Consider the following 55,978-nt stretch of genomic DNA (forward strand, 5'->3'; position numbering starts at 1 on the left):
TCCCGACCCTGACCACGCCCGTGGTGATGCGCCCGCCGAACAGCGGCACTTCATTGTCCATGGCTACACCCTCCACACGCGGCCCATCGGTCAAACCTCAGCGGCAAACGGTCAAGGTTCCGTGGCACAGGACACCCACGGAGCTGACATGAACCACGAGGAGCCCGCCCCCAGGATCGGCGTTGAACCGGCCCCCCTCTCCCCTGCCCCGGCCGCGCCCCGCTTCGCCCAGACCCGGGCACGGATGCAACAGGAGCCGCCCTGCTCAGCCTGCGGCCAGCCGTCCCGCACCAGCGGCGTGCTCCACGACCCGGACCACGGGCCCCGCTGGCTCGACCGATGCCGCGAATGCTTCCTCGCGACACCCCCGACACTGCGCGTGCGGCCGGCGCAGTTCCTCGAGGAACTGCGCGAGGTCGCGGCCGACGCGCGGCTGCCACTGCGGACCTGTGAGGCGTCAACATCCAGTTGGACCGGTCGATGAGGTGGAACCTGTCGTCGTGCTTGATCCAGTTGGCGGCCAACCCAGCCTCGGCGTGGGCCTTCGACCGGCGGAGCACGGTGCCTGCGCTGGCGAAGCTTTGGCGGATCCCGCTGAGGCCCCTCTCCGGGGGCATAAGCCCCGTGCAGCATGATGACCCTGTGGACTTCGAGCGGTACCGGGGTGAGTTGGTGGCGTTTTGCTACCGGATGCTGGGTTCGGTGCACGAGGCCGAGGACCTGGTCCAGGAGACGCTGCTGCGTGCCTGGAAGGCCCGTGACCGGTACGATCCAGCGCGCGCGTCGGTGCGGACCTGGCTGTACCGGATCGCGACCAATGTGTGCCTGACCGCACTGGAGGGGCGCGGGCGGCGTCCGCTGCCGTCCGGGCTGGGGGTGCCAAGCGACAATCCCGAGGCGCCATTGATGCCGGCTCTCGATGTGCCCTGGCTTCAGCCGTTCCCCGACGCACGGTTCGATGTGGAGGTCAGGGCCGATCTGCGGCTCGCGTGGGTGGCGGCGGTGCAGGTCCTGCCGGCGCGGCAGCGGGCGGTGCTGGTGCTGCGCGAGGTGCTGGCGTTCACTGCCGCAGAGGTCGCCGAGCACTTGGGGACCACAGTCGCGGCGGTCAACAGCGCGTTGCAGCGCGCCCGTGCCGCCCTCGTCGACGTGCGTGATGCCGGTGCGGTCACCGAGCCGGACGATCCAGAGGTGCGGGCGGTCATCCAGCGGTACATGCAAGCGTTCGAGGCGGCCGATGTACCCGCGCTGGTGCGGCTGCTGGCCGACGACGCGGTGATGGAGATGCCCCCGGTGCCTCTGTGGTACCGCGGCAGCCGGGACTATGGCCGGTTCCTGGAGCGGGTGTTCCGGATGCGTGGCGTGGGTTGGGGCATGCGAGAGGTCACCGCCAACGGGCAGCCCGCGCTTGCCGCGTATGCGCCGGAGCCAGGTGGCGGGTGCCGGCTGCACACTCTGCAGGTCTTCACCGTCACGGACGGCCGCATCACGCACAACGTGGTGTTCGCCGATCCGTGCGTATTCGACGCCTTTGAGCTGCCGGGCGAGATTCCCGCGGGCGGTTTCCGCCGGGAGCGATGAGTCGGAGCGGTGCGGCCGGTAGGTACCGGTGAGCACCGGAGCGAAGGGAATCTCATCGTGAGCGTCATCGTCATCGAGTTCATCACCCTGGACGGGATCGTGTCCGACCCGGACGGGTCCGCCGGCACGCCGCGGGGCGGCTGGGCATTCCGGCACGGCCCTGAAGCGGTCGCCGGCGACAAGTTCCGGCTCGGCCGCACCCTGGACGAGGGAGTGCTGCTGCTCGGACGTGCCACCTGGCAGCTGTTCTCGCGGCTCTGGCCGGGCCGCGACGACCCGTTCGCCGCGCGGATGAACGCCGTCCCGAAGCTGGTCGCCTCCCGCACCCTGCGCCACAACGGCATGTCAGTGTGGACGAACTCCCACCTGCTTGAAGGCGATCTGGTCGATGCCGTCAAGCGCGAGCGGCGGAACGTGATCGTTACCGGGAGCCTGAGCGTCGTGGACCGGCTGATGGCCGGGGACCTGGTCGACGAGTACCGGCTGCTGACCTTCCCCACCATCCTGGGCACCGGTCGTCGGCTCTTCCCGGACGACGGCTGCCACGCCGAGTTGGAGTGCCTGGCCGCCGAGCAGGTCGGCGCCGCCGTCCTCACCCGCTACCGGAGGGCCGCCCGATGACCGTCCGTTTCATTGCCCTGTACGAGATACCCGCAGCCCCCGCAGCATTCGACCGGCACTACTACGACGTCCACATCCCGCTCGCCCGCCGCCTCCCAGGGCTGCGCCGCTACACGATCGGCGGCGACCTGGTCGCTGTCCGCGGCGGCTTCCCGTACTAGCTGGTCGCCGAGCTGGAATGGGACTCGATGGACGAGCTGCACGCCGCGTTCGCTTCACCCGAGGGACACGCCGCTGGGGCCGACGCGGCGCTCCTGCAGGAACTCGCCCCGGTCCGCTGCATGATCTTCACTGTGGACGAGAGTGTGCTGTAGGCGATCTCTGCCGTACGCGTAACAAGTTCACCCACGGCACGGTCACCTTCGAGGTGTGAGAGGCGCCCCGCAGGACTGGGAGCGTTTCGTACCACCAGCCGGCTCCGCGTGGTGATGGGCCGGCCGACACCCCTGGGCCGGGCGGCGCGCTGGGGGCCTCCAGCCGCGCGTTGGAGGCCCCCAGGGACGTGCTGCATCCAGGTGTTGACCTGCTTGTACTCGTTGGACTCGCCGGGTGCGAGGGTGGAGGCGTAGACGCGGCAGTTGGTGTCAGGGTAGAAGTCCCACGACTGGTCGTCGTTGTTGAACACCGTGCGGGCGGCGGGCTTGATGGCGTCGCAGCTGTTGTGGTTGACGGGGTTGCTGTAGACGCTCATGACGCCGGTGTAGTTGGGGCCGGTCCAGAAGCAGACGTAGCCCTCGGGGCGGCGATCGCTGGGCACGGCTGCCGGCGGGCACCAGAGCGCTCATGGCCAGCGCGCCGAACGGCCAGGGCTTGCACCGACTCCGCCGAATGCTGCCGCTGGGGTGGCCGACCGATCTCAGCAGCAGCCTGACCAGCCACGCCCGACCGATCCTCTTCTTTGCGGCGCAGGCGCCTGAGCCTATGCCCGGGGGGTGCCGTCCCAGCGCCATGTGGTGAGTCGAGGGTGTCCGGGTAGTTCGGCGCGTCCGGTGGCCCACAAGAGGGTCGACCAGGCATCCGTGGACGACGGTGCGTCCGGAAACAGCCGGGCGAGCACCCGCGAGCACAGATCGGCAGGCGGGCTCCATGTGAGATCGAGCCCTTGGGCCAGGTCGTGCGTGTGCACCAGGGTCTCCACGGTCCCCATCGCAGCGAAGCCCTCGGGGTCCGAGACTCCGAAGACGTGGTGAGCGCGGGTCTGCGGAGGCGTCGTGCGCACCATGGCAACCAGCAGCGCACCGCTCGCCTCCAGGACCTGCAGCAGGCCGGCGGGCCCCGCCTTGCGGTTCGCGTGAATGGCGTTCGCTGGGCCGCCGGGCCGTCGGCTCTCCCATACGAAGGGCACCTCGCCATCCAGGGGCGGTGTTTTGGGGCCCAGTTGCGCAGCGTAGGCGAAGAGGTCGTCGCTGAGGTGCTCGACGGTTTCCCAGCAGTCCCATTCCAGCGAACCGGCCCTGCCTTCCCAAGCAGTTGGGGGCGCCTCGCGAAGGACTGCCACAGCAAGCTGCACAGCAAGGTCGAGGTCATCCGCGGTGACGGGGGGCTGGGAGAGGCCAACATCGGCTGATCGGGACATGGCAGGACCGTACCGCGACCGCAAGGAGCCACCCCTCCTATTAATCAGCGGGCCAGCAAACCTGCGAAGGTCCGCGGTCACAGCACTAGCCTTCGACGCCCCCGGCGGGGCCCTGAAGTGTCCCTCGGGCGCGCGACGGTCTTGATCGTGAGGTTGAGTTCCTTTTTCGCCCAGGTGACGAGCGTGCACCCCCAGAACGGTCGGCCCAGACGATCGTGCTTCCGGGGGCATCAGACGCACCGTCGGGAAGAACACAGGCGAACCTCAACGCCAGCGCCAACGCGCGAGCCACCTGGCCGCGCCGGCGCAGCAGCCCCACTAACGGGTCCTCTAGGCCCGCGTTCGACGGCTCGGCAACCAGCCTGCTGTTACTCACTTTCGGGTGACGACCCGATCCCCTGCGAGGTGGCGCACTGTGGCGGGGACACGCCACGCCCCAACCCCCGCAAGGTCTTCCCGACCTGTCAGCGCGTCAACACCCCGCACGGTCGTTATACATGGATGTTGCGTCCGAGAGTCATGGAAAGTTGGACAATAGGTAACAGGGGTCATGTTTCACGCTCAACTTCTCCATGACGTGGACAGAGTGTGTGCGCGGCCAGCCGGTCGCCAACGCATCACACCGAGTCCCCCGGGCAGCCCGTAGCCGGCTCCTTAGGGGGAAGGGTGTCCGCACCATCAGGGAGACCTCGTGTCCGCTTCCGCCACTGCTCGCCGTCTCGCCGCCGTCGCGCTCACCGCCGGTGCTCTGGTCTCGGTCATCTCGCTGCCGGCCTCCGCCGCCGACCACGCCCGCCCCGAGCGGCCCAAGGTGCAAATCTCCGACGTCCAGTACGACTCCCCCGGCTGGGACGACCGCTCCAACCGCTCCCTGAACCGGGAATGGGTGGAAATCACCAACACCGCCCGCCGCAGCGTCAACCTCGACGGCTGGACCCTCGAAGACGAGGACGGCCACACCTACGCCTTCGACCACTACCGCCTCGAAGGCCGCGCCACCGTCCGCATCCACACCGGCTACGGCCGCGACACCGACACCGACCTCTACCAGGACCGCCGCCACTACGTCTGGGACAACCGCTCCGACACCGCCACCCTCCGCAACGACCACGGACGCTTCATCGACGACGACTCCTGGGGCCACCACCGCCACGGCGGCGGCCACCACCACGGCGGTCGCCACCACCGCTGACCCCACACAGCGTGGGTGAACTGAACACCCCACCCACGCCCCGGTAGACCATCGACGCACCCGGCCGGAGAGGCCGGGTGCGTCTGCGGCGAGCGCCAGGATGCGAACCGGCAGTGCTGCCCTCGGCGGGCCGTCGAAGCGGACCGTCGTCGGCGGTGGTTGATGAGAGCCGCCGAGCCCTGCTCTGGAGCAGTTGGGCGCATACGGGCACTGGCCCCCCTGTGTTTCGCCCGTCCTGAGCCCCCAGCCCGAAGGCTGAGGCTTGCCCGGTGCTGGGGTGGGTCCCTCGGGGCGGGCGCCACGGGCCGGCTGCTGGACGGTGGTCCGTCGTCAGTTCGGGGCGGGGGGTGAGGCCCGGTGTGGGCGGCACAGAAGGCCAGGGTGTCGGCTGAAAGGTCGACCCAGCGGGAAGCGGTGCGCTGTCCATGGCCGACGGTCGGACTCGGTGCGCAGCAGGACTGGCCGGTCGGATGCGGTCGCGTGCTGGATGGCCGCGGTGAATTCCCAGAGGCCGGCGTTCCCCGTGCGCGCTGCCGCCGAGCAGGCCGCCATGGCGGGAAGCGGGCCCTGCTTCAGGCCCCGGCATTCGAGGCCGATGACGGCCTTCAGAGCCAGCCGAGCAAAAGGAGCCGCGGCTGAGCGCCCTTGCACGTGCGCGGCTGTAGTTGCCCTCGTAGCCTGGTGGTGCTCGGGGTAGCGCGGAGGTTCGTCATGCCCCGAAACATCTGGAGCGGCGCGATCAGCTTCGGCCTGGTCACCGTGCCGATCTCGGTTGCCAGCGCGACCGAGGACCACTCGATCCGCTTCCACCAGTACCACCTTCAGGACATGGGCCGGGTGCGGGTACGCAAGTACTGCGAGCTCGAGGACCGCGAGGTCGACCAGGGCGAGATCGGCAAGGGCTACCAGCTGACCAAGGAGCAGGTCATCCCGATCAGCGACGAGGAGCTGCAGGAACTGCCGCTGCCGACGGCCAAGGCGATTGAGATCGTCGCGTTCGTGCCGCTGGACTCCGTCGATCCCCTGAAGATCGGCGAGGGCTACTACCTGACGCCGAGCGGGCAGGTCGCCGCGAAGCCGTACAAGCTGCTCCGCATGGCTCTGGAGCGGAGCCGCAAGGTGGCCGTCGCGAAGTACGCCTGGTCCGGCCGCGAGCGCCTCGGCCTGCTCCGGGTCCGCGAGGGCGCCATCGTCCTGCACGCGATGCGCTGGCCCGACGAGATCCGCTCGCCGGAGGAACTGCTGCCGCCGCCGGTCGAGCTGAGCGACGACGAGATCGACAGCGCGCTCACGCTCATGGACAACATGACCCGCGAGGACCTTGAGGGCGCGGAGTTCCAGGACACCTACACCGAGGCCCTTGAGCAGATCATCGAGGCCAAGCGGGAGCATCGCGAGCCGCCGAAGCTGCAGGAGCCGGAGTCGAAGCCGGGGCAGGTCGTCGATCTGATGGCCGCCCTGAACGAGTCCGTGCAGCAGGCCAGGGCCTTGCGCGGCGAGGACGCCGACGTGCACGAGATGCCGAAGAAGACGGCGAAGAAGCAGCCGGCCAAGAAGACGGCGGCGAAAAAGACCACGAAGAAGGCCGCGGCCAAGAAGACGTCCGGGCGCCGGCCGCGCAGCGCCTAGACCTCGATGCCGAGCACCGTGTCCGGCCTGCACTTGGTACACGCCGGCACCTGATGGCGGAGCGCGTCGATGGCCTGTGCCCTGGTCGCGGGCCTCGCCCGCTTGCCCGGGTCCCAGCACGCACCGGTGTGTACGGCGACGATGTTGCTGCGGTCCAGGCCCCGCTCGATCAGCCACTCGGGCGCAGGCGGGCGCCGCTCTTCGCCGAGGCGCCGCTCCGCCTCGCGGCGCTGTTCGTCGGCGATCCACCTGCGGGTGCGGGCCAGGTCGCGCTCCTGCACACGCTCCAGGAAACGGAGCAGCGCGAGTCACGACGCTCCAGACCTGATCATAGAGATGCGCTCCGCGGCTCGTAGACGTCTCACGGCGGGTCCTTCAGGTCGGGAGCCAGTCCGACCCGCTGGCGGTGCCCGGCCGCTGGACAGGGCAACACCGGCGGTTGGAGGAGGCCGGTCTACGGGCTGGGGCTTGAAATGTGACCGACCGTGCAACGGGGCAGCGGACGACCATCGAAGCGCAGCGCCTGGATGCGCCGGTCGGTCCTTGCCCCCGGCATCTTGAGGGGTTACCCCCGGAGGGCTCGGATGCAGTGGGATGACATGTCGATCTTGTAGCGACGGAGACTGAGTCGCTCAGTGCCCCACAGCGGCCGAACAGCGTGCAGGCTGCACGAGGCGCTTATGCAGGCACTTCATGGCAGCAACCACGGCGGCGTTCAGCGCTGCGAGCAGCAACCTCACGCGCAAGATCGCTGACGCCTGCCCTTCAGCGGCACTAGCCCCGGCTGGTCGGGGCTGCTTCCAGCCGCACGTTTCCGCTGTGCGACACGTGTGACTGCCCAATCTCAGCCACAAGCAACCGCCTCTGTCGCGTACATGACGCAGTGTGGTTATGGTGTGACGGCTCGTGCGATGTGGGTGGGTTTCACGGGGCCTGGGTGTCCTGTGCAGTGCCTTGGGGAGGGCGCATGCGGTCGCGGGTTGGGCACTTAGGTGTGATCAGACGTGGTCGGCATCGGCTGGTGACGGTCGGTGTGCTCGTCCTGGCGCTGGCGGCGGGGACGGTGTCGGCTGAGGCTCTGCCGCCGGAGCCTCAGCCTGCCAAGACCCTGCCGTCAGCGAGCGCTGCTCCTTCTCAGCCCCGAGACCATGCGCAGGCGGAGCCCGCAGCAAAGCCCAAGGCGTCGGCCGCCGCCGAGCCCACGACGAACAACGCCGTCTACGCCTATGACGCGGCAGGCCGGTTAGCCGGTGTCACTGATCCGCGCGGTGAGACGGCGCGTTACCGCTACGACGAGGCGGGCAACCGGCTGGGCATCGACCGCTTTGCCTCCAGCACGCTGTCGGTGCTGTCGGTGGTTCCTGTCCGGGCGGCCCCCGGTGCGAAGATCACGCTGTCGGGTACCGGCTTCTCCCCCACCGCCGCCGGTAATACCGTGACGATCGGCGGCAAGTCGGCCGCCGTCACTTCCGCCTCCGCCACCCGTCTCGTCGTTACCGTGCCCTCCGGCGCGGTCAACGGGAAGGTGACCGTGAGCGCAGGCGGTGCGTCCGCCGACGCGGTGGAGGCGTTCATCGTGGCGTCGGAAGGACCGAGCGTGACGAAGGTCGAGCCAGCCTCCGGTGCGCCCGGCAGTGAAGTCACCCTGTCCGGTGCCGGGTTCGCTTCCGCAGTCACCGACAACGTGGTGCGCTTCAACGGCCTGGTCGCCGTAGTGAAGAAGGCTTCCGCTTCCTCGTTGACCGTCGAGGTGCCGCCCCACGCCCGTACCGGACGGGTGGAGGTGGACACCCCTTCCGGTTCAACTGCGGCGCAGGGCGACTTCACCGTCACTGCTGACGCTGAGGGGGCACTGTTCGACACGACGATGCGGGCCTCGTTCACCGATGCGGACCCCTCGCAGGTGGCGGTGGTGACGGCTGAGCACAGGGCGCGGATCCTGTTCGACGCCGAGCGGGGCGACACGGTCGGGTTCGGTCTGCAGGGAGGCTCGTTCACGTCCCAGACCTCGATCAGTCTCCTCTCGCCGCAGGGCGAGACGGTCGCCTCCAACAGCTTTGGTGGTACGGCGGCCGACTGGGAGGTCACCGGCCTGCCGGACTCGGGGACGTACCAGTTCGTAATCGACCCCCGCTCCACCGACACCGGCTCAGTAGCGGTGATGCTGTCCAAGCCGGTCAACGCGGCCGTGTCCTTCGACGGGCCGACGGTGTCCACGGCTCTGTCGCGGATCGGGCAGGACGGCAACTGGACCTTCACCGCGGCCAAGGGCGAATCGCTGAGCGTCGGCGTGGATGCCAAGTCGATGGGCGGCTATCTGCGCTGCTACGTCTACCGGCCGGACGGCACGCAGGGTGAGTATCTGCCCGTTCCCAACGGGGACAGCAACTCTCTGGACATCGACTCGCTGCCGCAGAGCGGCCAGTACACGCTGCGCTGCGACCCCGACGGCGGCGGCACCGGAACGGTCAAGGTCGCCATCTCCCACTACGTCCAGGGCGGGACGCTCAGCGCGACCGGTGCGTCGCCGACCCTGAATATCACCCGTCCCGGCCAGGACGGCATCGCCACTTTCACCGCGCAGGCCGGGGAGTCTGTCAGCCTCGCCGCGACGGGGGCGACGATGCCGTCGTACGCAACGGTCACGATCACCGGTCCGGACGGTAAGTACATCTCCAGCATCACGGCGGCGCCTAACCGTAACGACGCCTGGGACAGCGGGGCGCTGGCGGCCGGCACCTACACGGTGCGGGTGGCGGACCGCAGGCTGGACGTCGGCAAAGTGACGCTGACCCTGTCCAAGCCGGCCGACATCGGCGCGCTCACGCGTGGCGGTGCGGCGGTGAAGGCAACGGCGGCCCGGCCCGGGCAAAACATCCACGCCTCGTTCACCGCCAAGGCGGGTGATGACCTGTCGCTGGAGGTGGCGGCGAACACCTTCACCAGCAGCCTCTGGGCGGACGTGCTGGCCCCGTCCGGCACCGCGGTGGTCAGCTCCCGTCTGATCTCCGCTGGCGCGTCGGGGTCGATCGCCTTGACCGACCTCGCCGAAGCCGGCACCTACAAGGTGCGCCTCAACCCCACCAACGCGGCTACCGGCTCGCTCAACCTGAGCCTTAAAGCGGCGGCCGCGGCAGCGAAGGCGCATGCGTTCACCAGCAACGTGCCGCGGCTGTCGGTGAAGAGCGCGTGCCGCGCCGAGCGCCTGGCCCGCACCCTCGCCATGTCGCTGCCGGACTGGCTCAAGGTACGCGCGGACAAGTGTGACCGGCTCGAGCAGCAGGCGAAAGCCAAGGCAGAGAAGGCGAAGAAGGCGGCCGGCATCGTGCCGAAGGGGCGCGATGCCTGGCGTCCGGCTGCGCACAACCTCAAGGGCCGGGACTGGCTCACGGGGCGGGGTGCCGGGCCGAAGGCCCCGGCCGCGCTGCGTGCGCCGCCCGGCAGCACGGCGGTGACCGGGCGTGTGCTGAAGCTGGACGGCAAGCCGCTGCCCAAGGTGACCGTCCGGGTCGGGGCGAAGAGCACGAAGACCGACGGCCGGGGACGCTTCCTGCTGTCCGGTATCAGCGCCGAGGCCACCACCCTGGTCGTGGACGGAGCAAGCGCGAAGACCGCCAAGCGCAGCTACGGGCGCTACGACATCCGGATCCGGCCGGTGGCGGGCCGCACCACGGACTTGGGCTTCCCCGTCTGGATGACGCCGCTGGACACCAAGCACACCGTCACCTTCGACACCCCGACCAGGTCGGACATCACCCTGACCACCCCGCAGATCCCCGGGCTTGAGGTACGCATCCCCAAGGGCTCGGTGGTGCGCGACGAACACGGCAAGGCGGTCACCGAGCTGGGCATCACCGCGATCCCCGTCGACCGGCCCCCCTTCCCGCTGCCCGAGAACAGTGCTGTGCCGGTGTACTTCACTGTCCAGCCGGGCGGCACGTACCTGTTCCCCAAGGGCGCACAGATCGTCTACCCGAACTACACGCACGAAGCTCCCGGTACACGGATCGACTTCCTCGCCTACGATCCTGAGCGCAAGGGTTGGCACACCTACGGGCACGGCACCGTCACCCGCGACGGCAAACAGGTCGTCCCTGACGACAAGACGCGCGTGTGGGCCTTCCACGGCGCCATGCTCAGCATCTCCGACGTCATCCCCTTCGACCTCTCCGCGATCTCGGACATCGTCGACTGGCTCTCCGGCGACCCCGTCGACCTGCAGACCGGCCTGCTGACCGACTCCCGCACTGATCTGGGCGTGTCCGGGCCGCTGGGTTCGGCCGAGGTCACCCGCACGTACTGGCAGGGCGACACCCGCTCCCGCGCCTTCGGCATCGGCCGGGACCTGTCCTACAACATGTATCTGCACTCCAAACGCCTCTACACCGAGGTGGACCTGTACCTGCCAGGCGGCAAGAAGGTCCACTTCGTGCGGACCTCACCGGGCAGCGGCTACTCCGACGCGGTCTTCGAACCCGAAGGCACACCCACCGCCCTGAACGGCGCCAAAATCAGCCAGGAGTCGAGCAGCTGGCACCTGCGCCTGAGGGATGGCACCGACTACGTCTTCCCCTGGTACGGACCCTTGCGGGAAGTCCGCGACCGGCACGGCAACGCGCTGCGCATCACCCGCTCAAACGGCTCCAAGGGCGACATCACGTCCGTCACCGCCCCCGGGGGACGCTGGATCTCCTTCAGCTACGACAGCGCCCAGCGGATCACCAAGGCGCAGGACAACACCGGCCGCAGCACCTCCTACACCTACGACGAGTCCGGGCGGCTCAAGACGGTCACCGACCCCGCAGGCAAAACCAGTTTTTTCACCTACGACGGCGCGACCAACCGGATCGCGACCGCCAAGGATGCCCGCGGCATCGTCTACATGACCAACAGCTACTACGCCGACGGCCGGGTCAAGAAGCAGACGCTGACCGAGGGACAGGAATACTCCTTCGCCTACACGAAGGCCCCGGCCGGCCAGATCACTGCTACGGAGGTCACCCAGCCGGGCGGCTCAGTACGCAGAGTGGAGTTCGACAACAGCGGCTTCGCCGTCAACGACACGGAGGCGTACGGCACGACGCTGGCCCGTAAGGCGGTCTACGAGCGCGGCACCAAGCACCGCATCGCCGCCGTCGTGGACCCCTTCAGCCGCCGCACCGAACTGTCCTACGACGCCAACGGGCACGTCACATCGGCGCTCGAGCTGGCCGGAACCGCCAGTGCCCGCTCCACGGACAAGACGACCTTCGACGGTCCCTACGACCAGCCGACCCAAGCCGCCGACCCGCTGGGCAACGCCACCGTCTTCGGCTACAACACCGCCGGCGATCTTCAAACGGTCACTGATCCCGAAGGCCGCAAGACGGGCTTCACCTTCAACACAAGCGGCCAGGTCAAGACGGTTACCGATAATGCGAACGCGACCACCGAATACACGTACCAGCACGGCGACCTGGCGCAGGTGAAGGACGCCGAGGGCCGCATCACCCGGCAGTTCACCGACGCAGCCGGCCGCATCAGTGCCCTCACCGACGAAGCAGGCTCGCTGACCTCGGTGCTGTTCGACGAGCTCAACCAGACCCGGGAGATCACCGACCCACTGGGGCATACCACCGTGCTCGGCTATGACGAGAACGGCAACCTCACCACCCTGACCGACGCCCGCCAGAACACCACCAAATGGGACTACGACCAGGCCGACCGTCCCAAGACAGCAACCGATCCGCTGGGCGCGCAGGCACTGTTCGAGTACGACGCGGCCGGGTTCTTGAAGAAGGCCACCAGTAGATCCGGAAAGGCCGCCGTCGCCGAATACGACCTCCTCGGCCGCCCCAAGAACACCAAGTACGGCGTCGACGTCCTCGGCCAGGCCGAATCCACCGTCACCTACGACTACGACACCCGGGACCTGCTCAAGCAGATCACCGACAGCAAGGCCGGCAACCAAGCCCTTACCTACGACGTCCACGACCGCCTGGCCACCACCACCGGCCCCACCGGCAAGGTCACCTACGACTACGACGACGCCGACCGCCGCACCCTGATGACCGCGGCCGGAACCAGCACCACCTACGGCTACGACAAGTCCAGCATCCTCAAGTCGGTCAAGACCGGCGCCCAGGAAGTCACCTTCAGCCTGGACGCCGTGGGCCGGCCAAAGGCCGCCTCCCTGCCCGGCGGCATCACCCGCACCACCGGCTACGACACCACCGGCGTCATCAAGTCCCTCACCTATGCCCAAGGCACCAAGAGTGTCGGCGACTTGACATACACCAGGGACGTCCGCGCCCTGCAGACCGGCCTGACTGGATCGCTAACGAAGGTGGCCCTGCCCGCCGCTGAGAGCGGAACGCAGTTCGGCGACGACAACCGCATCACTACTTACAACGGCCGCACCTTCACTTACGACGATGTCGGCCAGCTCAAGAGCGATGGCCTGCGCACCTACACCTGGAACGCCCGCGGAGAACTGACCGGCCTGGCCAAGGCAGGCACCACCTCATCATTCGGCTACGACCCGCTCGGCGGCCGCGTCTCCAAGACCATCGGCAACGCCACCACCCGCTACCTGCCTGACGGCACCAACCCCTTGGTCGAACAGAATGCCTCCGGAGCCACGACAGCCAGCGTGGCCACCTCGGGCTTGGACGAGTTCCTCACCCGCACCGAAGGCGGCAAAACCCAGGTCTACCTGACTGACGCGCTCGGCACCGTCGTGGGCCTGGCCAACACCGACGGCACCATCGCCACCACCTATGCCTACGACCCGAACGGCGCCCCCACCGCCACCGGCACCACCACCTCGAGCCCTTACACCTTCACCGGACGCGAAGACGATGGCACCGGACTGCTCTACTACCGCAACCGCTACTACGACCCCCAAACCGGCCGCTTCATCTCCCAGGACCCAATCGGCCACGCCGGCGGCACCAACCTCTACCAGTACGCCCTGTCCTCCCCCACCACCTACACCGACCCCTCCGGCAACAACCCCCTCATCGCCGGCTGCATCATCGGAGGCATCGTCGACGGCGGACTCGACTGGCTCACCCAGCGCCTGTCCGGCCGCAAAGTCAACTGGGGCCAAGTCGGCCAATCCGCCGCCCTCGGCTGCCTCGGCGGCATGCTCGGCGCAGGCATAGGCGCCATCGGCCGCTGCATGGTTCCCAACAGCTTCACCGGCGACACCCCCGTCCTGATGGCCGACGGCACCCGCAAACCCATCAAGGACGTGAAGATCGGCGACTCCGTCCTTGCCACCGACCCCGAAGCGGGCGAGACAGGGCCACGCAAGGTCACCGCCCTGGTTAAGGGCAGCGGCGATAAACGCCTCGTCGACATCACTCTCGACACCGACGGCATCGCCGGGACCAAAACTGGCATGATCACCGCCACCGAAGGCCATCCATTCTGGGCTCCCGAACTCCACCAGTGGCTCGATGCAAGCGCCTTAACCACGGGACAGTGGCTGCAAACCAGCGCTGGCACGCGGGTCATGGTCACTGCCGTCCGGTATCGGTCCGCGAAAAACTCAGTCTACAACCTCACCGTCGACGCCCTGCATACGTACTACGTGCTGGCTGGCGCAACAGCAGTGCTGGTCCACAACACCAACACATGGTGTGGCCCCGGCCTGAGGACAGCAGCAGAAGCTGGCATCAGACCCAATGACGCGAGGCGCATTCAGAACGCCGCGGATAAGGCCGGGCAGCCGATCATTGTGGTAGGAAGCCGCGCCAACGGAACCGCACATGCGGCATCAGATTGGGATTACATCCTTTCTGGACCTGCGAGAACCCGCCATAAAGTCAAGAACTCTCTGCCACGAGGGACAGGAGACGGAGAAGGAAGCGGACGCGGCCGGGACTTCTGGCAGCGATACAATCCTGACCGTCCAGACTATGCGGAGTTGGACAGGAACAGGCCGTACGTAATATTCCTCCCCGGCATGGGATGACCAAGTGAAAACGTCTGAACGGATCATCAACGAAGCGGCCCAAGGGATCCTCGGCTACGACGACGCCGTGGACTGGTTCTCTGCACTGGAACCGGTTGGGCAGCGAGCGGTACTCCACGAGGTGGTTCGCTACTCGATGCAAGCTCACGCCACCACAGAGGATGCACAGCAAGGGGTGACACAGTCAGGCGTCAAGCCGACCATGACCCCGGCCGTGCTGATTGTTCGAGATCCGATTCTTGAACAAATGGGGAGAATACTCAATCTTCCTCCGCGCGAGTACGTAAACTCCTTTCGCGTCCTCCTTTCAACTTTCACTGTCGCGGACACGCGACGAAGGGAAACAGAGTGCCGGGGATCGTGCAGCCACATGTGGCACAACCTGTGACGATTACCGACAGCGGAAGACACATCCTTCCCGACGGCGGAATCTTTGAGATATACCTCGACTTCAGCGACCTGCTTGACACATGAGGTTGTCATGTGAGGCCTCCATTCAAGATTGGTGCGCACTTGTGGCCGGTGCGCTGACATACCGGAATACAAGGTGACCGTGACCAGTAGACGCAGACTTCTGAAAATTTCGGCGGCTGCCGCCGGGGCCGGGTCTTTCGGAGCTGTTGGTGCCGCAGCGTTATTCGAGGGCACCCGAGAACGACAGGAAGCGCCCGCCCACCTGCGTGGAGCGGCACCGCTGCCATATGCGCAGGTCATCTCGATCGACCTCGCTCCAAGCTGCGGCCGCGCCGACACGCTGCGCACCGCACACCGAGCTATCACTGAGATCGACGGAGGCGATTTGGCCGCGTGGCTGGCCCTTGGCCCAAACGCCTTTTCTGCTCAGGCCACCAGGCCACGGCACCTCACGGAGATGCCATCGTTCATGGGGGACGTACTGGACCCTGACGAGTCACATGGTGATCTCCTGTTTCACATCACCGGCTCGTCAAGTCGCTCCGTAGGGCAAGCAGTCGAGCAGGTCTTGAGCGCACTGCCGGAGCAGCGAGTGCGCTGGCGCCTGGACGGCAGTCGTCCCGAGAACCGCGCTGAGCACGGCAGAGGCCTGTCCCGGAACCCCTTCCACTTCACCGAAGGCTACGCAAACCCCGCCACGGAGACCGAGATCACCGATCGAACCACCGTCACGGCCGGACAGGGCGAACCGTCTTGGGCAGTGGGCGGCAGCTATCAGGTGATACGAATCATCCGCCTCGCCACCGACTTCTGGGACCGTGACACCCTCGACGAACAGGAACGCATCATCGGCCGCCACCGTGATGGCCGATGGCTGGACGGCACACCCAGCACCGAACGGGCCGTCTTCGCCAGCGATCCCCAAGGCAGGACCACCCCCCTGGATGCACATGTGCGCAGAGCGGTACCAGATCGGCGCAACCCTCCCCCACTGATCCGGCGCAGCTACAACTACGACCGCGGCCCCGACGACCAAGGACTCATCTTTTCCTGCTTCCAAGCAGACTTACAGAAGGGCTTCGAGACGGTACAGCGCAGACTCCGAGGCGAGGCTATGGCCAAGTACACCCTCACCACGGGTGGCGGCTACTTCTTCGTCCCGCCGCCCGGCAACACATGGCTACACGCGATCGCGGAGTGTGACTCTCCGACATCAATCGGTGTGGGTAGCTGACTGGCTGTTCTCTATCCGCTCGGGTAGTCGGTGGGGTTCGAACAGGGGCCTGGTTCGGGTGAGTCGGCCGGTGCGGACGCATGGAAGAAGGGCCTCTTGGTAGCTCGCGGATGTCGAGTCCAGCGAGGAGCAAGAGGCCCTGTTGTCGAAGTGTCGCGTGGTGATGGTTGCCGGGTCCAGTCCGTCCACTCGTGGGTGTGACTGTCTCGCCCACAGGTTCGGGAACGCGGCCGACCAGCCGGGGCGCCGGCCCCGGTACGGCTCGGACATGAGCGATGCCGAGTGGGCTGTGGTGAAAGATTTACTGCCGGTTCCGGGCTGGCTGGCGGGCCGAGGCGGTCGGCCGGAGGGGTTCTGCCACCGGCAGATGATCGACGCGGTGCGCTATCTCGTCGACAACGGCATCAAGTGGCGGGCGATGCCGTCCGACTTTCCGCCCTGGCCGCGGGTCTATGCATTCTTCGCCGGATGGCGGGACACCGGGCTGGTGGGCGAACTGCATGATCGCCTGCACCAGGCCGTTCGCCAGGCCGAAGGCCGTGGCCCGGAGCCGAGTGCGGCGGTGGTGGACTCGCAGTCGGTGAAGGCGGACGCCACTGTCGCCCACACCTCACGCGGGTTCGACGCGGGCAAGAAGATCAACGGGCGCAAGCGGCACCTGCTCACCGACACGCTCGGGCTCCTCCTGGCCATGCTGGTCACGCCGGCGTCCGTGACCGACCGGGACGGCGCCCGGACCCTTCTGCCGACGGCAGCCCGCCGCTTCAGGCGGCTGGCACGTGTCTGGGCCGACGGCGGCTACACCGGCCACCTCACCGACTGGACCAGCCAGCACCTGGGGATCGTCCTCGACATCGTCCGCCGAGGCGAGGACGTCCGCGGCTTCCAGCCATTGCCCCGCCGCTGGGTCGTCGAGCGCTCCTTCGCCTGGTTTCTGCGCAGTCGGCGTCTGGTCCGGGACTACGAACGCCGCACCGACACCAGCGAAGCAGTCATCCGCTGGTCGATGATCGCCCTGATGAACCGCCGCCTGGCCGCACAGACTCATCAATCCGCCGTCATGCCGGCAGGGTGAACCTTCCAGGCTTCACCTCCACCAGCCAGCCCCGTTCCACCAGCCTCTTCAGCCGTGCTCGTGCACCCTCGACCCGTGAGGCGGAGGCACTGTCCCAGCCCAGCACCACGGCGGCCCGCCGGGCACCTAGCCCGTCCTCGCCGAACTCGCCGCAGCTTTCATCACCGCCTGGTAGTCCACCGACAGGTCCTCGAGTCCGGCCGCGTTCTGGCGATGAGGCACCGCACGGCGCGGTCCCACCGACTTCCTTCGCGGACCGACAGCCATCTCGGCGGACTGTTCCTCTTCGGCCAGCGCCCTCCAGAAACTGCTCGAGGCCGATCGCCCGGCGTCTGAGAACCTCTTCGGCGTCCGCCAAGTCCACCCGCACCCGATCGAGTTCGGCTTCGAGCTCCTCCACCCGCACGGCCGCGGCCTTCCGCCGCGCTTCCAGAACCGCCCGCATCGACGGCATCCGCCCTCCACAGCAACTCGATCAGCAACGACCCGAGGCTCCCGCGGCAGCCACAATCTCATGCCTGACCAGCAGAATCCGCACACAAGGTTCGGAAAGAGAACGACCTCTAACACAGTGAGCCGAGTTGCCGGTGGATGATCAGGCAGCAGGCAAGTCTGAGGAACACTTCGTGGATGTCGGCCCTGCGCTCCCAGCGGATGCGCAGGCGTCGGAAGCCATGCAGCCACGTAAAACTCCGTTCGATCACCCAGCGGTAGGTCCCCAGCCCGGTCCGTGTCGGGCACCGCGGCGGGCGATGGCGGGCAAGATGCCGCGGGCGCGGACCTGGTCGCGGTAGACGTCGGGTCGTATCCCCGATCGGCGAACAGGGAGCCCGGCTTGCGGCGGAGTCGGCCGACACGGCCGCGGACCGGCGGGATCGCGTCGAGCAAGGGGATCAGCTGGGTGACGTCGTTGCGGTTGCCGCCGGTCAGCAGGACCGCGAGCGGGGTGCCGTGTCCGTCGGTGATCAGGTGGTGTTTCGAGCCGGCCCGGCCGCGGTCGACCGGCGAGGGGCCCGTGTGTCTCCCCCTTTTAGGGCCCTGATGTGGGAGGAGTCGACCACGCAGCGGGACCAGTCCAGCCGGGAAGCCGCGTTGAGCTCGGCCAGCAGGACTTCGTGGAGTCGTTGCCAGACGCCGGCTTCGTTCCAGTCCCGCAGACGACGCCAGCACGTCATGCCCGAGCCGAAGCCCGGCTCCTTGGGCAGGTACTCCCACTGGATCCCGGTGTGCAGCACGTACAGAATCCCGCACAGCACGTCCCGGTCCGGCAGCCACTTGCGGCCCGGATAGCGGAAGCGCCGCTCACGCTGCGGCAGCAGCGGCCTCCCAGGTGATCCCACAGCTCATCCGACACGATCGGCGACGTCCCCACACCGACCGAACGCTCAACTACCGCCCCGGACACGGCAACCAGGAGCAATGCCCTGGCGGGGGTGACGCCCCCTCAGTGGTGCGAGAACGCCCAGAACCGGCTACACGCAAGAGACGGCTACGCCTGCAAGAAGGAGAGCGGTTCATTCCCGGCGAAGCCGATCCAACCGCTGAGCAAGTGGCACACGGGTGAGGCCTTCTTTGATTCGACAGCGACCGCAGCCGGCGCGGTCAGAGACTGTGCGTCAGGTTGGGGGCTGACCTTCTCCACACCGGGTTACCCCTCGACGCACTACGTCGACCCCGCCATCCACGAGTTCCGGTGCGACAACAACACGGCCGGGCGGACGAAACCCGGGTGTGTCGTCCCCTGGTATGCATCGGCCCTGCAATACAGCAAGGCCGTCAACCCTGAGCTGGCCGCCCACGTCTCACGGGCGCAGGCATCCGGACTGCCGGGGGCAACCTTTGAGGCTCCGCTGACCCGCACCACCAACGCGACGGTCATCAAGGACAACCGGACGAAGGTATGCGGTGACGCACCCAGCATTGCCGCCAAGAGCTGCGACGAGTACCCCGTCGCCACCTCGTACCAAGGACTCAGTGCCGGCGGGACCCGTCGTAGCTTTGACGGCTGCCAGCTCAATCACATCCCCACCCAGCAGGGACCAGCCGGTGTCAGCATCTGCATGATCAACGAGAGTGAAAACGACTCCCAGGGCGGTCTCAACTCAGGCTTCTACAAGAGCGTACGCGTCCTCGACAAGGACCCGTTCCGCGTACTCATCACCCCGTAACCTCCACACCGAGCCTTACCCGCACAGGGCCCCGGGCGGCGGCCACCCCCGGGGCCCTGTGCGGGCAGAATCTGCTACGGACCCGAACGTGAGACGGGAGAGGCCGCATGAACGCCCCATGGCATGAAGTCTTCGTCGGGGAGGGCACGTTCGGACTGCTGGATGAGGGAGAAATCCCGGTGCATTCCGCGGACTGGTCGAACGGGCTCATCGCGCCCATGCTGCAAGGCGGAGCCCTAGTCCGCACAGGCATCCGCACCGGATCCGTCCGTGTCTGCGTGCAGGCACAACAAGAACCAGCGACAGAGATCGATACCTCAGAGCCTTGGGAAGAGGTCGTGGAAGCCAGCGTGGTCGCCCCCCGCGACCACCTCCAACTCGAGTCACTCGACTTCGGCCCTCCCGACCCGAACAGGCCACTCGCAGGACGAGGCAGCACCCACTACCGCGTCCGAGTCCACGCCCGAGGCAGAGAAACAGCATGGGACAAGACAGCCGAAACGCCCACCGAGGAACACCTGCTCCTCATGTGGCCTTCCGAACCCGCGCCCACCCGAACCTTGCGCACCAGCAGCCGACTCGAACAACAGCAGCAATCCGAGGCTGACAACCCCCACCCGCCGCGCACGGCCCCACCCGAACCGCCCGAGCCAGAGCCCCGCGCCCAGCCCGACGAAAAGCTCTGAATAAGCCACTACGAGACCATGGCTGGACCCTGTCGGTGGCCAGTTGGCCTTCCCCACCCGGGTTCGCAGGGACTTCAGGGCTGCGCACTATGACGGGCTCCCTGGCCGCTGAAGGTACACACCGGAAGCCTGCGCGGGCAGGGCAAGCGGCTGCCCGGCGGCCCGCCGCCTGCACCGCCCGGTGGGCACGCCTCACGGTCGAGCCCAAAAGCCCCACGGGACTGGTGAACCGTCACACCGCGATCCACCACGCCGAGCGCCATCTGCTGGTGGCCCAGCCGCTGGACGGCATTCCGCTCGCACTGGGGCATCGAGCCGTTCTACTGCCGGCCCGGTATCGAGGGCGCCCATGAGAAGGGCGGGGTCGAGGGGCAGATCGGATACTTCCGCCGCAATCACTTCGTCCCCGTCCCCGAAGTCGCTTCGCTGACGGAGCTGAACGCGATGGTTGATCAGTGGGACAAGGACGACGAGGCCCGCAGGTTGCGGGGCCGCACCCGCACCGTCGGCGAGTACTTCGCGCAGGAACAGCACCTGCTGCGGCCGTTGCCGTTGGAGCCGTATTCGGTGCCGGTCCGTTTCATCGGCCGCGAGTTGCGGGTGCTGCTGCACGCCAACGACCTCATCGTCTACGACGGACGTCAGGTCGTCACCCGGCACGAGCGCCTCGGCGGCCGGCACGGGTCCCGGCTGGTCCTGGACCACTACCTGGAGGCCCTGCTGCGCAAGCCGGGTGTTTGCCGGGTCGACCGCGCTGGAGCAGGCCCGCTCCGCGGGGCGTTTCACTCCTGTCCACGACAAGTGGTGGGCCGCGGCGAAGGCCGCCCACGGCTATGCGGCCGGCACTCGCGCGTTGATCGACGTGCTGCTGCTGGCGAGGCACATGGACCACGAGCAGGTCGTGGCCGGTCTCGCCGCCGCCTACCGAGCCGGGGCCCTGACCGCGGACGCGGTCGCTCTGGAGGCCCGCAAGCTCGCCGAGTCGGACGGTGACCCGCTCCTGCCGGCCCGTCCCGGGACAAAGCAGGTGACGGAGGACGAGGGGCCGACCGCGTCGGTGACCTTCCTCGCCGACTGGAAGCTGTCCCACCTCCCGCCCGACACCCGGCCGCTTCCCTCGGTGGCCCACTACGACCAGCTCCTGCAACGGCCTGGCCGCACGGCCGGCGAGAAAGAAGGATCATGAGTCCACGCAAGCGCGGGCTGACCGAGGAAGCCGCCACCGCCTCCATCGACCTGGCATGCCGCATGCTGCGGCTCCCTACCATCCGCCAGCAGTTCAAGGAGCAGGCCGACGGCGCCGCCCGTGAGCAGATGTCCTACCGGGCCTTTCTGGCCGAGCTGCTGATGACCGAGTACGACGACCGGGCCCGGCACAGGTCCGAACGCCGCATCCGGGCCGCGGCCTTCCCCAGGCAGAAGAGCCTGCGGGCCTTCGACTTCGACGCCAACCCCAACGTCGACCCGGCCACCGTCAACACCCTCGCGACCTGCGAGTGGGTCAAGAAGGGCGAACCGCTCTGCCTGATCGGCGACTCCGGAACCGGCAAGTCCCACCTGCTGATCGCGCTGGGCACTGAGGCGGCCATGCAGGGCTTCCGCGTCCGCTACGTGCTGGCCACCAAGCTCGTCAACGAACTGGTCGAGGCAGCGGACGAGAAGCAGCCGTCGAAGACGATCGCCCGCTACGGACGCGTCGACCTGCTCTGCATCGACGAACTCTGCTACATGGAACTCGACCGGCGAGGCGCTGAGCTGCTGTTCAAGGTCCTGACCGAACGAGAGGAGAAGAACAGCGTCGCCATCGCCTCCAACGATTCCTTCAGCGGCTGGACCAAGACCTTCACCGACCCCCGCCTCTGCGCGGCCATCGTCGACCGCCTCACCTTCAACGGCGCGATCATCCAAACCGGCACCGAGTCCCACCGACTCGCCCACACCAAAGCTTTGGCTGAACAGGCCGCCGCTGGCTGATAGAGGGCCAGCGGAGCCGGCGGCAGCAGGTGAGATCAGCGGTTACCGAGTTCCCGCGCTACTCGCTCCAGTCGGCTTCGGTGGCTCTCCCACCATGCCTGATCACCTGGCGGCATGCTGTCCTTGCCCTGCAAATACCCGACAGATCCGTCGATGAGCTCTCGCACGATGTCGGCGTGGCCGGCGTGCCGCTGAGTATCGGAAATCACGCGCACCATGATGTGGTGCAGTGTCACCTCTCGGCGTTCCTCTGGCCACCACGGGACGTGACCGATCGCGTCCAGCGTCAGCGTCGCGATTGTGGTGTTGGAGTGCTCCCACGCCTGGTGATAGAGCCCAACGATGTCCTCGCGCGACTCGTCTGCACTGGCCCACATATCCGAGTTGGGTTCCGCGTCCTCCGTATACCACCAGGACGGCGGCTCATCATCGAAAAACGGCCGCCCGAACGTGTCGCCGAAGTACCCCAGCTCTACGCTGGCGACATGTTTGACCAGCCCCAACAGGTTCGTGCCCGTCCTGGTCAGTGGACGACGGATGTCGTACTCCGAGAGCCCATCGAGCTTCCACAACAGGGCGTCACGCCCTTCTTGCAGGTATCGGAGAAGGTCCGCTTTCGGGTTAGGTTCGATCATGCCGGGCAGTCTTCCACCCGCCACTGACAGCCGGGCAATAAGCCGGTGTTGCATCCACTCACTGGGCGTACTGCTCGGTGTTCACCTCACCGGGGTCGATCCCGGCCAGCTCGCATGTGGCGTCCCGCACGCCGAAGATGATGAGGCCGCCGAGGGTGTTGGCCATCGCGGCGACGTCCTTGGCCAGTTCGTTCCAGCGGCCCTCGCGCGGAGGCTGGGGAAGCTTTTCCTTCCAGTCCAGGTCGTCGGACTCCGCCAGCCGGCCGGCTGCGGCTTTGGCGACCATGTCGAAGGTGAGCGGGCCGGGCGGCACACCGAGGTGCTCGTGCAGTCGCGTCCAGGAACGGGCCATGCCCGGCACCCTACGGTGCGGCACTGATAGCAGGGCCCGACGACGCCATACGGGCTGCACAGGCATGGCGCGCGTCTGTATCCGGCGTCGCGCGGCCGTGACCTGGTCGCTGGTGGGTTCGTCGGCGCTTGGCCCACGTCCGCTGAGGCTCTGATTGCTGATTCTGCTGGCCGTCTTGCGGACAGCGCGGTGGGGCACAGATGGTCCTGGGCCCCGGCTGCTGGTGTCTCATTACAGGATGGCTGGGACGGCGTCCTCGGCCGTCCAGTCCCCGTCGAAGAGTGCGGCGACCAGGCGGACATGTTCGTCAGGGAACTGGCCGGTGCGGTGCTTGCTGCGGGGCTTGGCGAGCCAGGCGCCGATCCTGACCGTGTCGCCGTCCACGCGGATCTCCTCGCGGGCGGCGGGGGCGCGGCCTTCGCGGTGGAGGAAGAGTTCCAGGAACTGGACGTTCTGTTCGAAGGTGCGGCGTGCCCGGCGGGCGCGGGTGAGCGGGTTGCTCTCAGGTGTCATGCCGAGGGCGCCCATCAGCTGCTGCTGGCCCGGCTGCAGGGCCCGCCAGGTGGTGAGCTGGCGGTGCAGCCAGGAGCCGATCTTCACCCCCGCCAGGAGGGTGTCGCGGCTGAGCGCGGCCGGGTCGGCTCCTTCGGCGAGATGACGGCGCAGAAGGTGGTATTTGCGGTGCCAGTCGGCGCCGTGGGGCACGCGCCAGTCGGCAGCGAGGACGGTCAGCGCGTCGGCGCGGGCGGGATCGAGCTTGTCCTTGGCGTCCAAGTGGCGTTGTTCGGCGAGCCACGCGCCCACGGGGGTGGTGGCGGGCGCGGCGAGGTGGCCGTGGGTGCGCAGGTAGTCGGCGGCTGCGGCCAGGCGGGCGCGCCAGGCGGCGTCGTGCTTGTCCCAGATCATGCCGAGGGCATCGAGTTCGGCGATCCAGTCGGCCTCGAGACGGCCGGCTTTGGCGGCGTCGCGCATGGCGGCGATGAAGGTGCCGAGTGTGTAGCCGGTGGGGTCGGTGTAGTCGGCGGGGACGTCGAGGTGGCCGTACTGGTCGCGGTAGGACTGGGCGGCTGCCAGCCCCAGGCGGCGGGAGCGGGAGACGGCCGGGTCGCGGGGGTCGAAGGACGCCAGGTCCATCGCGCGGGCGATGCGCTCGGGGTGGACGGTTGTTGCCCGGCGTTGAAAATGCCGACGAAGGCGGCGTTCACGGTGCCGACGAACTGTGACGGCGACGCCCCACCGGTGGGTGTTCCGGCGGGGCGGTCGTCGGCGAGGTGTCGTTTTCGTCGGCAAGGTGCCGGTGGTTCAGTACCTGTTTCTGGCCCCCAGTTTTGAAGCGAGCTGACCACCTCAACCTGGTTACACTTCGGGATCCAGAGTGAGGCGCATGCGAACGTAGTTCGCGTTACCTGGACCGGGCCGATGGTGTCCGTCGGGCTTCCATCCGTGCCGTGCATAGAAGGCTTGGGCTCGGCTGTTGCGCTCCCACGCTTCCAGCACGCCCGTGGCCAGCGACGCATCGCGAAGGAATTGGACAAATGCCGCGTGCAGGTAGCTGCCGATGCCTTGTCCCCAAATGCCGGGGCGGACGTGAATCTGGTAGAGCTGCCCCACCGTTGTGACATCAACGTCGGCTTCGTAGGGAGGGCCCATCGCTAAAATGCCCACCAACTCGCCCTCCCGTTCCGCGCACAACACAGTCCGGTCGCTGGACTGGACGGCACGCATCCAGCTCTCCCGCCGACTGGAGTACGCGTCGGAGGAAGTGAGCTCCACGTCTGACACTCCGCCTGCCTGGTAGTACGCCGTGCGGGCCAGAGTGTGCAGGTCAGTGATCCTGTCCACGTCGTCAGGGTTCGCAGGTCGCAAGAACGTCTGAGAAGTCGTCATGATCAGGTGACGCACTCACCGTGATCCATGGTTCCCCTCAGCGGATCCGTTCAGGTACTCAGTCGCCCACCACCTCGCTCACGGACGCGCGGGCGGCGGCCTCGTCGACCAGGTTCTTTCCGGTGGCGAAGGCGGCGACAAGGGCCTGCAGGGAGAGGTTGTTGACCGCTCGCGGGTAGCCGCGCGAGGTCGTGTGGATCAGTGTGAGGGCGTCCTCGGTGAACAGCTGGTCCAGACGCCCGGCGATCTTCAGATGGTGGGCGACGTAGCTGGTGGTCTCGGTGGAGGTCATGCCCGGCGTCGTGTAACGCAGGGCGGTCCGCTGTTCCAAGGCGGCCAGGACTGCGAGCTTCATGGTGCGTCTGAGGGTGGGCTGGCCCACCAGCAGGCAGGACAGTGGGGAGTCCTGGTCCATGCCCTGGTTGGTGAGCATGCGGATGGATTCCAGCTGTTCGTAGGACATCAGGTTGGCCTCGTCGACGACGAGGACGGGGGTGCGTCCGCGTTCCTCGCGTTCGGCCAGCAGGACCTTGCCGGTCTGGACGGTCAGACGGGAGCCAGGAACACCGCCCAGTCGCCTGTGGCCAGGGGCTTTGCCATCGGCTCAGCACTCGGCGGCGGCGTCGGTCAGATCGACGGCCTCGGCGGGCGGATCGGCCAGCGCCGCGTAATTGATCTTCTGTCCGAGGTGGTTGGAATGCGCGTTGTCGACCAAGTGGAGGTAGTCGATGCCGGTGGCCACCTTCGGCTCCTCGGCTGGCACTTCGGGCCGGGCCTTGGGATGGGAGTGCCGTTCGATCTGGAACGGCGTCGCGGTGCCCGCGTCCTTGCCGTCCAGGCGGACTCGCAGGAGCCTGGGACAGCGCGGCGTGCTGCCGTATGTGGTGGATCAGGCCGTCTTCGACAGCGATGAGGGACGAGGCCGGGGCGAGCTGTTCCGCATACTCGCCAGTTCTCCTGATCTCGCGGGGCGCGGCGCTCCGGGCCCGGGCGGCCTGCGGCGTCAGGTGACGGTGGGCCAGGTCCGCAGCAGAGCGGCGATCTTCCCGGCAGTGCAGGCGGGGTCGAGGAGGAGGTCCTTGAGGGCGATGGCATCCTCGCGGCCCGGCTTGACGGAGACCCCGGCGGCTTCGAGGTACATGACACCCGAAGCCGCGGCGACGGCCATGTTGGAACGCTCCAGCCAGCGACACCGGCCCAGCGTGTGCACCAGGGCGGCAGCCTTGGCATAGGGGCCGTCGTAGACGGGGTTCTCGAACAGCTCGGCCCGGTGGCGGGCGACGGCCGAGACCGGGACACCGTAGTCGTCGGGAGCCGGATCGTCCGCTCCGGCGGCCTCGGCGACCTGCAGAATCCAGGCGACGTCGATATGCAGTTCCATCAGGCCGCGTGCGCTCCCCGTGGTGCCTGCTGCTGGCCCTGTTCGGCCTCATCGAAGACCGCCTGGTGGTCGGCCAGGAAGCGGGCGGCCGCCCCCACCGCTCGGACGCGCAGCCCGCTGGCCTCTTCCTGCACCAGCCGCGCGAGGTAGTCCCCGATGCTCAGTCCCAGGTCGGCGGCGCGCTTCTTCGCGAGTTCTGCGACATCCTCGTCCACGCGGGCGCCCAGCTGTGTCTTCGCCATACCAGCATGGTAACAGCTGTTACCGACACCGCCTTCCTCCACGACCTGGCCGGCCGCCTCCACCTGCCCCGCCTCGCACCCACCGACCACGACCTGCTCTGGCAACGGCTGCACACCCGCTGAACCGACCCACATACCCTTGCCGCCCTGACCTCAACAGACCGGCCGGCAACTCCCGTACATAGACGCGCCAACTACCCTGCACAAAAACCGCCACCACGCTCAACCCACTGCGCAGCCATAAACGCCCAGCTCAGCCCACGTACCGCCCGTCGTCGGCGCCACGGCCCCGCGTCAACCCCACCCACGGAACAGACCCACCGCTCAGAACAACTGAGCAACAACAAGCCATAAACAAGATCATTAAGCAACCACGTCAGCTACACCACACTGGTGGCCGCTGACCGAGCGGCGGGCGACCTGGTCGCGGTTTAGGGCTCATGCGGAGCGGATGGAGAGGGTGGACGGGCTGGGGGATGCCGTCTTCTGGGTGGGGAAGACACCGTCGGCGAAGGTGGTCGCGCTGGCCGAGCAGGCGAGGGTGCTGTCGGTGGGCGAGATGAAGGACATCGCCGAGCCTCGCCGCACCGCGATGACCGTGTGCCTGCTCGCGCAGGTGCAGGCGGCGGTGCGGGACGAGACCGTGGTGATGCTCTCCAAGCGCATGTCCCGGCACCTCAAGCGGGCCCAGGAAGAACTGTTGGAGATCGAGAAGCGGCAGAAGGAGACTACCGATCAGCTTCTGGCCACTTTCCGGGACGTGCTGACCGCCCTGCGCGGCAGCGGCGAGGCCGCTCCCGGCGTGTGGGAGGGAGAGGCGTCTCTGGATGACCTGCTGGCGCTGAAGAACGCTCGGGCTGCGATCGAGTCGGCGGGCGGGTTCGAGGCCCAGTTGGAGGAGCTGGAGGCCCTGGACGCGTATCGGGGCAGCAACTACACGGCGCTGGTGGAGCGCTTCTTCAAGCCGGACCGGCCGACCATGTTCAAGATCGCCCGCCGTCTGTCGTTCACCGCGACCTCGACCGACCGAAGCGTGCTGGACGCGCTGGACCACGTCCTCGCTCACCAGCACCTCACCCGGCAACTCGTGGCGGACACACATCCCACCCGCAGGGACGAGAACGGGGAGTCGGTACGGCTGGACCTGTCGTTCGCGCCGAAGATGTGGCTGAAGACCGTCTACTCCCGTGAACAGCCGGGGATGCTGGTCCGCCGCCATTTCGAGGCAATGGTGTTCGCCTGTCTCGTGGAAGAGCTGCGCTGCGGTGATGTCGCCGTGATCGGCGCCGAGGACTACGGTGACTGGACCCGCATGCTCCTGTCCTGGGAGCAATGCGAGTCCAAGCTCGCGGGCTTCTGCGAGCAGGCCGGCCTCCCCGGCACCGCGAGCGAGTTCACCACCCGGCTGCGCGAGCGGCTCACCACGATCGCCGAAACCGTGGACGCCGGGTACCCGGACAACAAGGACCTCACTATCGACCTGGTCACCGGCGTCCCCTCCCTCGCCGTACGCAGAGCAGGCGAGCGCACCGCCTCCGCGGAGAAGCTGGAAGAAGCTCTCTCCGCGCGGCTTCCCGCCCGCAGCGTGCTGGAACCTCTGGCGCGGGCGGCGCACTGGACGGACTGGTGGAAACGGCCCGGCCCACGCTCGGGCAGCGATCCGAAACTGAAGGAACCCCTGCCGCGCTACGTGACCACCGCGTTCGTCTACGGTTCCGGGCTCGGCCCTGCCCAGGCGGTGCGCCACATGCGGGGCAGTGTGACGGCGCACGAGCTCGGCGCGATCGCGAAGCGCCACTTCACCATCCCGGTCCTCAACCGGTGCGGAGCTGACGTGGTCAACGCCCATGCCGGCCTGGATCTGACGGCGGCATGGGGTGACGGGTCGGTGGCGGCGGTGGACGGCACCATGATGGACACCGTCATCGACAACCTCCTCGCCGAGACCTCGATCCGCTACGGCGGCTACGGCGGGATCGCCCACCATCTCGTCTCCGACACCTACGTCGCGCTCTTCTCCCGGTTCATCCCGTGCGGGGTGTGGGAGGCCGTCTATCTCATCGACGCGTTGCTGTCGAATGAGTCGGAGGTCAAGCCGGAGGCCGTACACGCCGACACCCAGGGGCAGTCCTTCCCGGTCTTCGGGCTCGCCCACCTGCTCGGCATCGACCTGCTGCCGCGGATCCGGAACTTCCAGGACCTCACCTTCCACCGCCCTGATCCGCGAGCACCTACCGGCATATCGACGCGCTGTTCTCCGCTGATCCGCGTACCTGCATCGACTGGCAGCTCATCAAGAACGGCTGGAAGGACCTCATACAGGTCGGCCTATCTGTACGGGAAGGCACCGTGTCCTCCATCACCCTCCTGCGTCGCTTGAACAACCACTCCCACAAGAACCAGATCTACCGGGTCTTCCGCGAGGTCGGCCGCGCCGTGCGGACGATCGTTCTGCTCCGCTACCTGTCGGACCCACAGCTGCGGGAGCAGATCACCAGGGCGACGAACAAAGCCGAGGCATACAACGGGTACACGAAGTGGCTGCACTTCGGCGGGGAGGGCTACCTGCGCTCCCGTGATCCCGAACTCCAGGAGAAGGCCGTCAAGTTCCTCGACCTGATGGCCAACAGCATCGTCTTCTCCACCACCGTCGACATAACTGACACACTGCGCCAGATGGCCGCCCAGGGCTGGGAGCTGAGCCCCGACGACATCGCCGCGCTCAGCCCGCACCGCAGGGACAACGTGCTGCGCTTCGGCGACTACGACACCGCCACCCTCCACATTCCGCCCGAGCCGTACGACAGCGCGCTTCGCTTTCCGGCGGATGACTTTTGACAGCCTGCTCAGATCCCCGGTTGATTCAACACGCCTGGTGCCGGGCTGCCACCGGCTTCGGCACGGCTGTCTGAGCCGGTCACGAGCGAGTCGGCATTATGAAGTCCACGGTGAACGATCTCGATATTCCCATGCTGCTATACCGAACGAATGACACAGTGCCAGGCATGGTGACATCCCCACTTCTGCGACAGCTCGCCCGCACCCGCCGCTTCACCCTCGGTGCACCCGCCCGTTTCACCGTGGCGCCGGACGGTACCTGTGTCCTGTTCCTGCGGAGCCGGGCCGGGGACGATCCGATCGGGTGCCTGTGGACGCTCGACCTGGCAACCGGCGCAGAGCGACTGCTCGCTGACCCCGCCGGGCTGCTCGGCGACGCGACCGACGAGGTGCCGGAGGAGGAGCGCATCCGGCGCGAACGCGCCCGGCAGCAGGCCGCCGGGATCACCGACTACGCCACCGACACGGCCGCCCAGGTGGCCGCGTTCGCCCTCTCCGGGCAGCTATGGGTGGTGGATACCGGCTCCGGCGCCGTCCGGCAACTGCCCGCCCGGCAGCCGGTGGTGGACCCGCACCCGTCCCCGGACGGCCGGTCCATCGCCTACGTCTCCGGCGGCGCGCTCCGGGTGATCGGCGCCGACGGCAGTGGCGACCGAGCGGTGGCCGCGCCCGAGCCGGCGGAAGGTCCGGACGTCTTCTTCGGCCTGCCGGAGCATGTGGCGAGCGAGTCGATGGGCCGCTACCGGGCGTACTGGTGGGCACCGGAGGGGGAGCGGATACTGACCACCCGAGTGGACAACCGCGAGGTCAGGCTGTGGTACATCACCGATCCGGCCGACCCCGCCAAGCCGCCGCGCACGATGCGCTACCCGCAGGTCGGTACCGCCAACGCCGAGGTCACGCTCTGGATCGCCGATCTGGCGGGCAACCGCACCGAGGTCCGCTGGGACCGGACCCGCTTCGAATACCTGCCCGCGGCCGGCTGGGACGGGCACGGTCCGTTCGCCGCCGTACTCAGCCGCGACCAGCGCACGCTCCAGGTACTGGCCGTCGACCCGGCAGACGGTACGACCAGCCTCCTGGCCGAGCGGCACGATGAGCACTGGGTGGAGCTGCTGGTGCCCGGAGTGCCCGCGCGCACAGCTACCGGCCTGCTTGTCGACTACCTCGACCGGAACGAGACCCGGCACCTGAGCATCGACGGCACGCCCGTCACACCGGACGGCCTGCAGCTGCACGAGGTGCTTGCAGTGGACGGCGAGACGGTGCTTTTCACGGCGGCCGCAGAACCCACCGAGCGCCATGTGTGGAGGTACCGTCCGGGCCAGGGCATACACCGGTTGACCGAGCAGCCGGGCGTGCACTCCGGCGCATTCTGCGGCGGCACGTTCGTACACACCACGCGCACGCTGGATCTGCCGGGCTCGCACACCGCCGTGCACCGCCTGACCGGGGACGGCCGACCGGAACCGGATGGCCCCGCGCCCGTCGAAATCAGCTCGCACGCCCAACGCCCGCTGCTGCAACTGCGTGTCGAGCCCGCCGCCGTCGGGCCGCGCGCACTGCGCACACACCTCTTCCTGCCGTCCTGGCACAAGGCCGGTGATGCCCAGCTGCCGGTGCTGGTCGACCCCTACGGCGGCCCCGCGATGCAGAAGGTGATGGCCGAACAGACCTCTCACACCCTCGTCTCTCAGTGGTTCGCCGAACAGGGCTTCGCGGTGCTGGTGACGGACGGCGCCGGCACGCCCGGACGCGGGCCGCGCTGGGAGAAGGAGATCTTCGGTGACCTGGTCGGCCCGACCCTGGACGACCAGGTTGCCGCGCTGCACGCGACCGCCGAGCGCCACCCGGAGCTGGATCTCGACCGGGTCGGCATCCGCGGCTGGTCGTTCAGCGGGATGCTGGCCGCCGCCGCGGTGCTGCGCCGACCCGACACCTTCCACGCCGCAGTGGCCGGCGCTCCGCTCACCAACCAGCATCTCTACGATGCCTGCTGGAAAGAGCGCTTCCTCGGTCTGCCCGACCAATACCCGGCGCACTATGAGCTGTCTTCGCTTCTTGCTGACGCTCCAAAGCTCAGCCGCCCGCTGCTGCTGATGCACGGACTGGCAGACGACAACGTCTTCGTGGCTAGTACGCTCCAACTCTCCAGCGCTCTGCTGGCCGCGGGGAAGCCGCACGAGGTGCTGCCGCTAAGCGGGATGACACATGCCGCACCGACCAACGACACATTCGCCCGGCTACTGGGGCACCAACTGGAATTCCTCCAGCGGCACCTGGCCGGCCGCCCCGCCACGGTGCCCTGCTAGGCCCGATACTCCCGAAGCTACGGGCAGGTGCCAATTGGCACCTGCCCCACGGCTTCCTGGCTGCCATCACTCTGTGTATTCGCTAGGCGGGAGACACCCCCAACAGCAAGGCCCGGGGTCTTTGGAGGAGATATCCGCGAAGCGGCCCCCGCGGGGGCCGCTTCGCGGATATCTCCTCCAAAGACCTACTACGTCTTCACCATGCCGGAGGGCCCGCCGGTGTTCTACATGCAGCCCGGCGACGCCCACCGGCACGGGCCGCTCGGCTTCCGCGCCGACCGGCTCTCCGACGGCCTGCCCGCGCTCGACCTGTCCCGTGAGGCGCCCCGCGTCCTGGAGGAGTGGTCGATCGTGGCCAACCGAACGGGGCTGCTCTACATCGAGCGGCGGGGCACCGGGCGCTGGTACCAGCCGCCGGCCCCGTGGGCGCCCCCGCCCGAGTGGCTGGCCGCCGCGCACTACCACGGCAAAGCGATCTTCCTGACGGCCCCGGCCGGATCGATCCCCGCCACGAACCTCGACACGGGCACCGGCGACCTGTCCGGACTCCTCGCCGTGGGCCGCCGCGCCGAGCTGTTCGGGGCGGTCATGACCGTCACCGGTCTTGCCTGACGTCCCGACACCACGCCCTGAAAGACACCGTCATGGCTGCTTCCGCCACGGCCGGCCGCAACCTGTACTGGGACATCACCGCGCACCGTGCCAGCGACTTCTACGAAGCGGCCAGCGCGCCCGGCACCGGGCTCCTGGCCGTCGTCCCCGTCCTCCTCCAGCATGCGGCCGAGTTCGGGCTGCACACGACCACCCACGTCGCTCAGATGGTGCTCGCCGCCGTCGTGCACGAGGACTGCCCCGCGCACTGCCGCACGCCCCAGGGGGCCGCGGACCTCGAGAGCCTGGTCCCATCCAGTACCGACCCCATGGCCCTGCTGACGGCAGCGGACGCGCAGCAACTGCTCTTCGGGACACCCCTCGCCGAGGGGATCTCCAGCGCGGAGGAGCAGGCGGTAGCGACCGCCTGCGCCCGTGCGGCCGTTCAGGACGCCCTCGACGTTGTCGACCAGGGGACCGCCGGGCGCGAGCGGATGATCGAACGCTTCTGGGAGCTCCGTGATGACCCGCGGGCCCTCGTCGCCGTCAGCATCCTGACCGCGGCCGCAGTCCGCGCTGTCTCCACCGATCGACCGACTACCGCAGAAGGGAACCGCCCGTGACCCGCAGGGACATCACCCAGACCGACCCGGCCGCCGACCTCTCCGACGTTCAGTCCGGCAAGCGCATCACCCTGGACGAGCTGGCCGTGAGCCTGTCCGCTGCCCGCCTGATGCTCAGGAAGCTCGCCCGAGCCGCCGAGACCCCGGACACGCCCGTGGAGCTGTCCGACACGATCAAGGGCCTAGGCCGCCTCGCTGACGATGTGGGGCGGGAGGCCGACCACGCTGCGTTCCTGGCCCGTGTGGTCGTGGGAGACGTTCCCCTGGCCAAGACTTTCAAGGGCGAGGACCCGTGGGGTACGGCGGCACGGGGAACGGACCGCGAGGACTTCGGCGGCCCTGCGATCATCCCGACCCAGCGGCAGCTCATCCACCTTGCCCAGCAAGCCAAGTGGGCTCTCGCCCATGAGGGGGATGAGGCGGACACGACCACCTACCCGGAAGCGATGGAAGGGGTGGGTCTCGGCTTCGAGTCCAAGGAGGCGCAGGCCCGGCGCCGCCGCGAGCGGGACGCGCTAGTCGCCCGCGAGGCCCGGCTCATCCCCTGCGAGCGGTGTGCGGCGGGGGAGGGCGAACTGTGCCGTACGAACAACGGCCGGGTGGCATCCGCGTACTCCCCCGAGGGGAATGTGTCTACTGGTTGGTGCCCGAAGGTTTGACCATTCAGATCCCGGGCGTGTAGGCCCTGTTCTCCCGAAGCTGCCGCGAAGTGACAAGTAACTCAGCGTGTCGTTAGGGCCTTGGCTTCTGTGCGAGGTTCAGGCACCTCGCTGCCGGTGAGAGCGGCGAAGTCGGCGTGGGCCTGTTCGATGGCTTCGGGGTACGCCACCCGTATTTCGTGCTCAAGGGGGGTGTGGCGCCCCCCTTCGGCCCTTCGGTTGAGAAGCGCTCAGGCGACGAACCGAGCAGTCCCTGGCTACGATCACACGGTGGATGCTGGAGTAGCCGGGCTCGTAGGTGCGTTAGGCGGCGCTGTCGTTGGCGCTGCGGGCGCGTCAGTAGCCGCCGTGATCACCTTTCGAGGGGCCCGATATCAAGCGGACCGGCAGCGGCAAGCCGCGCACGAGCAGTGGCTACGCCAGATTCGCCGCGACGCGTATGCCCCCTTCCTCTCGCACGCGAGGACAGGGGTATCGCTCATGTGCGGAATTGACCGGCCGGCATCGTCTGCTGAGTTCGCCGAAGTCGAGACAGCTATCGGCGGGATGCGCACGACGATGGGCACCCTGCTGCTTGAGGCGCCGGAGGAGATTCGGGCCCTAGCCGACGCGGTCTATGTGCAGACGCGCTTCCTGCACAGAGAGCTCGTCAGGGGGGACTTTGAGGAGCGCCGCCGGATATCGACCGGTCGGCGGTTGCGCAAGGCGTACGAGGGACTGCTGGCCGCTTGCCGTCGGTCGCTTCAGGACGCCGAGTACACCGGGCCGGAGATGGAACTGCCGTAGCCGGCACTGTACGAACGGCTGCAGAGGTTATGCCCTGCCATAGCCGCGAACGCGTACCTCGTTGCGGCTGTACACGGGGCGGTCCAGATGCCGTGTGCAATAAGGGCGGGAGCGGTGAGTGACGCTGCGGGACGGTGTCTGTTCCCGGCTAGGGTCGGGAACAGACACACGGGGATACTGCCGGAAATGCCAGGGCTACTGCCACAGGTACGGTATGGACGGCGGACCGCTCTGTCCCCCGTGCACGGAGATCGTCAAGCAGGCCAGGGCAAAGCCCTCCCGCGCCGGCGCCTGACACCCCGGCCTCATCCGGCCGGGCTGAGCGGCCGCCGTGTCTCCTCCAGTTCCCGGACCATGCCGACGGCCAGCATCACCGCGGCGAGGGCGTTGGCGAGCGTGATCTGCGTCGGGCCCGCCGCGTGGGCGGTGGCGTGACGGTTGTACTCCTCGGGGACGGGCGGCCCGAAGTACGGCTCATAGGCCTTATGGATGCTGGTGTGGACGCAGTACGCGCGGAACTGGCCGACCAGGGTGTCCGGTGAGGCCTTCGGGAGCTTCGCGGCCAGGCTCTCGAAGTGGAACCGGCCCTTCCTGCCCTGAAGGCTGGGGTCCGCTCGCACCATGGCGCGCAGCACGGTGTCCAGGACGGAGGAAGCGAGGGTCTGGGCGGCCGCGTACTTGCCACTGCTGATCGAGTCCAGGCAGTCGGTGAGGAAGTCGGCTTCTGCTGCCAGGTCATCGCGGACGACGTGGCTGAGGACGGTGCGGCAGTGCTCGATGACGGCGGTCGCCTGCTGTTCCAGTACCTTGCGGCGGGCCGGGGCGTCCGGCGCGTCGAGCAGGTCGCGGATCACGTCCGCCGACGGCGTCCACACCAGGGGGATGCCCTCTTCCATGATGGAGAGCATGTCGAGGCGCCTGAGCTGGTCCTCACGCCAGTTCTCCGGGTCGAGGTCCTGCAGGCGTTCCCACAGTGTCGAACCGGCGAGGCGGAAGGCCTGGTTGCGGCTCTCGTCCACCGACAGGCTCGCGGCGTGACAGACGAGAAGGGCCCGACACCAAGGGCGAGGCCCCAAGGCCGGGAGACAAACCGGCTTTCGAGGCCGAGAGCGAGCCGGACTTCGGGCCGCTCAATCCCGATATCATCGGCGCCTTGACCCGCGCGCAAGAACACCTGCACACCGCCGCCGGATACCTGCTGCTGGGCGGCAATCCCCTGGCGAGCTGGCAGCACATCTGCGCGACCTCGCCGAGTCCTTCTCGCTCGCGCTGTTCGCCGCCGATCCCTGGCCATGGGCCGGGTCAGACACGCAGATCGAGGACACCTCCAGGCGCGCGGCCCGGCTCGCCTCAGAACTGAGGGTCGGTAGCCGCCGCGAGAGGACACCAGGCTCGCAGCGATGGCCTGCTCATGCTCGTGCACGACTGCCGAGGACGGCTTCCACCTCTACCGGGGAACAGCGACGTGCCAGGACCCCCGCTGTATCCCATTCCATTGGGACACGGCACTGATCAACGCCGTGCATGCCCGCCCGACACCGCCGGCCGCCGAGCCGCCGAGGATCATTTGCTGGAGCGGGCTCTGTACGACTTCGAGGGCGAGCACCACTACGCCGCGTGGACGCAGCCCCCGAGGACCTGGCCCGGGCCGCCGCACTGCGCGCCGCGCTGATCGAGCAAGGCCGCACCCGCTATCCCGAGCTCGTGACCGAAGTCGGCGAGGAGCCGACCCCGACGACGGCCTCGGCGTCCTAGCCCAACACCAGCCGCAAGGTGATCCTCCACTGCAGCGATCCGGTCCTTGACCGCGAACGTACGGCCAGGCAGCAACGTGCCTCCCCTGGTCTCGGCCTCAAGGGCATGCGAAGGCCGCCGTCCTGATGGGCCCCGAGACCGAGAATGGGCACATGGGAAGCTCCTTCCCTGCGCGGGCCGCGGGCGTGCTCAACCGGTGACTTGAAGCGCCAGCCGTACGGGCCCGCCGGCGCGGCCGCCCCGAGTACCAACGATTCCCGGATCAGCGCGCGGAGGCCCGATCAGATGCCGCGCTGCAGAAGGCCCCGGCCCGTGAAGGCGCCAGCTGTCCCGCCTAGCACCGGGCCCGGCGACTCGTCGCACTGCGCCGCCGCGGTGTACGACGACGGCGAGGCGGTCAGGGGCACTACCCTGGCGCGCGGCAGCCCGGACGCGCCCCCGCCCCCGAGTTCGGCCACTGGTTCGATCGTCACGCCCGCCCTGCCCTCTACGTGCTGCCGCAGTAAATGCGTACACCTCGCCCCGGCGACCGGGGTGACCCGCCGCAGGTCGCCGTGATCACCCTAGGGGCTCTGCCGCAGTAAATCCGGCATTTACCGCGACAGCTGCCCTCAGGAGAGAAGTCGATCATCGTGAGTCACTTCGTGGCACCTTCGGCGTGAAACAAGCGCGTGAGGCTAGCTCGGACCGGGGCAGACCGAATGCGCCGACACTCGCGCTGGGAGGCGGTCTTGCTCGTCGGCGGTGAAAGTGCGGTAGGCGATGGTGCGGCACAGCTCGCGCCGCCACTTGACGGGGTCGAGGGCGAGCGGGCCGCCGACGCCGTGCTCATCGGCATAGAGCACGGTCTTGCCGTCCTTCGAGACGTCGGGGAACGAGTACGTCACTGTGGACGGTTTTCCCGTTGTGCTGTCGAGCAGGCGGCCGAGGTCGTAGGAGTCGAGGTAGCGGTGCTCGACGATGTCGTAAGTCTGCACAGTGCTGTTGGAGGCCATCAGGAAGCGGCCTTCACCGTCGAGGAAGCGGCCTTCGCCGCCGATGAGGTGGCGTGGCGACATTGGTCTTCTGGACTCCTCGGCGACACTGCGCAGCGGACCCATCTCCTTGCGCGGCGGGTCACGCCGCCACAGTTCCAAGGCGTAGGCATCTCGCGCCAGGGCGAAGTAGCGGCCACTGTCATCGAATTGGATGTGCTGGGCGTCGTCGGTTGTCTTGATCGTCGAGGTCGTACGGCCTGTGGTCAGGTCGACGATGCGGATGACGGGATCGCCTACCACGAGCACGGCCACCTGGTTCGCCTCCGGGTAGCTGCTGACGGCCAGCTTGGGTACACCGCCGCTGGTCTTGGGGTGGAAAACTTTGGCGTCGAAGTGCGCGCGCTGGACGCCGGTATCGGGGTCCCACTGCTGGACCCGGGTGCCCGAGATGGTCACCAGGTGTTCGGTCCGGTCGAAGAAGTAGTCGAAGCCCGTGTTCTCGGTGTCATTCGGGTTCACGTTGGGCGGCTTGGCGGTGGATATCCGCGCCGTCTCACGGAGGGTGGAGGCCTCGCGAACGGAGACGGTGTTCCTCCCTTGACGGCTGGCGAAGGTCTTGCCGTCGTGGCTGAGCCTGACCGGGCTGTTTCCTCCGTTCCAGTACGGCTTTGGGCGCCGGACCTCGGCGAGCAGCCGGTCGTCGGATACGGACCGCAGTTGCAGCCGGGAACCGTCCGACAGGACGGTGATCGTCTTGCTTCCATCGCCGGTGAGCACCTGCTCTCCGACGTCGAGTATCCCGGCGTGGGGGGAGAATTCGGTGTACGCGACGCGTGCATCTCCGTAGCTCACGGCATGCAGCTTTCCGTTGATCGACACCAGAGTCTTGAGGTGCAGGTCGGCCCCTCTCTGCACCTGGGCCCGGGTGGTCAGGGCGCCCCGGTCGAGGTCCACCAAGCATAGGGTGGTGCCGTCCTCGTAGCTGGTGCGGCTGAGGGCGATGCGGTGACCCTTCCCGTCGACGGCCACCGCGTCGCAGCTGAAGGCATCATCGTCGTGGTACGGGCGCCCCTGCCGGATGCCGTCGACGACACGATGAAGGGTGTAGTCGGACCGGCCGCTCTGGTGGTGGCAAGCCACGGCTGCTGTCCGGTCGCCGGAGACCAGGAGGGGGGCGTCCGCGTCTTTCACCACGGTCCGGCTCTCCCCCGTGGCCATGTCGACGGCTACGAGGCGCCACCGCGACCCGTGGTCGTCCCTGGGATCCTTGTAGTACGCATTCACCAGGAGGGAACGGTTGTCCGGGCCGAACCACACGGTGGGCTCCGTAGCCTGTGGCGCGGGCACCGTGCCGACGACGGTGCCGTCGTCCAGGTTCCACCACACCAGACGCCCCTCGGCCTTGGAGGTGTCGTCTATCACCCTGGTGGCGATCATTCGTCCGTCCGCCGAGAACGCGATCGCACCCCTGAACGTGACCCTAGAGCTGCCGCCGGCCGATCGCCGCCCCATCCCTCGCACTTTGGGCAGCTTGTGTACCGGACCGGCGATCCGCTCCGCATCCGCCCTCACGGCGAACCATGAGACGGTCCCGTCGGGCGTGACAAAACCGGCCCGACGCCCGTCCCCGGACACCATGACGTCGTCCATCTTCACGTGCTCGGCCACCATTTCGCTGCGTACTGCGCCCTTAGCCGCGTGCACGAAGACCATGAGCCCACCCAGTGACGACTGGGCCACCAGTACGTTGCCGTCTTGGCTCGCCACCACCCACTCGATGTCTCCCGGCACTCCGGACAGCAGGCGGGCCGAGGCCTTGTACGTCATGTACTTCCGCAGCAGTTCGTTGCGCGCTTCCTGTGTTGGGGAAGCCTGGTACGCGGCGATGGCCAGGAGCACCGACTGCGCCGGGTCGTATGGCTCCTCGTTCTGTGCCGCCTGGGACAGCGCGCGGGAGTCGGCGACCGCCTCGCGTTGCTGGCTCTGCCCGCTCGCGTACAGATAGAGCCCTGCGAGGACCAGCGCCAGTGTGAGGAGGATCCCCAGAGCGGACAAGGACGCCCGCCGTTTGCGGGTCTGCGAGCGGCGGTGGCGCCGCCCTCGCTCCAGGTAGTCGTGCTCGCCCTCGCTCAGGTCGGTGCCGCGCTCGCGCAGCCACCGCTGGGCGCCCGCCAATGCGAGGTCGGTCGGCAGGAGCTCGGTGGCGTGCTTGCCGCGCTCCCAGCGGTCCATGTCGTGCCGCAGTGTCTCCCGCCAGGCCAGGAACGAGCGATCCTCCTCAGCCCAGTCGCGTAGTCGGCTCCAGCCGTTGATCAGCGCCTCGTGGGCAAGCTCCACGGTCTCGGCGCCTTCGGCGCTGCGGCCGGTGACGAGCAGCCGGGTGGCGGCGAGCCGCTGTGCGACACGCCATTCGTCCGCGCCGAGCTCCGAGCAGGGCACGGTGCGCAGTGTCGCCGCCGCTGCCCCGATCGGCACCCGCATGAGCTGGGTGAACAGCCGTCGGGCCGCCGCTTCGTCCGCTGCCGGGACGTATTCCGCCCAGACCTGGTCGGCATGGGCCCCCAATGCGCCGGTGACACAGCCGAGTTCCTCGTACGCCTGGTGCGTAAGGAGGCCGCCGCTCTGCCGCTGCCACAGCAGATCGAGGGTGAAACCGAGAAGAGCCAGGGCGCCGGCCTCGCTGCCGGTGTCCGCCAGAATGCGGTCGACAAGGTGGGGTTCGTAGGACACGCCGGGAATGCCATCGATCGGTACCGTGATGATTTCGCGGAGTTGCTCGGGGCTCATCGGTCCGAGGGCGTAAACCTGCTGGCTGAGGACGTGCCCGAGGCGTGGATGCGCGAGGGCCGCCTCAAGGAAGTCTGCCCGGAGTGTGGTCAGTACCCTGACCGTAGGCGGCAGTGTGTCGTCGAACAGGATGTCGACCAGCTCATCGACGGCCGCCGGCGCGTGCGCCAGCAGTTCCTCGAACTGGTCGACCACAATAAGCAGTTGTCGGCTTCGGCACCGGTCGAGTAGTCGAGGCACGACATCGGCCAGCCCGTTGCCTGCGGCCAGCACACCGGCCAGGGCGGGGATCCGCTCCAGCCACTGCGTCTCGGACAGCTCGGGTTCCAGCAGCGGCAGCAGTGCGGCGGCGAAGGCGGACCGTGGGCTGCCGCCAGAGGCCGGCCGCATGGCGACCGCCGAGGTGTCAGCCGCTCGTAGCCGCGGCAGCACCCCGGCCATGGCCAGCGACGACTTGCCCGCGCCGGACGGGCCGACGACAGTGGTCCACTGTGCGCGCAGCAGCATCCCCATGAGTTGGTCAGACTCGGTCCGCCTGCCATGGAAGACCGCGGCATCGGCCTCCCGGTACGCCGACAGGCCGCGGAACGGCGACGGAGGCAGGGCCAGGCTGCGCAGCTCGGGCCAGGCTCCCAGCAGATCGTCGGTGGGGATCAGATAGCTCACGGGGGGCTCGCCAGCCTCGGCCACCGCCACCATGCCGACCACGCCGACGAGCTTCTCATCCCACACGGGACTGCCGCTGAAGCCCCTGGAGACGCGGTAGCCGTTCCCAGTCAGGTCGGCCTGCACCCATCCGTTGGCCTGTCGCGCCCGCAGTACGCCGGAGTGCCACACCCCTCCAGCCCGCCCGGCGGGGAAGCCGAAGGCCCGCGCCGGGTGTCCCCATACGTCCTGCGTCTCGGCCAGCCGGATGGGGCGGCCGCCGGGCAGTGGAGCGCTCAGCCGCAGTACGGCGACGTCGCCAGTGCCGGACGGCTGCGCCGGTACCCAGTGTTCCACGCTGGCCGTAACGCCTTGCCCGCTCTGTCCGGACGCGGACAGTAATGGCAGGTCGACGTGGAGCCGCGCGGATGCGGCAGGCACGACATCCTTCGGGGTGCCGAGCCCTGCGGAGACCACATGGGCGCAGGTGAGGGCCAGTTCGGTGGTCACGAGGAACCCCAGGCCCACAGGCTCGCCCTGTGCGTTGCGGATCCGCAGTACCGCCGCGTCGAGGGCTTTCGGCCCGATTCCCTCCGCGGTACCGGGGGTTAACGGCGTCACTGCGCAGGTTCCGAGGGCGGCAAGGATGCGGTGGAATCAGGGGCATCGGCCGACGATCTGTGCCAGGTAAGCGTGACCTTGAAGTTGGCCTGGGCCGCCGTGCTGGAGATCACCACATCCGCCTCGGCGGAAAGGGACACTCCGAACTCGACGCCGATCTCGTCGGGCGCGTCCACCATGCCGCGAAAGCCCTCCACAAAGTTCTGCGCCACTGGCCGAACCCCAGCCAGCATGTCGCCCAGAGACCTCGTGGCCCGTGCCACGACCTGTCCCGGCCGGGCAACCTGGACCAGACCGTCTCCGGCCTGCTCGATCTGGACCTTCACAACCTCTGGCGGTCCGCCCACCACAGCGACCGGCAACTCCACGAGATACGCCATGCCTCCCCCTTCGGAGCTTGCCCGTCCCACCGCGGGCGTTCCCCCTGCCCACCTACCCCGCTGGCCCCGCAGCGTGAACATTTCCCCGGTCTCCTGGCCGGCCACTGGGGCGGCCGCTACATCTGGCAGATGGCCGACTCGGACGCGCTGCTCGTTGCCTGGCAGCCGATGACCGAAGACGACGCGGGTGAGGCTGAGCAGGACCTGATCGACGAGTTCAAAGGACTCCACGGAGGCGCGCTGCCCTTCGCCAACCTCAGGAACAACGGCCGAAAGGTTCCAGAGACAGGCACCAGCCTCGGCTAACCCTGGGCGGTACAGGACGACGAGCACGACCTCGCCGAGCTGCACTCTGATCCACCAAGATCATCCCGTGGCGGCTTTTGGGGGCACCTTGGCGGGACCCAGACCGGGTGCCGGGCGGAGCAGCCCTGTGCGGAATAGGTCGGAGGCGGCGGCTTCAATTTCGGCGCGGGCCGCGGACGGGAAGACGGACCGTCGATGGGCGTTCGCGACCACCGCCTGGTCCAGGCTGCCGTGGGCCGAGACGGAGTGGAAGATCTCCAAGTCTTCCCGGCCGAACAGCAGGAACCCCTCCTCGGTCCGCGTGTCCTCGATGGCCAGCCAGTGGGCCTGCCACCCCCACTGCACGTACGAGGGGATGGCCAGGCGGTCCGGCAGCTCTGCGAGGTGGTCGACGGCGTTGGCCGGGTGGTCTCTGTGCCAGTAGATCAGGGCCCAGGGCCCCTGGTGCAGGCGCTTGTCCAATGCCTGGGCCCAGTGGCAGTCCGGGCAGTGGACGACGGGCTGCCCGTCGAACCTTCGGTCGTAGTCCGCGGCCGGCCGGTGCGGCGCGGCGGTTCGGTACGCGTTCATCGGGCTGCCTCTGCGACGGTCCGGGCGGGGTACACCGGGGTGCAGGGACGGGGCAACTCGGCGGTCAGCGCGAGGTCGAGCCGCTTGTCCATGTCGAGCCGGAAAGTACCGTACGGGTTGATGTTCGACCAGAACAGCGCGGTCAGGCCGCGCCGGTCCTCGGCGGTGAGCTTCTTCGCCCATTTCGGTTCGGCCAGGACCTGCTGGAGCAGCAGGGTGTTGACGTGCACGAGGCTGGACTGGAGCAGGTGCAGGGCGAGCATCGATGTCTCGGCGTGCTCCTTGTCCGGGCCGGTCAGGGCGCCGTCCTTGCCGTAGTGCAGCACGGTGTTCGCGCTGTTCCAGTTCTCCACGACCTGGAGCCCGCCGTGGATCTCGCGGCGCAGGCCGGGGCAGGCGAGGTAGTCGCAGGCGAAGACTGTGCGAACTGCGCGGCGGAGTTCTTCGAGGGCGGCGTAGGTGGGGTGCTTGGGTCCGCCGCGGGTGAAGCGCCGCAGCACCTGCTCCGCCTCCGCCGTCCCCAGGCGGAGCGCGGTCGCGTACTTGACCATCTGGTCGTACTGCTGCTCAATCAGTTCCCAGCGGATCGGCCGGGTCAGCGAGGTGCCGAGCGCCGGCCAGCCGGGCGGGGTGTAGTCCGGGCGGTACAGGCGGATGCTGCCGATGTTCTTCAGCCGGGGCAGCAGCCGGAAGTTCAGCAGCTCGGTGAAGGCGAACCCGACCACCGAGGCGCCGTGGGTGTCGACGTAGTTGGCCTCGATCTCGGCGTCCGTGCAGTGGCGCAGCAGGCCCTCGATCATCGCCGCGACCTCGGACGACGAACAGGACTTCAGCTGGGAGTAGATGCAGACGTTCTTCTTCTCGACGTGCCAGTAGATCATCACGTCGTTGCCGCCGTAGCGGGCGTGGTACTCGGTCATGAAGTTGCTGGACCAGGACCCGAACTTCTTCGAGTCCGACGCGCACGCGGTGCCCTGCCCCCACCAGGCGGCGTCCCGGGCCGCGAAGGTGCCGTTCACGAGTCGGGTGACGGCGGCGCGGAGGTTGTCGACGGTGATGAAGTGCCGGCGCACGTGGCGCAGGGCGGCTTCGGTCTCGCCGTGCTCGCCGGTCGCCACGATCGCCCGGATGCCCATGTTGGTGCCCAGGGCGAACAGCGCAAGCAGCAGACGCCGCTGGAGGATCGCGCGGTCGATGCGCTCGTAGGCGGCGACCGAGGTGAACTCGTCGGTGAAGCCGGTGAGGAAGTCTGCGTTCTTCAGCACGTCCAGGAGGTCGAGGACGCCCCACCGTCGTACGACCTCGTCCTTGAGGGCCGCCAGGCCCGTGGGCTCGCCCAGCGGCTCCAGCTTGGGCACGGTGATCCACGGCTCGCCCTTGCGGGTGGTGACCTTCACCCCGCCAGCCGAGCCGTCCGCGAGCGCGGCCGACAGCCGGTCCAGGCCGTCCGTCATCCGCTGCTTCAACCCGGTGATGAACTCCTTGGGGTCCTCGGGCCGGCGGATCGCGGCGTAGTGCACGGTGCGGGCCGACTCGAAGTCGCCGGGCAGGTCGTCCTCCGGGTCGCCCCACCGCCTGGCGCCCTCGATATGAATCTCCCGGCGGCGGATCGCGTCCCGCAGTGCCACCAGGACGCACAGCTCGTACGGGATGCGCTCGACGCGCCCCTTGTCGTCGACGACCGCCTCCCGCCAGTCCTTGCGCACGACGCCGTCCATCGGCACCACGTCGCCGACGTCGTAGAAGCGGGTCTTGCCGTCGACGGCGGCGTACCTGGCCAGCAGTGCGACCGCGTCCATTACCGGCCGGTAGGCGGTGTTGTTGCACTGGAAACCCAGCGTGTTCAGCAGCGGCGGCAGCATCTGCCGGTAGTACGAGCTGTAGGAGGAGCGCAGCGTGGTGCGGACCTTGGCCTTGAAGACCTTCTCGTTCGCCTTCGCCTCGGCCACCAGCTCGCGCAGTGTCCTCTCCCCGACCACCGGGAACAGGGCCCGGCGTACGACCTCGTCGGGCTTGTCGACGGCGGCTGTCGCCAACCTGAAGAGGATGCTCTCCTTGCCGCGGACCTTCTTCAGCTCCGTGGTGAGCTGCTTCTCCACCCGCCGCTCGGCACGGGCGTTGATCTTGTGAACCAAGGCGACCAGCAGTTCCACCAGGGCGTCGGTGATCTCGCCCTGACGGGAGGCGCACAGCGCGGCCAGCAGCGTCGTCCGTACGTCCTCGCCCGCGTCGCGGAAGTCCGAGGGGTACATCTTGATCGCCCGCGCCCGCCACGCGGCCACCAGCTTCTCCGAGCAGTCCGCGAACAGCCCCTCCGGCAGACCGAGCTGCCGAACGGCGGTCAGTTTGGTGATCTCCGTCAGGAGCGACTCCAGGCCCACCGCGCCCGGGTCCCGCTTCAGCGCGGCCAACAGCGCGGTGCCGTCCTCATTGCCCTCCGCCACCAGCTCCAGCAGGCGCCGGGCGCACACGTCACCCAGGCGGGCGACGGTACGCGCGCAGAAGGCGCGGTCCGCCCGCGCCCGCGCGGCGGCCACGATCCGCTCGATGCGGCCTGGGGGCTCGATGCGGTCGCTGCGGCACTGCACGAGCAGGGCCTCGCGTAGCCGGTCCTCGACCAGCTCGACGGGGCAGACCTCATCGGCAAGCCAGCCGGTCAGCCGTTCCTCATCGGCGCGGGTCGCCGGGCGGAATCCGAGGGCCTCGCGGATCTGCGTACGGTGCCCCTTCGCGGACCGGGACGACAGGTCGTACTTCGCCAGGTCCCCGCCCGGCACCTTGACCACATCTGCGACGTAATCTACCGCGGCCGGTGGGGGAACCGGCCCTCCAGCTCGAAGTACTTCAGCATGAGCACGAAGCCAAGCCGGGTCGGCCCGGACTTGTTCGCGACCAGGTCCCAGTCGCTCCCCACCGGCGTCCAGCACGCCACCACGTCCTCGGGTGACCACTCTCGGCGCATGAACCCTTACCCTCCGCCGATTACTCGTTCGGCCTAACGAACAGGCGGGGCACGAAGCAACGGGAGGGCGGAGATCAGGGAGGGCGGAGATCAGCCGCAGCTACTTTGCACCGTGGGTCAGGGATAGGACACCAGGGCCGATACCCCCAGTAGCCAGCTACAGATCCGCAATCCAGGGATGCCCTGGGTGTACGCGGTCGAGTAGCTCGGCCAGGGTCTCGCGCTGAGCCGGGGACATGTGTGGGACGGTCGCGTTGAAGTCTGATTGATCTTTGCGACGGGCGTGCTTGGCCTTGAACAGCAGGACCAGTTCGGGCGCCAGATACGGGATGCCGTCTCGGGTGTGGTGGATGATGTCGCTGTAGGGAAGCCGGATCCCCTCATCGCGTCGGCAGATCCAGGTGTCGCCGTCGTGCGGTTCGCGGAACACGTCGAGCAGGTAGTTGCCGGTGGCCGGATCGCGGAGCCAAGTCTGATGTACGGCGGCCAGCACCTCCGGTGTGGCTTCCTCCCAAATCCGGCCACTGCCTACCGCGTCGAAGACGTATCCGGGGAAGCGGTGGCGGACCTCGGGAAAGCTCGCGGCCTGAATCGCGATCTCGATGTCCCCGTGAGCGCGCGTTTGCCTGCCACGGAAGAGGTCCAGCGCCCAGCCCGCGGCCACGTACCAGGGCGTGCCGATCCCGGCCAACTGCTGCGCAACCTCACTCGGGGCCCAGCAAGACGACCACCTGAGGTGGAGGGCGTCGATCTCGCCGGGTGACAGTTCGATGCCGCCGCTGGGTAGTTGCTCGCTCACCGCAGGAATCTATCAGCGGTCTCCAAGGGAGCCCCAGGCCAAGATCGATGAAGCAGGCCAGCGGCACCCGGAGCCGGACACGGTGCATGTTCTAACCCGTCCGCGATACCGCCGAGATCACTGGCCAACACGCGAGTTTCCCTCTACGCAGGGCCGAGATTCTGCGAACCGGCGCGCTTCCGCGTTCGATCTGCTGCGGCTGGAAGGCACCGACACGACCAGGTGGACCTACCGCCAGCGACGGGAGGCGCTGGCGGCCCTGTTCGCCGAGCACCAGCTGACCGCCCCGTGGGCACTGTGCCCGTCGACCACCGACCCGGACACCGTGCACGAGTGGCTGACGCACTTCCCCGTGGCCGGTCTGGAGGGAGTCGTCTTCAAGCGGCTGGACAGCCGATACGAGCCCGTGCGCGGGTGGCTCAAGTACAAGATCCGCGAAACCGAGGAGGCCGTCGTCGGCGCGGTCACCGGCTCCAGAGCCATGCCCCGCACGCTGCTGCTGGGGCGGTACGACGTCGCCGGTCACCTCCACTACACCGGCCGCAGCACCACGCTGCCTCAGGCCGCCGGCCGATCCCTCGGCGAGCTGCTCACCCCGGCCGACCCAGGCCACCCCTGGACCGGCTGGACGTTCTCCGCCGTATGGGGCAGCCACGAGACCCTGCACGTCACTCTCGTGCAGCCGGAGCTTGTCGTCGAGGTCGGCGTCGACGTCACCCGAGACAGCGCTGGGCGCTGGCGGCACCCCGCCAGATGGCACCGGCCCCGCCTTGATCTCGCTCCCGCCGACACCCCTCGCTGGACGGGTACCACCGGCTGATGTCCGCGCCCGCGGCGGCCCTGCGTTCCTCAGCGGCGGTGTGCAGGTCAAAGCTCGGGGAGTCACTCCCTAGTCGAGAAACCCGAGCTCGGAGTCCGGCCGACAGGCGCTGCATGCCCTGACTCCGTCAGCGAGCGCCCGCAGCGCTTCGCCCCGGCCGATGCCTCGGGCTCGCTTCCCGCTGTTCCAACAGTTACGCGCGTGCACCTGCACCGGCGGTGCATTCCGGTTGAGACCCAGTTCGAGGAGCCAGTCCGGGGGCGGCGGCCGCCGTTCCTCGCCCTGGCACCGTTCGGCCTCACGCCGTTCCTCGTCGGCGATCCACCGGTCGAGCTGGTTCAGCGCCGCTGTCGCCTGGTGGACCACGACGCGGCGCGCGAAGTACAGCAGATCGAGACGAGACGGTTGATCGTTCACATGTTCGATTCTAGAGCCGTGCAAGCGCGGCGTCCCGATCGAGGCTGCCCCAAGGGTGGTGGCGACGTCGCGCCGCCGGGGCACGGCCCCACATGCGCAACCCCGAGAAAGAGCAGGCAATGGCGTGGTCAGTCCGCGAAGGCTGGGCCTCCATCGCGATGACGACCCACCGCAAGTGCCCAGCGCGACACAGCTGACATTTCCGCAGCGTTCTATTCTGTTCGACGAATCGCCACGTAGAGCGGAACCCGATGAGCACCGCTGTGGAACTGCGGGACGGGACTACCCCGCCACGAAGTGGGACACGGATGAGGGGGCCGCTGCGCGAGGTGCACCGACCCGTGCAAGAAGTACGGGTCCGGGGGCAACCCGTTGTGCCGAGACTGCTTCGCCGAGGCGGCCTCCTCCTGGGGGCCGGGCATTCGCCAGAAGGGCTACAACGCCTGATCGTGGTCGCGTAGCGGCACACGGCTGACACGACCGCCCGGTACGCCTCGGCGGCCGCCTGCGCAAACACGCCGTGCAGATCTCCCGCCGCTTCAGCGCCCAGCTCAAGGGGCGGAGCGCAGCGCGTCCGCACTGTCCGTACGGCGCTCAGCTACCCCTTTGCTCTTGGATGAACTCCCCGACCCGCGCCCCGGCCCCGTACGCCATCCTCACCGGCTGGCTCTCCGGGGCGTACACCTTTCTCGCAAGGAGCGCGCTGGAGCGACGGGCGTAGTGCGGCGTCGCAGCGGGCGAGTGAACCGTCAGCCTGACCCTCTGGGCCTCTGGGCCTCTCTTGATCAACGCCACCAGCTTCGTGCCTTCTCGGCAGCGCCGAGAAGCAGTAGGAGGCCCGCTCCTGCCCGGTGACCGTCCCGTATCAGGTACGGCTCGTACGGGTTGTAGTAGGTGTCCTCCTCCGAATGCCTCCCGAGTGGGATTACGCCGCCCTGAGACATGACCTTCTTACCGTCCACGCTTACCAAGCCGACTTCATTCCCCGAGTCGTTCCAGACCGTGCCGTACTCGTTCACCCTCCCCTTGCTGTTCCCCCACGCGTCGTAGACCCGCCCGGAGTCATCTACCGAGCCGACTTTCGAGCCGGATGAGTTGTACACGGACCCGGAGCTGTACGAACCACAGGCTCTTCCGGAGTCGTCATAGATCGCGTTCTGGCCTTGCTGATCACCCCAGGCCAGTGGGGCGACGCCCCGCAGCTCATCCCCGTCATGGAACGCATCCGCGTCGGCCGGCTCAGCGGCGGACGCCCCCGCACCCGGCCTGACCACCTCGGCGGCGACAAGGCCTATTCCTCACGGCGTAACCGCCGATACCTGCGCAGACGGCAGATCAAGCACACCATCCGCGAGCCGAAGAACCAGCGGGCCAACCGCCAACGCCGCGGCAGCAAGGGCGGACGGCCCACTGGCTTTGACAAGACGATCTACAAGCGCAGAAACGAAGTCGAGCGCACGATCAACGCCCTCAAGAACTTTCGGGCCGTTGCCACGAGGTTCGACAAGCGTGTCTACGTCTTCCAGGGCACCGTGACCGTCGCAGCGATCCGGCTCTGGCTCCGGGGGTAGATCCATTATCCCGGTGCGGCGAGGCGCCTGTCACCGTTCTTCGGAATGATCTTTACATCCGATTTGCACCTCTAGGCTTGCGGGCGGACGCAAAGCACGGATCTGACCTGGGAGTTGAGAGTGGCGCACGACGTTGCCGCACTGACAGCGGAACTCACGGATATGGCTGCGGCCGATCACCAGTTAGCAGTCCGCGCCAACAGCGACGACCCCGCCGAGCAGCTGGCCTGGCGGCGGCTGACCGCCCGGCACGGTGACCGGCTCAACGAGATCATGGACGAGTACGGCTGGCCGACGGCGGAACTGGTCGGTGTGGAGGCCGCACGCGCGGCATGGCTGATCGCTCAGCACGCCGACCGGCAGCTCGACGTTCAGCGTCGTGCCCTCCAGTTGATGCAGCAGGCGGTGTCGGCAGGCTCGGCCAGCCCGCGCGAGCTGGCCTTTCTCCGCGACCGCACGCTGGTCAATGAGGGCCGCAAGCAGGTCTACGGCACTCAGATTGCTGGCGTGAAGGACGGGGCGCCGGTTCCGTGGCCCTGTGAAGAGCCCGAGCGCATGGACGAACTCCGTGCGGAAGTCGGCATCGAGCCCTTCGACGAGTACGTCGCCCAGTTCTCCATGGCCTGACGCCCCCTTCCCGGTCGCGTCCGGTGGATCACTGCCCGGGCTCACCTGCCGCGCGGGCAATGATCCGCCGGACAGGCCCTAGCCGTCCCCCTGGGAACGGCAGCCACCGTGATCACGGTCCCCGTGACCGTGTTCGGCACCATCCTCGCACTGACGAAACGCTGACTGGACCTCGCGGCAGCCGGGGTGCGAGCCCGGCTCGGTGCGGCACTGGCTGCCCGCGCAGTCCACTTGTACGCCGACAACCAGTCCCGACCGGCGTGTGCCGGTCAGGACTGAGCGGCGCGGTGTCGGTGAGTGCGGCGGCGTGCGAACGATATGGCAACCCGCCTTGTTCTCGTCAATTTGACGATTAACGCGGTATGCTGCCTCTCACGGCGGGACTTTGCTCGCCGGGCGAGCCGTCCTCGGGAGGGGCACACATGGAGAGCGAGAGCGCGGTCGGCACGGTCGCCATCCCGGCCGGGGGGCTGATCGAGCCTGCGATGGCCATGGCGTTGAACGTGCACTCCAGCCCGGGCGTGTACGCGCTGCTGCTGGGTGCGGGCATCTCGATCGCCTCGGGCGTGAAGACCGGCTGGGGGGTCGTGCAGGACATCGTCGGGAAGGTCGCCGCCGTCCGCGACCCCGACAACCCCGATGCCCGCGCCGAAGCCGCAGCCGACCCAGAGAAGTGGTGGGAGGCCAACACCAGCGAGCCTCTTGGCTACTCGGCGCTGCTGGCAGCCGCAGCCCCGATGCCGGCCTCCCGCCAGGCGATGCTCGCGGAGTACTTCGAACCCGAGGTCGGCCAAGAGGACAGCAAGGGCCCTACCGCTGCGCACCGGGCCATCGCCCAACTGGTCAAGCGCGGCAGCATCCGGGTCATCCTCACCACCAACTTCGACCGGCTGACCGAGCGGGCGCTGCAGGAGGTCGGGATCTCGCCGCAGGTGGTGAGCCGTCCGGAGCAGATCAAGGGTATGAAGCCGCTCGCGCACAGCCAGGTCACCGTGATCAAGTTGCACGGGGACCACGCCGACCTAGAGCAGCGCAACACGGTCGACGAGCTGGAGACCTACCCCCAGGAGCTCCTAGAGCGGGTCCTGGACGAGTACGGGCTGATCGTGTGCGGCTGGTCCGCGGACTGGGACAAGGCACTCGTCCGCGCCGTCCAGGGGACCCGGTCGCGCCGGTACCCGCTCTTCTGGTCGCAGTACGGCCGGTTCAGCGACGCCGCCCGAGGCCTGACCGCGCAGCACGGCGCGGTAGTGGTCGACGGCAAGAGTGCGGACGAACTGTTCACCGTTCTCGTGAGCCGCATCGAAGCCCTGGACCGCCTGAACACTGCGCCCATCACCCGGGACGTCGCAGTGGTGCAGCTCAAGCGCGCCCTGCCCGACCCCCTGCGTCGCATCGAGCTGTTCGACCTCGTCGACCAGGCCGTCACCCAGATCACCGACCGCGCCACGGCCGAGTACAAACCCGTGGCCTCCCCGCCCGGCGCCTGGGCCGACACCTTCGGATCCAACCTCCGCACATACCGGGCCGACAGCGACACCCTGCTGCACCTGCTGGCCAACGGCGTCTTCCACGACGGAGGCGTCCACGACCACGTATGGCGGCGCGCCGTGGAGCGCCTCGTCCGCCTGCGCGACATTACCCCGGGCGCCTACAACGACGCCCTGGAGAAACTGCGCCACGTTCCTGCTCTGCTGGCCACCTGGACGATCGGCATCGCCGCCGTCCTCAGCCACCGCGAGGAACTGCTCGCCACCACCCTGTATCACCCGGAGTGGGCTGTCCCCCATTCGGGACACCCCCGCCTGGGGCCGGCGTGGACCCTTAACCCCCTGCGGGTCCTCGACACCGGCGGCCTCCACGACATGCACCCCGCCGCAGGCGGGAACAAGTACATCTACCCGCAGAGCAACTGGCTGAAGAACACGCTGCGCGAGCCCTTCCAGCTCGTCGAGCCCAGCGACACCGCCTACCAGGAAGCATGCGCCCGCTTCGAGTTCCTCACCTCCATGATCGCCATGGACGCCGGCGACGACTTCCGCGCTTCTCCCTGGGCCGGAGAATTCTTCCTCGACTCCACCTGGGGCGACGACCACAACGGCCTCGCCAGCGTCATCACGGAGGAACTCACCGAGGCGTGGCCGCTCCTGCGCGCCGGCGCCTTTGGAGGACAGCTCTCCCGCGCTGAGAAGGCCCTCTCCGCGCTCACTGAGTGGAGGAGCCGGCACGGCAGAAGGTGGTGAGCCCGGGCTTCGAGGTCGTGTGGGGGGCGTGCCCCTGTTCCAGCAGCGGGCCGGGCAGGTTGTCCTTCCCTGCCCCGCTGTCGTCGGTCAGCCGAAGTCGGCGGGGGCCGACCTGAGCAGAGTCAGCGGCTCGCCGTCCTGACATGCCGCCTTCAAACGCCCGGCCAGCTCGTCCAGGCCGACCACGACGGCTGATGTCGGCCACGCAGGACTGTGTCCGTCGAGAACCAGCTTTCCGGGGCGAGGATTCGCCCGGAAAGTGAGGGTCACTGGCGGTCGGTGGACTCGATGATCCCCCTGTAGCTCCCGTACAGGTACTCGTGGAGTGCCTGCTCGGGAACCCGGAACGACCGCCCGACACGGATCGCGGGGAGGTGACCGGAATGGACCAAGCGGTAAACCGTCATCTTGGAGACCCGCATGACGGAGGCCACTTCGGCAACGGTCAGGAAGGCCACGTCGTTGAGCGGGCGCTCCTGAGCACCCTCGCTTTGCGGCCGTCGGACTTCCCTCTCCTGGCTCTTGCCGGGTTGCGGGACCGGTGGCGTTGACTCTGCCATCCACGCGAGCAGCTGGTTCTTGCGCTGCTCCAGGCTCTCCTCATCAATGTCCACCACGGCTTCGGTCTGGTGCAGGATGTTCCCGATCAGGAGGTCGGTGTCGATGGCGCGGCTCTGCTCGTTGTCCGTCATTCCTGCTCCCCCTCTCCCTCTCGCAAGGTGCTCGTCTCGACTGGTTCCACGTCCAGGAGCCCGCCGACGGCCTCGCGCAGCGCTTGCCGGGCCTTGGCCACGTGTTTACGCACTCCCGATGCCTGGATGCCAAGGATCTCCGCGATGCGCAGCACGGACTGTTGCTCGATGAAGTACAGCAGGGCGACCTCCCTGCGCCTGGATGGGAGTTGTCGGAACACCTGCCAGCACCGGTCCAGATCCTCCCGGGCAATGACCGTGTGGGCCGGGTCGGGGCTGACGCGGTCGTACAGCCGTTCCACATCAGACTGCAGCCGGTCCCCGAGCGTCTCCCGTCGAATGCCGTCGATCCACCTCCGTCGGCACACACTACGCAGCCAGTTGCGGCGCTCCTCCGCGTCCAGGCCGGCGAGTGACTCGTCCCATTGAATAACGGCGGCCATGAACGTCTGCTGCACGAGGTCCTCAGCCGCGGCCTTGTCTCCGCCGGTCCGCACCATGGCGTAGCTGGCCAATCCCTTCGCCTCCCGCTCCCATAGAGCGGCGACCAGTTGCCCCTTCTCCTGGCCTTGTTGCGTCACACCGGTTTCCCCCTGATCCGTCTCTGATGGCGCTCCGACATGCACCTGCATGGCAGGCCCCCCTCGCCCCCGCTCCTGAACCACCACCGTGCCGCCGGGAGCGTGGCGTACCAACGTGATGAGGGTGGCTCTGCGCTGCCATTCCGCCAGGAACGCGGCGGCGCCCGCAAGAGCAGGGAGCAGACACAACGCCACCCACAGCCTGGACTGCGCAAGGACAGGTCCCAGCAAGCTCGTCCCGTGCTCTACGAGAGTGTTCACATCACAGAGTCGAACGGGCAGCCCAAAGCGCTGCCTCCGATCGCCAAGATTTTCTGGATTGGGGTATGGCCCCGTGACCGAACCGATCACATCCGGGCCTCCGGGCCGTTGCCGACCGCGTGAAAGACTCCGCCGAACTGGCCAACGGCCTGACCCTGATCCGTATCACCCCAGGGCTCGGGGATCTAAGCCTGGCGTCACGAGTCGAGAGGCTGGTGCAGGTCCAGGTAGCAGCGCCAATCGCACGCCGGGCTGGCCGACATCCCGTGTCGTCCGGTCCGCCGGCACCGTCGCCCACCCGCGCGGCGAGCGCGGCCTGGATGGTGCGGAGGCTTCACCCACCCGAGCACGCCACCCGGTCCCGGTACGGAAGCGCGAGAGCCAACCGCCCTCGCCCCTCTTGCTCGGGCACGGCCTGGTCGTACTCCTGATGCCCGTGCTCGGCCTGCTCGGCTTGCCGCTCGGCGGTGATGGCGCGCCGCTTGCAGTCGTCGCACAGGGGGCGGGTGGGTCTCCCGTGGGGCGTCCCACCCAGCGGGCTCGATGGCCTTCCACCGTGCGTCGGTGAACCGGGGGCCGCAGTCGGCACACACGGGACGGCGGCCCCGCAGCACGCGTGGGGTGCGTAGGGGCCGCGCAGCGAGGGCGGGAGCGCAGCGGACGCCCGGTGCCCCCCTGCCTCGTGGCAGGAAGCCGTGATCGGCCGGTCACCGGGTCGCTTACCGCGCCCCGCACACTGTTGCTGGGCCGCTACGACCCGGCGGGCCGCCTATGATACGTCGGCCGAGCACCACCCGGGTGGGGGCCGCCGGTCGCGCTGTGGCCGACAAGCTGGCCCCGCCGCGCGGCCCGCATCCGTGGACGGGCTGGACGTTCTCGGCAGGCTGGGGCACGCAGCGCACCCTCGAGGCCGTCCTGGTGCAGCCGGGTGTCGTGATGGAAGTCGACGTCGACGTCGCCCGCGACAGTGCCGGACGGTGGCGGCACCCGGCCCGCCCTCACCGCATCCGCGCGGACGTCGACGTCCAGGAGATGCCTGTTCCGTGAAAACGGCACCTCGTCATGAGCCTCCTTCGTGGTGCTTCGGAAGATCGGCTGGCTGCCTGTCACCTGACCTGCTCAAGTTTGGTCAGTAGGAGTCGGCAGTTGGTGACGGCCTCGTAGCTGCTGCCCAGGGGTTGGTAGCGGTAGGAGTGGTGGTGGGCTGACCACAGGCCCTTCCATGCGGCGTAGGGCTGCATAGCGTCCACCAGCGTGCACTGCCCCAGCCAGGCGTGGGCTCGCGCTGTACTGCGGAAGTACCGGTGCAGCTCGCGTTCCAGGACGGCGCGGTCGAAGGCCGCGTTGTAGGTGAGGCAGCGGCGGTGGTGCAGGAGCTGAGCGAGGCGCGAAACGAACACGGCGAAGGGCGGTGCGGTCGCAGCTTGCTGCGGGGTAATGCCGTGTAGCGCTGTTGCTGCGGGAGCGATGTCGGCGAGGGGGTTGAGGTGTTCGTTGAAGAGTACGTTGCCGTGGCGGTCTGTCAGGCTGATCTGCACGGCCCATGGATCGGTGAGCGTGGTGGTCTGCACGTCGAGTACGACCAGGTGGGGATCGGTGAGGATGCTGCGGGCCCACCGTCGGACGCGTTCGTGCTCTGCCCGCCAGGAGGCGGGCCGGCGCATCGCGCGGATGGCGTCGTCCAGGCGTGGATGCTGTTCCCGGAGCGACTGCACGTGCCAGTGGCGGCCGGTGTCGAACTGGGCGTGGACGGTATCCAGGTAGCGGGTGCCTTCGTAGACCGCCCAGGTTGGCCGGTCGGTATCGCCGGGCCGTACGAAGTGGACGGCTCTGGTGTCGACGGTGCGTGTGAAGAAATGGCTCAGCTGGAGTGGGAGGTCAGGCGACGGCATGGTCGGGGGCCTCGTGGATGAAGGGGGTGAGGGGAAGGCCGTGCGCCATCCAGTTGTGGAAGGCCTCCGCGGTGTAGAGGACACCGCTGCCCGAAAGGCGGCCGGGCTGTTTCGGATGGCACCGGTTGATCCGCAGGACCAGGTGCAGGCCGTCGGCCTGGTTGGATTCCCCGAGGTCGAGGTGGACCGGACGGCGGCAGGCGTCGAGGGTCTCGCGGGGCCTGCTCCAGGCGAAGTTAACGTGCGGTCGCCCGTGGGTCATGCGGAGGCGCAGCCGACCATTGCGGTGGGCGTCGCAGGCGTAGAAGAGCCAGACCATCGTGCCGTAGACCCGCTCACGGAATTCGATGTTGAGGCGAGACAGGGGCCCGTACTGCAGTTCTACGATGTGTCCGCACGGGGTCAGGACGTCGCCTTCCAACTCGCCGCGCGGCACGAACTGCTGGTTGCTGCTCAGCCTTCTGCGCCAGTCCTGGTTCCAGGGCCCCTCGCCGCGTACGCGGGAGGGGCCGAGGTCTGCCCCGCACTTAGACGTCATCTCATTTGGTTGCCTCGGTAGGCTATCGGTCGTGGTGGCGATTGTTGAGCGGCTGGTGCCGGACGAATTGTGGGAGTTGTTCCAGCGGGTGGTGCCGGAGGCGCCTTCGCGGCCTCAG

At 68.2% G+C, this 55,978-nt stretch carries 45 protein-coding genes and 8 pseudogenes; 26 read left to right on the forward strand and 27 right to left on the reverse strand.

All coding sequences use genetic code 11. The features are described 5' to 3' along the window. The first annotated feature begins 642 nt into the window (after nt 1-642). The 3 genes from ABEA82_RS37150 to ABEA82_RS37160 are packed head-to-tail and all read left to right on the forward strand — an operon-like array spanning nt 643 to nt 2,363. A complete protein-coding gene (locus ABEA82_RS37150) occupies nt 643-1,581 on the forward strand; it encodes a sigma-70 family RNA polymerase sigma factor (protein ID WP_345666180.1) in 939 nt (312 codons plus the stop codon). Nucleotides 1,582-1,638: 57 nt separating this feature from the next. Continuing rightward, a complete protein-coding gene (locus tag ABEA82_RS37155; RefSeq protein ID WP_345666181.1) occupies nt 1,639-2,202 on the forward strand; it encodes a dihydrofolate reductase family protein in 564 nt (187 codons plus the stop codon). Then, nucleotides 2,199-2,363, forward strand: coding sequence for an EthD family reductase (locus ABEA82_RS37160; RefSeq protein WP_345666182.1), 165 nt, complete (start codon nt 2,199-2,201; stop codon nt 2,361-2,363). Before ABEA82_RS37155 ends, ABEA82_RS37160 begins: the two co-directional genes overlap by 4 nt. On the opposite strand, the gene ABEA82_RS37165 is transcribed toward ABEA82_RS37160, so the two are convergent. From ABEA82_RS37165 to ABEA82_RS38775, 3 genes and pseudogenes are all read right to left on the reverse strand, one after another. Next, on the reverse strand, nt 2,360-2,959 hold the full coding sequence (locus tag ABEA82_RS37165) for a peptidase inhibitor family I36 protein (RefSeq protein WP_345666183.1): 600 nt from the start codon (nt 2,957-2,959) through the stop codon (nt 2,360-2,362). The two genes, ABEA82_RS37160 and ABEA82_RS37165, sit on opposite strands and share 4 nt — an antisense overlap. A 162-nt stretch (nt 2,960-3,121) precedes the next feature. Continuing rightward, complete coding sequence (locus ABEA82_RS37170; RefSeq protein ID WP_345666184.1) at nt 3,122-3,778, reverse strand: maleylpyruvate isomerase N-terminal domain-containing protein; 657 nt, start codon at nt 3,776-3,778, stop codon at nt 3,122-3,124. Nucleotides 3,779-3,879: 101 nt separating this feature from the next. Next, nucleotides 3,880-4,004 (reverse strand): annotated as a pseudogene (locus ABEA82_RS38775) (IS5-like element IS4811 family transposase); the annotation flags it as partial. 465 nt (nt 4,005-4,469) lie between these two features. On the opposite strand from ABEA82_RS38775, the gene ABEA82_RS37175 reads away from it, so the two are divergent. Together ABEA82_RS37175 and ku are read left to right on the forward strand one after the other, a co-directional pair. After that, nucleotides 4,470-4,970 carry a lamin tail domain-containing protein gene (locus ABEA82_RS37175; RefSeq protein ID WP_345666185.1) on the forward strand — a complete coding sequence of 167 codons (501 nt, stop codon included), beginning with the start codon at nt 4,470-4,472 and terminating at the stop codon, nt 4,968-4,970. Nucleotides 4,971-5,681: 711 nt separating this feature from the next. Next, nucleotides 5,682-6,599, forward strand: coding sequence for a non-homologous end joining protein Ku (ku, locus tag ABEA82_RS37180; RefSeq protein ID WP_345666186.1), 918 nt, complete (start codon nt 5,682-5,684; stop codon nt 6,597-6,599). On the opposite strand, the gene ABEA82_RS37185 is transcribed toward ku, so the two are convergent. Next, the gene (locus tag ABEA82_RS37185; protein WP_345666187.1) at nt 6,596-6,880 is read right to left on the reverse strand and encodes a DUF6233 domain-containing protein; all 285 of its coding nucleotides are present in this window, start codon (nt 6,878-6,880) and stop codon (nt 6,596-6,598) included. The genes ku and ABEA82_RS37185 overlap by 4 nt on opposite strands. A gap of 740 nt (nt 6,881-7,620) precedes the next feature. Here ABEA82_RS37185 and ABEA82_RS37190 point away from each other — a divergent pair. The 4 genes from ABEA82_RS37190 to ABEA82_RS37205 all read left to right on the forward strand — a co-directional run bounded on the left by ABEA82_RS37190 (nt 7,621) and on the right by ABEA82_RS37205 (nt 17,282). Then, a complete protein-coding gene (locus ABEA82_RS37190; RefSeq protein WP_345666188.1) occupies nt 7,621-14,559 on the forward strand; it encodes an RHS repeat-associated core domain-containing protein in 6,939 nt (2,312 codons plus the stop codon). A 4-nt stretch (nt 14,560-14,563) separates the two neighbouring features. After that, a complete protein-coding gene (locus tag ABEA82_RS37195) occupies nt 14,564-14,947 on the forward strand; it encodes a DUF5958 family protein (RefSeq protein WP_345666189.1) in 384 nt (127 codons plus the stop codon). Nucleotides 14,948-15,112: 165 nt separating this feature from the next. Further along, entirely contained in the window at nt 15,113-16,207 is a 1,095-nt protein-coding gene (locus tag ABEA82_RS37200; protein WP_345666190.1) for a Dyp-type peroxidase, read from the forward strand. Nucleotides 16,208-16,475: 268 nt separating this feature from the next. Continuing rightward, entirely contained in the window at nt 16,476-17,282 is an 807-nt protein-coding gene (locus tag ABEA82_RS37205) for an IS5 family transposase (RefSeq protein WP_345666191.1), read from the forward strand. Here ABEA82_RS37205 and ABEA82_RS37210 read toward each other — a convergent pair. Together ABEA82_RS37210 and ABEA82_RS37215 are read right to left on the reverse strand one after the other, a co-directional pair. Beyond that, nucleotides 17,266-17,727: pseudogene (locus ABEA82_RS37210) on the reverse strand (hypothetical protein). The gene ABEA82_RS37205 and the pseudogene ABEA82_RS37210 sit on opposite strands and share 17 nt — an antisense overlap. A gap of 118 nt (nt 17,728-17,845) precedes the next feature. Then, nucleotides 17,846-18,692 (reverse strand): annotated as a pseudogene (locus tag ABEA82_RS37215) (IS5 family transposase). A 23-nt stretch (nt 18,693-18,715) separates the two neighbouring features. On the opposite strand from ABEA82_RS37215, the gene ABEA82_RS37220 reads away from it, so the two are divergent. From ABEA82_RS37220 to istB, 4 genes and pseudogenes are all read left to right on the forward strand, one after another. Next, a complete protein-coding gene (locus ABEA82_RS37220) occupies nt 18,716-19,450 on the forward strand; it encodes a NucA/NucB deoxyribonuclease domain-containing protein (protein ID WP_345666192.1) in 735 nt (244 codons plus the stop codon). A gap of 1,130 nt (nt 19,451-20,580) precedes the next feature. After that, nucleotides 20,581-20,763, forward strand: a pseudogene (locus tag ABEA82_RS38780) (IS21 family transposase); the annotation flags it as partial. A 106-nt stretch (nt 20,764-20,869) separates the two neighbouring features. Continuing rightward, the gene (locus ABEA82_RS37225; RefSeq protein WP_345666193.1) at nt 20,870-21,322 is read left to right on the forward strand and encodes a hypothetical protein; all 453 of its coding nucleotides are present in this window, start codon (nt 20,870-20,872) and stop codon (nt 21,320-21,322) included. Then, nucleotides 21,316-22,110 carry an IS21-like element helper ATPase IstB gene (gene istB / locus ABEA82_RS37230; protein ID WP_345666222.1) on the forward strand — a complete coding sequence of 265 codons (795 nt, stop codon included), beginning with the start codon at nt 21,316-21,318 and terminating at the stop codon, nt 22,108-22,110. Before ABEA82_RS37225 ends, istB begins: the two co-directional genes overlap by 7 nt. Nucleotides 22,111-22,145: 35 nt before the next feature. Here istB and ABEA82_RS37235 read toward each other — a convergent pair whose 3' ends face one another. From ABEA82_RS37235 to ABEA82_RS37270, 8 genes and pseudogenes are all read right to left on the reverse strand, one after another. Further along, a complete protein-coding gene (locus ABEA82_RS37235; RefSeq protein ID WP_345666194.1) occupies nt 22,146-22,745 on the reverse strand; it encodes a DinB family protein in 600 nt (199 codons plus the stop codon). A 58-nt stretch (nt 22,746-22,803) separates the two neighbouring features. Beyond that, nucleotides 22,804-23,097: an AlbA family DNA-binding domain-containing protein gene (locus ABEA82_RS37240; protein WP_345666195.1), complete on the reverse strand. Its 294-nt coding sequence runs from the start codon at nt 23,095-23,097 to the stop codon at nt 22,804-22,806. 231 nt (nt 23,098-23,328) lie between these two features. Next, on the reverse strand, nt 23,329-24,231 hold the full coding sequence (locus tag ABEA82_RS37245) for a helicase associated domain-containing protein (RefSeq protein WP_345666196.1): 903 nt from the start codon (nt 24,229-24,231) through the stop codon (nt 23,329-23,331). Nucleotides 24,232-24,453: 222 nt separating this feature from the next. After that, on the reverse strand, nt 24,454-24,939 hold the full coding sequence (locus ABEA82_RS37250; RefSeq protein ID WP_345666197.1) for a GNAT family N-acetyltransferase: 486 nt from the start codon (nt 24,937-24,939) through the stop codon (nt 24,454-24,456). Nucleotides 24,940-25,042: 103 nt separating this feature from the next. After that, on the reverse strand, nt 25,043-25,558 hold the full coding sequence (locus ABEA82_RS37255) for an ExeA family protein (protein WP_345666223.1): 516 nt from the start codon (nt 25,556-25,558) through the stop codon (nt 25,043-25,045). Between the two features lie 30 nt (nt 25,559-25,588). After that, nucleotides 25,589-25,834: pseudogene (locus ABEA82_RS38785) on the reverse strand (DDE-type integrase/transposase/recombinase); the annotation flags it as partial. 153 nt (nt 25,835-25,987) lie between these two features. Continuing rightward, the gene (locus ABEA82_RS37265; RefSeq protein ID WP_345666199.1) at nt 25,988-26,365 is read right to left on the reverse strand and encodes a fic family toxin-antitoxin system, toxin component; all 378 of its coding nucleotides are present in this window, start codon (nt 26,363-26,365) and stop codon (nt 25,988-25,990) included. Further along, entirely contained in the window at nt 26,365-26,607 is a 243-nt protein-coding gene (locus ABEA82_RS37270) for a hypothetical protein (protein ID WP_345666200.1), read from the reverse strand. The genes ABEA82_RS37265 and ABEA82_RS37270 overlap by 1 nt, the downstream gene beginning before the upstream one ends. Before the next feature lie 1,312 nt (nt 26,608-27,919). On the opposite strand from ABEA82_RS37270, the pseudogene ABEA82_RS37275 reads away from it, so the two are divergent. The 6 genes and pseudogenes from ABEA82_RS37275 (at nt 27,920) to ABEA82_RS37300 (ending at nt 34,416) form a co-directional block, all read left to right on the forward strand. After that, nucleotides 27,920-29,445: pseudogene (locus ABEA82_RS37275) on the forward strand (transposase). Nucleotides 29,446-29,612: 167 nt separating this feature from the next. Beyond that, on the forward strand, nt 29,613-31,757 hold the full coding sequence (locus ABEA82_RS37280; RefSeq protein WP_345666201.1) for a S9 family peptidase: 2,145 nt from the start codon (nt 29,613-29,615) through the stop codon (nt 31,755-31,757). Nucleotides 31,758-31,958: 201 nt separating this feature from the next. Further along, nucleotides 31,959-32,369: a hypothetical protein gene (locus ABEA82_RS37285; protein WP_345666202.1), complete on the forward strand. Its 411-nt coding sequence runs from the start codon at nt 31,959-31,961 to the stop codon at nt 32,367-32,369. Between the two features lie 32 nt (nt 32,370-32,401). Then, nucleotides 32,402-32,971, forward strand: coding sequence for a hypothetical protein (locus tag ABEA82_RS37290; RefSeq protein ID WP_345666203.1), 570 nt, complete (start codon nt 32,402-32,404; stop codon nt 32,969-32,971). Further along, on the forward strand, nt 32,968-33,630 hold the full coding sequence (locus ABEA82_RS37295; RefSeq protein ID WP_345666204.1) for a hypothetical protein: 663 nt from the start codon (nt 32,968-32,970) through the stop codon (nt 33,628-33,630). Before ABEA82_RS37290 ends, ABEA82_RS37295 begins: the two co-directional genes overlap by 4 nt. A 348-nt stretch (nt 33,631-33,978) precedes the next feature. Further along, nucleotides 33,979-34,416, forward strand: a complete 438-nt coding sequence (locus ABEA82_RS37300; protein ID WP_345666205.1) for a hypothetical protein — start codon at nt 33,979-33,981, stop codon at nt 34,414-34,416. 305 nt (nt 34,417-34,721) lie between these two features. Here the strand turns inward: ABEA82_RS37300 and ABEA82_RS37305 are convergent, their stop codons facing one another. Continuing rightward, on the reverse strand, nt 34,722-35,435 hold the full coding sequence (locus tag ABEA82_RS37305) for a hypothetical protein (protein ID WP_345666206.1): 714 nt from the start codon (nt 35,433-35,435) through the stop codon (nt 34,722-34,724). Between the two features lie 598 nt (nt 35,436-36,033). Between ABEA82_RS37305 and ABEA82_RS37310 the strand changes: the two genes are divergently transcribed. Then, the gene (locus tag ABEA82_RS37310; RefSeq protein WP_345666207.1) at nt 36,034-36,171 is read left to right on the forward strand and encodes a hypothetical protein; all 138 of its coding nucleotides are present in this window, start codon (nt 36,034-36,036) and stop codon (nt 36,169-36,171) included. A gap of 677 nt (nt 36,172-36,848) precedes the next feature. Here the strand turns inward: ABEA82_RS37310 and ABEA82_RS37315 are convergent. Together ABEA82_RS37315 and ABEA82_RS37320 are read right to left on the reverse strand one after the other, a co-directional pair. Further along, complete coding sequence (locus tag ABEA82_RS37315) at nt 36,849-41,201, reverse strand: nSTAND1 domain-containing NTPase (RefSeq protein WP_345666208.1); 4,353 nt, start codon at nt 41,199-41,201, stop codon at nt 36,849-36,851. Continuing rightward, a complete protein-coding gene (locus ABEA82_RS37320; RefSeq protein WP_345666209.1) occupies nt 41,198-41,581 on the reverse strand; it encodes a CU044_2847 family protein in 384 nt (127 codons plus the stop codon). Before ABEA82_RS37320 ends, ABEA82_RS37315 begins: the two co-directional genes overlap by 4 nt. A 129-nt stretch (nt 41,582-41,710) precedes the next feature. Here ABEA82_RS37320 and ABEA82_RS37325 point away from each other — a divergent pair, with 129 nt between their 5' ends. Next, on the forward strand, nt 41,711-41,887 hold the full coding sequence (locus ABEA82_RS37325; protein ID WP_345666210.1) for a hypothetical protein: 177 nt from the start codon (nt 41,711-41,713) through the stop codon (nt 41,885-41,887). A gap of 60 nt (nt 41,888-41,947) precedes the next feature. On the opposite strand, the gene ABEA82_RS37330 is transcribed toward ABEA82_RS37325, so the two are convergent. From ABEA82_RS37330 to ABEA82_RS37345, 4 genes and pseudogenes are all read right to left on the reverse strand, one after another. Next, nucleotides 41,948-42,457: a hypothetical protein gene (locus ABEA82_RS37330; RefSeq protein ID WP_345666211.1), complete on the reverse strand. Its 510-nt coding sequence runs from the start codon at nt 42,455-42,457 to the stop codon at nt 41,948-41,950. Continuing rightward, a pseudogene (locus ABEA82_RS37335) lies at nt 42,454-45,255 on the reverse strand (Tn3 family transposase); the annotation flags it as partial. The gene ABEA82_RS37330 and the pseudogene ABEA82_RS37335, both read right to left, overlap by 4 nt. A 2-nt stretch (nt 45,256-45,257) precedes the next feature. Further along, entirely contained in the window at nt 45,258-45,419 is a 162-nt protein-coding gene (locus tag ABEA82_RS37340; protein ID WP_345666225.1) for a hypothetical protein, read from the reverse strand. A gap of 157 nt (nt 45,420-45,576) precedes the next feature. Continuing rightward, nucleotides 45,577-46,218 (reverse strand): nucleotidyltransferase domain-containing protein, encoded by a 642-nt coding sequence (locus ABEA82_RS37345; RefSeq protein ID WP_345666212.1) that lies wholly within the window; start codon nt 46,216-46,218, stop codon nt 45,577-45,579. On the opposite strand from ABEA82_RS37345, the gene ABEA82_RS37350 reads away from it, so the two are divergent. After that, nucleotides 46,190-47,038, forward strand: coding sequence for an ATP-dependent DNA ligase (locus ABEA82_RS37350; RefSeq protein ID WP_345666213.1), 849 nt, complete (start codon nt 46,190-46,192; stop codon nt 47,036-47,038). The two genes, ABEA82_RS37345 and ABEA82_RS37350, sit on opposite strands and share 29 nt — an antisense overlap. A gap of 69 nt (nt 47,039-47,107) precedes the next feature. Here the strand turns inward: ABEA82_RS37350 and ABEA82_RS37355 are convergent, their stop codons facing one another. Next, nucleotides 47,108-47,455 carry a DUF6233 domain-containing protein gene (locus tag ABEA82_RS37355; protein ID WP_345666214.1) on the reverse strand — a complete coding sequence of 116 codons (348 nt, stop codon included), beginning with the start codon at nt 47,453-47,455 and terminating at the stop codon, nt 47,108-47,110. A gap of 785 nt (nt 47,456-48,240) precedes the next feature. Beyond that, entirely contained in the window at nt 48,241-48,558 is a 318-nt protein-coding gene (locus tag ABEA82_RS37360; RefSeq protein ID WP_345666215.1) for a hypothetical protein, read from the reverse strand. A gap of 48 nt (nt 48,559-48,606) precedes the next feature. Here ABEA82_RS37360 and ABEA82_RS37365 point away from each other — a divergent pair. From ABEA82_RS37365 to ABEA82_RS37375, 3 genes and pseudogenes are all read left to right on the forward strand, one after another. Continuing rightward, nucleotides 48,607-49,026: pseudogene (locus ABEA82_RS37365) on the forward strand (transposase); the annotation flags it as partial. A 120-nt stretch (nt 49,027-49,146) separates the two neighbouring features. Next, the gene (locus ABEA82_RS37370; RefSeq protein WP_345666216.1) at nt 49,147-49,653 is read left to right on the forward strand and encodes a DUF6624 domain-containing protein; all 507 of its coding nucleotides are present in this window, start codon (nt 49,147-49,149) and stop codon (nt 49,651-49,653) included. A 422-nt stretch (nt 49,654-50,075) separates the two neighbouring features. After that, nucleotides 50,076-51,896 carry an SIR2 family protein gene (locus ABEA82_RS37375; RefSeq protein WP_345666217.1) on the forward strand — a complete coding sequence of 607 codons (1,821 nt, stop codon included), beginning with the start codon at nt 50,076-50,078 and terminating at the stop codon, nt 51,894-51,896. Between the two features lie 266 nt (nt 51,897-52,162). On the opposite strand, the gene ABEA82_RS37380 is transcribed toward ABEA82_RS37375, so the two are convergent. Together ABEA82_RS37380 and ABEA82_RS37385 are read right to left on the reverse strand one after the other, a co-directional pair. Further along, complete coding sequence (locus ABEA82_RS37380) at nt 52,163-52,354, reverse strand: helix-turn-helix domain-containing protein (protein ID WP_345666224.1); 192 nt, start codon at nt 52,352-52,354, stop codon at nt 52,163-52,165. 230 nt (nt 52,355-52,584) lie between these two features. Further along, nucleotides 52,585-53,220: an RNA polymerase sigma factor gene (locus tag ABEA82_RS37385; RefSeq protein WP_345666218.1), complete on the reverse strand. Its 636-nt coding sequence runs from the start codon at nt 53,218-53,220 to the stop codon at nt 52,585-52,587. A gap of 1,029 nt (nt 53,221-54,249) precedes the next feature. On the opposite strand from ABEA82_RS37385, the gene ABEA82_RS37390 reads away from it, so the two are divergent. After that, the gene (locus ABEA82_RS37390; RefSeq protein WP_345666219.1) at nt 54,250-54,477 is read left to right on the forward strand and encodes a hypothetical protein; all 228 of its coding nucleotides are present in this window, start codon (nt 54,250-54,252) and stop codon (nt 54,475-54,477) included. Nucleotides 54,478-54,536: 59 nt separating this feature from the next. Here the strand turns inward: ABEA82_RS37390 and ABEA82_RS37395 are convergent, their stop codons facing one another. Beyond that, nucleotides 54,537-55,322 (reverse strand): 3'-5' exonuclease, encoded by a 786-nt coding sequence (locus ABEA82_RS37395; protein ID WP_345666220.1) that lies wholly within the window; start codon nt 55,320-55,322, stop codon nt 54,537-54,539. After that, nucleotides 55,309-55,860: a hypothetical protein gene (locus ABEA82_RS37400; protein WP_345666221.1), complete on the reverse strand. Its 552-nt coding sequence runs from the start codon at nt 55,858-55,860 to the stop codon at nt 55,309-55,311. Before ABEA82_RS37400 ends, ABEA82_RS37395 begins: the two co-directional genes overlap by 14 nt. Nucleotides 55,861-55,978 lie beyond the last annotated feature (118 nt).

Origin of the sequence: Streptomyces venetus, assembly GCF_039540295.1 — a bacterium.
Classification (GTDB): domain Bacteria; phylum Actinomycetota; class Actinomycetes; order Streptomycetales; family Streptomycetaceae; genus Streptomyces; species Streptomyces venetus.

Coding starts and splice junctions, on each gene's coding strand:
- ABEA82_RS37330 (WP_345666211.1), bottom strand. CDS start 42,457: ATGAACGCGTACCGAACCGCCGCGCCGCACCGGCCGGCCGCGGACTAC.
- ABEA82_RS37280 (WP_345666201.1), top strand. CDS start 29,613: ATGGTGACATCCCCACTTCTGCGACAGCTCGCCCGCACCCGCCGCTTC.
- ku (WP_345666186.1), top strand. CDS start 5,682: ATGCCCCGAAACATCTGGAGCGGCGCGATCAGCTTCGGCCTGGTCACC.
- ABEA82_RS37290 (WP_345666203.1), top strand. CDS start 32,402: ATGGCTGCTTCCGCCACGGCCGGCCGCAACCTGTACTGGGACATCACC.
- ABEA82_RS37240 (WP_345666195.1), bottom strand. CDS start 23,097: ATGGCCCGTTCCTGGACGCGACTGCACGAGCACCTCGGTGTGCCGCCC.
- ABEA82_RS37160 (WP_345666182.1), top strand. CDS start 2,199: ATGACCGTCCGTTTCATTGCCCTGTACGAGATACCCGCAGCCCCCGCA.
- ABEA82_RS37350 (WP_345666213.1), top strand. CDS start 46,190: ATGCCGCCGCTGGGTAGTTGCTCGCTCACCGCAGGAATCTATCAGCGG.
- ABEA82_RS37340 (WP_345666225.1), bottom strand. CDS start 45,419: ATGCGCCGAGAGTGGTCACCCGAGGACGTGGTGGCGTGCTGGACGCCG.
- ABEA82_RS37235 (WP_345666194.1), bottom strand. CDS start 22,745: ATGATCGAACCTAACCCGAAAGCGGACCTTCTCCGATACCTGCAAGAA.
- ABEA82_RS37270 (WP_345666200.1), bottom strand. CDS start 26,607: ATGGCGAAGACACAGCTGGGCGCCCGCGTGGACGAGGATGTCGCAGAA.
- ABEA82_RS37400 (WP_345666221.1), bottom strand. CDS start 55,860: ATGACGTCTAAGTGCGGGGCAGACCTCGGCCCCTCCCGCGTACGCGGC.
- ABEA82_RS37375 (WP_345666217.1), top strand. CDS start 50,076: ATGGAGAGCGAGAGCGCGGTCGGCACGGTCGCCATCCCGGCCGGGGGG.
- ABEA82_RS37205 (WP_345666191.1), top strand. CDS start 16,476: ATGAGCGATGCCGAGTGGGCTGTGGTGAAAGATTTACTGCCGGTTCCG.
- ABEA82_RS37325 (WP_345666210.1), top strand. CDS start 41,711: ATGGCCGACTCGGACGCGCTGCTCGTTGCCTGGCAGCCGATGACCGAA.
- ABEA82_RS37395 (WP_345666220.1), bottom strand. CDS start 55,322: ATGCCGTCGCCTGACCTCCCACTCCAGCTGAGCCATTTCTTCACACGC.
- ABEA82_RS37170 (WP_345666184.1), bottom strand. CDS start 3,778: ATGTCCCGATCAGCCGATGTTGGCCTCTCCCAGCCCCCCGTCACCGCG.
- ABEA82_RS37265 (WP_345666199.1), bottom strand. CDS start 26,365: ATGGAACTGCATATCGACGTCGCCTGGATTCTGCAGGTCGCCGAGGCC.
- ABEA82_RS37385 (WP_345666218.1), bottom strand. CDS start 53,220: ATGCAGGTGCATGTCGGAGCGCCATCAGAGACGGATCAGGGGGAAACC.
- ABEA82_RS37245 (WP_345666196.1), bottom strand. CDS start 24,231: ATGGACCTGGCGTCCTTCGACCCCCGCGACCCGGCCGTCTCCCGCTCC.
- ABEA82_RS37320 (WP_345666209.1), bottom strand. CDS start 41,581: ATGGCGTATCTCGTGGAGTTGCCGGTCGCTGTGGTGGGCGGACCGCCA.
- ABEA82_RS37285 (WP_345666202.1), top strand. CDS start 31,959: ATGCCGGAGGGCCCGCCGGTGTTCTACATGCAGCCCGGCGACGCCCAC.